The organism is Paenarthrobacter sp. 4246 (assembly GCF_040546855.1).
GTDB lineage: Bacteria > Actinomycetota > Actinomycetes > Actinomycetales > Micrococcaceae > Arthrobacter.
Map to the genome: position 1 here is coordinate 114,890 of NZ_JBEPOP010000009.1, position 57,671 is coordinate 172,560.

Consider the following 57,671-nt stretch of genomic DNA (forward strand, 5'->3'; position numbering starts at 1 on the left):
ACGTGCGCTCCGGCATTCGCCACAGCCAAGGCATGACGCAGTGTGGGAGTAATGAACACGCCGTGGTGCCCGTCCTTCCAGAGGCCAATGACAGGAACCTCGACGGCGGCACGCGTGAACTGCACGTCGGCCGAGCCTTGGACGCGGATCGCCGCAGCGCCTCCGATGACGGCCGAGGCCGCCACCTGGGCGGTGGTCCGGGGATCGCGCATGGGTTCGCCGGGGTAGGCCTGGCACGAGACGATGAGTTGGGAGCGGAGGGCCTCGAGGCCTTCGGGTGTGAGAATCATGATGTCTCCCTTTACTTACGGACTACTTAAGGACGAGTTTCGCGGCGCCAACAATGGCCGCTGTGTTGCCCAGCGTTGCCCGCAGGACAGGGATGGAAACCAAGGGAACCAGGAGTTCTTGTCGGAGCGCAGTTTCCATGGGCTTCCACCACGGTTCACCGGCATCGGCAAGGCCACCGGAGATCACCACGGTTTCTGGATCAAGGATGTTGATAAGCCCGCCCACAGCCTGTCCAGCAGCGGCCGCGCCAATGTCGATAGCACGCAAAGCTGCGGCGCGGCTGTCCGCAGAGCCTGCGGCAGCACCGCCGTCGTGAGCTTCAGTAGCGGCAAGACCGAACACGCCACGGGTGTCCGCTGCGTCCAAGGCAGAACCGCCAAAGCGTAGAAACGCTTCATAGAGTGCGGGCCCGGAAGCCACAGCCTCAACATGCCCGGAACCACCGCATACGCATGGCAGCGGAACGCCGTCAGAGTAGGCGTAGGGAGAAGCGAAATGCCCCACGTGCCCACCCACAAAACGGTGACCCACTGCAGGAACGCCGTTCAGCACAAAACTCCCGCCAACTCCCGTTCCGAAGGCCACCGTGAGTGAACTCGATGACCCGGCGGCTGCGCCAAGCCACGCTTCTCCGAGCGCGTGTGCGTGGACGTCGTTGACGGCACGGACGGCCGAAGCAGGAAGCGAAAGACGCGCGGCAAGCCCGGCCACAAGAGAGGTCCCGGCCCAGCCATGAATCGCGTCCGTCGCAGACACCACGGTCCCGGAAGAAGCGTCAATCACCCCGGCGGAGCCGATGCCGACGCCGGAAACTTTCATTCCTGCGTCAGCAGCGCGCTCCACCAGGCCCGTGATCAGCGCAGCGGTGGCGTCGAGGATGGCTTCGCCGCCGGCCCTGTTCAACGTCGGAATGGTCTCCGACATCAACACTTCGCCAGAAGGGGCAACAACCCCGGCGGCGGTTTTGGTTCCGCCGAGGTCAACGCCGATCACGTGGTTCATGGAAGCGGTCATGGAAAACCTAGACCAGCCCGTTCCGCTCCAAAATTGAACGAATGAGAGCAGTCTCGGAGTCGTTCAAGGAAAGCATGGGCTGGCTCATGGTGTTGGATTCGATAATGCCCATGACCTGCAGCGCGGTCTTGAAAGCGCCAAGACCGGCGGCACCGCCGGAAACACGGCCGTTAGGGGTGTAGACGATCTCGAAGACGTCGGCCAGGCGGTCCTGCTCCCTTGCCGCGAGAGCCCAGTTACCGGCCTGGGCGGCGTCGAACAGGCGGCGGTAGCCTGCTGGATCAACATTGCCGAGGCCCGGAACAACACCCTGAGCGCCGCCGAGGAGAGCGCCGTCCACCACAACTTCGTGCCCTGTGAAGATGTCGAAGTTGGGAATGTCCTTGGCTGCCAGGAGCAATTGGCGGAAGGAGACGTCATCGCCGGAGGAGTCCTTGACGCCGGCAATGACGCCATCGCGGCCGAGACGGACCAGCAGGTCGGTGGGCAGCTTGAAGTGCGTGCGGACCGGAACGTCGTAGGCGAAGATCGGCTTTTCGATGGCCGCGTGGATGCTGCGGAAGTGCGTTTCTGTCTCCGCTGCGTTGCCGATTGCGTAGTACATGGAGGTGACCACGATCGCGTCGGCACCAAGGTCGATCACCTTGCGGGCTTCCTCGATGACGCGGTTGGTGGTTTGCTCGTTGGCGCCCACGATCAGGGGGACAGCGCCGGCGTTGGCATCGGCGATGGTGGAGACCACCAGCTCACGCTCGTCGTTGGTCAGGTAGGGGACTTCGCCGGAGGAGCCCAGGACGAAAAGCCCTGACACTCCACCATCGATCAGGTGCTTGGTGACGTTCTTCAGCGACGCGGTGTCGATGCTGCCGTCGGCGTGGCGGGGGGTGATGACCGGGGGGATGACGCCCTGGAACTGAGTGGACACAGAATTCTCCGTTGTTTGTAGCGTGAAGGGAAAAACTAGATGTGGAGCAGGCTCGGGGCGGCGCCCAGCAGCTTCTTGGTGTAGTCGTTGCTCGGGTTGTCGAAGACCTGGCTGGCTGTGCCTTGTTCGACGATCTTGCCGAAGTACATGACGCAGATGCGGTCCGAGACATAGCGGACGGTCTGGATGTCGTGCGAGATGAAAACCATGCCCAGGTTCAGCTGCTTCTTCAGGTCGGACAGCAGGTTCAGGACCTGCGCCCGGACGGAAACGTCCAGGGCCGACGTCGGCTCGTCCGCCACGATGATGTCCGGGTCCAACGCCAGCGCCCGGGCGATCGCCACGCGCTGGCGTTGACCCCCGGAAACTTGCGACGGCGTCACCTCGGCTGCCGATTCCGGCAAGCCAACCAGCGCCAACAGTTCCTTGACCTTTGCAGCGCGGGAGGCGGCGTTGCCGATGCCGTGGATCTGCAGCGGATCGGTGAGGATGTCCTGGATGGTCATGCGCGGGTTCAGGGCCGTTGCCGGGTCCTGGAAGACCACGGAGACGGACCGGCCAAACTGCTTGCGCATCGAGGCGTTCCGCTTGATGGCCGGTTTTCCGTGGAACAAAACCTGGCCCGACGTCGGCGGTTGAAGTCCCACAAGCACTGACGCGAGCGTGGACTTGCCGCAGCCGGACTCGCCAACGATGCCCACGGTTTCGCCGCGGCTGATGGTGAAGTCCACGCCGTCCACGGCTTTGACGATGTTCGGACGGAACAGTCCGCCGGTCCGTGCATGGTGGTAAACCTTGACGTCCTTGAGTTCGATGACGGGCTTCCCGGTGGATTCACTCATTTCGCGTCCTCCTTCAAGTGGCTCGCCCAGTAGTGGTCGGCATCGCCGCCGTTGGCCGCGTCAACCGAAGAAACAGCGGTGAGGACCAGCGTCTGGTGGGGGTCGGCGTCGGGCCTCAGTGAGCGGGCAGCGAAGCGGTCTCCCGTGGCGAAGTCCCGCGGTGACGGAACCGTGCCGGGAATCTGGTGCAGGCGGACTGCATCGGCCTCTATGGAGAGGACAGCACCCAGCAGGCCCCGGGTGTACTCGTGCTTGGGGTTCTGCAGAAGCTCTGAAGCTTGTGCGGATTCCACCACCTGACCGGCGTACATCACGGTAATGCGGTGGGCGAGGGAGGCCACCAATGCGAGGTCGTGGCTGACGAACACCATAGCGAAGCCGAGCTGTTCCCGTAGTTCGTTGAGGAGGTCCACAACCTGTTTCTGGACAGTGACGTCGAGGGCAGTGGTGGGCTCATCAGCAACAACGATCTTCGGTGAACGGGACAACGCCATGGCAATCAGCACGCGCTGGCGCTGCCCGCCGGAGAGCTCGTGCGGGTAGCTGGCGAGGGTCCGGACGGGATCCAGTTTCACCATCTCCAGCAGCTCGGCAGGAGTCTTGCGGCCGCCGCGTTTGGTCAGCTGCTCCAGCTGGTCCTTGATCTTCATGGACGGGTTCAGCGAGCTCAACGCGTCCTGGTAGACCATGGCGATCTGCTCACCGCGAAGTCCCTCGTAGGCCTTGGGATTGCTGTGTTTGGTGTCGGAGTCCAAAAGTTCCTTGCCGTCGAACATGATGGAACCGGTGACCTGGGCGGTCTTGGGCAGGAGCCCCATCACAGCAAGTGAGGTGATCGACTTACCGCAACCGGATTCACCTACCAAGCCCATGGTTTCGCCTTCCCGGACTGTGAAAGAGACGTTGTCCACGATCGCTATGTCGCCGAAGCGGCCTGGGAAACGGATGGACAGGTTCTTCACTTCCAGGACATTGCGGGCTCCCGGGGAGACCTGCGGGAGTCGGTCGGTGCGCTTCGCCTCGGTGGCGGCAAGCAGTTCCAATTCGCGGTCCAGGAGGAGGTGCGGGTTTGCCGCGGCCAGCTTGACGTCGGTGAGGACAGCTGCCGTACCCGCATCAGAAGTGACGCCCTCACCGGAAGCCGCACGAACGCCGTCGAGCTCGTGCTGCTCAACCACGGAGGGCTGGGCCACGGACGTAGCAACTTCGGTGTCCACGGCGACGACTGCCGCAGAGCCGTCGTCGTCCTTCACCACCGGCGCGCGCCGGAGCTTCGGGTTGACCATGGCGTCGGTGAGGCCCTCGGCCAGGATGTTCAGGGACAACACGGTCAGCAGGATGGTCAAACCCGCGAAGGTGGTCGCCCACCAACCGCCGGAAAGGACCAGGTTGCGGCCGTAGGAAATCACGTTGCCCCATGACGGTGCGGGGTCCTGGACGCCTGCGCCCAGGAAGGAGAGCGAGGCTTCGAGGATGATGGCGTCAGCCACCATGACCGTGGCGAACACCAGCACGGGAGCTGCGGTGTTGCGGACGATGTGCTTGACCAGGATGTAAAAGCGTCCGGCGCCGATCACGCGTTCAGCACGGACGTAGTCTTCGCCGTACTGTGCCAGCACGTTGGCGCGGACTACGCGGGCAAGCTGCGGTGTGTAGATGATGGCGATGGCAATGATGATGGTGGGAACCGAATTGCCGAACGCGGCCAGCAATACAGCCGCGAGGGCGATACCGGGGAACGCCATGAGGATGTCCATGAGCCGCATGATGATCTCATTGACGGACTTGCTGGACGTCGCGGCGAAGGCACCAAGGAGCGCTCCGGCCAGGATGGCCAAAGCGACCGCGCCAAGACCGATCATCAGCGAAGACTGCGCGCCGAACAGGAGGCGGGAGAAAATATCGCGGCCAAGGCGGTCCGTGCCGAAGAAGTGTTCAGCCCCTGGCGGGGTGGCTGGAATGAAAGTCTCCAGCGGATCATGCGGTGCCAGGACCGGTGCGAAGATGGCCGCGAGGACAATCATGATGAGGAAGAGCAGGGCGATGCGGGAGCCCCAGGGCAGGGCCTTGAAGCGGATGCCCGGGGCACTTAGCCGTTCTGCGAGCTTGCTGCGCATGAGCTATACCGTCCTGATTCGGGGATTGATGAGCAGGTAGAGAAGGTCCACCACGATGTTCACCAGAACGAAGGTGACCGAGATGGTGAGCACCACGCCCTGGACCAGGTTGACGTCCAGGTTGGTGATGCCGTTGAGGATCAGTTGGCCCATGCCGGGCAGGGCGAAAATCATTTCAATCACGACGGCGCCGCCCAGCAGGTAGCCAACGCGAAGTCCCAGCACGGTCACCGGGGTGACGAGGGCGTTGCGGAGGACGTTCTTGGAGACCACCTCGCGGTAAGGGACGCCGTTGCCGATGGCAGTGCGTACGTAATCGCGGTCCAGTTCTTCCACCATGGAGGTGCGGACCACACGGATCAGGGACGCAGACACAGGGATGCCGAGTGCCAAGGCCGGGAGGGCCATGGAGTTGAGCCAACCGCCGAAGCCGGACTCCGGCGTCGCTATTCCGCCTGAGGGGAACATGGGGTTGGCGCCCAGCGCGAACCACTGGATGAGCAGGATGCCCAGCCAGAACGACGGCGTAGCGATCGCTGCTATGGAGAAGACGCGGACCAGCTGGTCCTGCCACTTATCGCGATGGAGGGCGCCGAGGATGCCGAACGCGAGTGAAAGCACGATCGCGATAAGGACACCCAGGAAGGTGAGCTGCAGGGTCAGCGGGAACGCCGAGCCGATCATGGATGCCACCGATTTTGCCGGCGGAGTGGTGACCCCGAGGTCGAACTGCAGAAGCTTGCCGAGGAATCGGAAGTACTGCAGGACCAAGGGATCGTTCAGGCCATTCTCCTGGCGGTACTGCTGCTTCGCTTCTTCACTGGCGCCATCGCCGAGGGCCGAGCTGGCCTGGTCGCCGGGAGCGGCCTGCAGGACGAGGAAGACGAGCAACGTGATGCCCAGGATCATCAATGGCAATGCTGCAAGTCTGCGACCAAGCAAACGCAATATCGTGACCAATTTGTTCTCCGGTTGGTTGGGGTGGTGCTGGTTGTGGGGCCCACTCTGCGGGCTATTTGGGGGATTCAGGCCGCAGAGCGGGCCTCACAACTCGAGGGGGTGCTTAGGCAGTTCGTCCGACGTCGATAAATGACAAGCCGGTGGTGGGCAGGGGCTGGAAGCCGTTGAGCTTCTTCTCGTCCCAGGCGCTGGGGAGTTGGCGGTGGAAGACCGGGTACAGCGGAACTTCATCGGAGACCATGTCCACGATTTCGCCCACGATCTTCTTGGCCGCGTCACCGGATGCCTGGGAGCCCTTGTTCATGAGCTCCTGCAGTTTGGTACGTTCCGGGGTGGTCCAGAAGGCGCGCTTGTCCATCCAGGTTGCGCCCGAGTAGAACCAGCTCAGGAGCAGGTCTGCATCATTGCCGAAGACCGAGGGATCGCCCGGGGCAGCGACCACGGAGTAGTCACCCTTGCCAACACGGTCGCTGTACAAAGCGCCGGATTGAAGGCTCTTGACGGTGACCTTGACGCCCGGAATCTTGTTCCAGGATTCGAGGATCAGCGGTGCAACGTCCTTGACCCAGGCGGTGTCCGTGGTGAGGAGCTCGAATTCGAGGGTGGTGACGCCGGCCTGCTTCAACAGTTCCTCAGCCTTGGAGGTATCAAAGCCGTAGACGTTCTTGGCCTTGACGTAATCCGGGTGGCCTTCCTGGAAATAGGACGTGGCGGCCTTGGCGTTGCCGAACAGGGCCTTCTTGATGATGGATTCTTTGTCCATGCCGTAGTGCAGGGCCTGGCGGACCAGCTTGTTGTCGAACGGGGCCTTGGCGCAGTTGAACATGAGGAACAGCAAGCCGAAGGATTGGACGGATTCAACTTTGACCTTGGACTTCAGTCCGTCGACGTCAAGGTAAGGAACATCTTCGATCGCTTGGACACGGCCGGACTGGACCGCCGTGACACGGGCTGCGGCATCGGAGAGCAGCAGCCAGGTCATGCCCTTGGCCAGCGCAGGCTTGGGGCCGTTGTAGTCGGCGAACGCCTCGAAGACGATCTTGTCGTCCTTGACGGCGGAGATCAGCTTGTACGGTCCGGAGCCGACCGGCTTGGCATCGAAGGCCTTCAGGTCGGTGGCCAGTGCTTTGGGGACAATCTTGACCACAGAGATGCGTGGTCCAAAGCCAGGGAAGGCGTACTTAAGGGTGAACTCCACCGTCTTGGCGTCCAGCGGCTTGACGTCCTGGATGAAGGGGATGAACTGGGAGAACAGGGACTTGTTGGCAGGGTCCATGACGCGGGTGAAGGAGAAAGCAACGTCTTCGGCGGTCACAGGGGAACCGTCGTGGAACTTCGCGCCGTCGCGGATGGTCACCTGGTAGGTGGTGTCGTTGACCTTCTTCGGGTCCGCCGCTGCGAGTGCGTTGTAGGGCTCGCGGGTGGCCGGGTGCAGTTCGATCAGACCTTCGAAGATGTGCAGGTTGGCGGCCATCGGGGTGGCTCCGGACGAGCTCAGGGGATCGAAGCCGGTGGACAGGGCGTAGGAGATGCCCGCCTCGATGGTGAGGTCCTTGTTCACGGCCGCCGTGTTGGTGCCGGTACCCGTGGTGGTGCTGGCAGCGCCGCCGCACGCGGAGAGTGTTGCCGTGAAGGCGGCTGCTGCACCAACTGCGCCGCTTAGCTTCAGGAAATTCCGGCGGCTGGCATCGTTGACCAGCGGCAGGCTGTGGATCGTCTTGCTCATAGGGTGCCTCACCATTCGCGTTTCGTGGGTTATCGGATGTAGGACGTCCGATGCTCGTATGGAAACTGTAAGGGCGGTCACAACGGAACGTCAAGTGAGAAAGTGCGCTTGGGTTGCTGCCGCGCGCCTGGCGGCCTGCCGGCTGCGGCCGGTCCTGAGGGGAAATCTCAACGATTTCCCAGTACATAGCTATGACGGAGGTGGGACATCCGATATTGTATGTTGCGAGTCACTCATTCTGGGGTGGGCACTAAGCTCGCCTCAATATTAACACCGCACCTGCTCTCGGAACCGGCCTTTTGTCGGTCTGCGGGGCCGGTGCATCGGCAAGGAGAAAGCCATGACAACTTCCGGTGTAGTTCCGCAGGCGCGGTTCAGTGCACAGGCCCGGCTGCGTGCGTTGCAGTCGGACATTATGGAATTGATTCTTGAGCGCGAGCTCGAGGCAGGCGATCCGTTGCCGACCGAGAGCGAGCTTTCCGGTGCCCTGGGCGTGGGCCGCAACACGCTCCGCGAGTCACTCAAGGTGCTGCAGGCCTTGGGTGTCATCGAAATCCGTCACGGCTTCGGCATGTTCGTGGCGCCGAGTAACTTTGACGCACTGGCTGACGGCCTGACGTTCAGGGGCCGGCTCTCCCTGCGGCATCAGGGGCTGGAGGCCCTGCAGCTGGTGGATGTGCGCCAGGCGTTGGAGTCCGGCCTGATCGGCTCGTCCATGGATGTCATGACCAAGGATCAGCTCGCTTCCATAGAAGAAGCCGTGAAGCAGATGGAAGAGTTGGCTGCTGCCGGTGAGAACTTCGTGGCCGCAGACGCCGAATTCCACCGCCGACTCTTCGAACCCCTGAACAACGAGCTCCTGATCAACCTCATGGGTGTGTTCTGGAAGGTGTACCGGAAGATCCATGTGGAAATCGGTCCAGGAAACGAGGACCTGGCGAAGACTGCTGCGATGCACCGGGGCATTTATGGAGCCGTGGCGGCAGGGGACAAGGTCCTGGCGTCCGAGCTGCTCAACCGGCACTTCGATGGCATCCGCCGCCGCATCAGCGAGGCAGTCGGGGAGTAAGCGCTCCGCACTTAACTCAAGGGCCGCCGTCGTACTTTTGAAAAGTTCGACGACGGCCCTTTCCGTTCGGCGTGCGGGTCACCGCACATGCAAGTCAGTGGGGCTGGCCCGGGCATAACAAAAGACCCGCACCGGCGAACCGGTGCGGGTCTTGATTTGTGCGCCCAAAGGGATTCGAACCCCTGACCTTCTGTTCCGTAGACAGACGCTCTATCCAGCTGAGCTATGGGCGCATTTCGTGTGATTCTCGGCGGTCTGTTTCTCTGACCCCCTCGAACCTCAATAAACTTTACAGAAGTTCATGTGAAGTTCCAAATCGAAAAGCTGTAATCTGCGCAACTAGACCGGTCTACGTGACCTTAGTCACTTAAATCTCTGTTCTGGCTAACACAACCCCTTATTTCTAGCGGTTTTTACTTTCGGGCTGTGTGGATGTCCGATGTCTGACAACGGATTGGTCTGGTCCGCGGCCCCTATCGTTTAGGACACACCACTGAACCCGAGGAAGGGAACCGCAATGGGCGATCTGGCGCGACTGCCGCTGCTTGAGAAGGCACCTACTACGCATGCACGCCTGCTGGCCTGGGTTGAGGAAGTTGCCGAGCTGACTCAGCCGGACCGCATCCACTGGGTTGATGGCAGCGAAGCAGAAAACAAGAAGCTCACCGACGAACTCGTTGAGGCCGGCACGCTGAAGCGGCTGAACCCGGAGACGTTCCCGAACTCTTTCGCAGCATTCTCCGACCCCGCTGACGTTGCCCGTGTAGAAGAGCAGACCTTCATCTGCTCCGAGAACGAGCGCGACGCAGGCTTCACCAACAACTGGATGGCCCCGGCCGAAATGAAGCAGAAGCTGCGCGGACTCTTCGCCGGCTCCATGCGCGGCCGCACCATGTACGTCATTCCGTTCGTCATGGGCCACCTGGATGCCGAGGACCCCAAGTTTGGCGTCGAGATCACCGACTCCGCCTATGTTGTTGCCTCCATGCGGATCATGGCCCGCATCGGCACGGACGTCCTGGATCGCATCACGCAGACTGACGCTTTCTTCGTCCCCGCACTCCATTCGCTGGGCGCACCGCTGGAAGCCGGGCAGGCTGACGTTGCCTGGCCGTGCAACACGGACAAGTGGATTGTGCACTTCCCCGAAGAGCGCTCCATCTGGTCCTTCGGCTCCGGCTACGGCGGAAACGCCCTTCTGGGCAAGAAGTGCTACGCGCTGCGCATCGCTTCGGTGATGGCACGCGACGAAGGCTGGCTTGCCGAGCACATGCTCATCCTCAAGCTGACCTCGCCGGAGCAGAAGACCTACTACGTCTCCGCTGCTTTCCCGTCAGCTTGTGGCAAGACCAACCTTGCGTTGCTCGACCCCACCATCAAGGGCTGGAAGGTTGAGACCCTTGGCGACGACATCACTTGGATGCGCTTCGGCAAGGAAGGCGAACTCCGCGCCGTCAACCCCGAAGCCGGCCTGTTCGGCGTTGCGCCGGGTACCGGCTGGGGCACCAACCCGAACGCCATGCGAGCCATCGCCAAGGGCAACAGCATCTTCACCAACGTGGCACTGACTGACGACGGTGGCGTCTGGTGGGAAGGCATGACGGAAGAAACTCCGGCACACCTGACCGACTGGCGCGGTGAGTCCTGGACACCGGACTCCGATGCCCCGGCAGCGCACCCGAACTCCCGCTTTTGCACGCCGATCGACCAGATCGACATGCTGGCCGAGGAGTACTTCAGCCCGGAAGGCGTGGAGCTGTCCGCGATCCTGTTCGGCGGCCGACGCAAGACCACCATCCCGCTGGTCACCGAGGCCCGCGACTGGTCCAACGGCATCTTCATGGGTTCCACGCTGTCCTCCGAGACCACGGCTGCTGCCGCCGGTGCCGTCGGCGTCGTCCGCCGCGACCCCATGGCCATGTTGCCGTTCATCGGCTACGACGCAGGCGACTACCTGAACCACTGGGTGAACCTGTCTGCCAAGGCCAATCCGGAGCGTCTGCCCAAGATCTTCCTGGTCAACTGGTTCCGTCGCACGGCTGAAGGCGGCTTCGCCTGGCCTGGCTTCGGAGACAACGCCCGTGTGCTCAAATGGGCCATCGAGCGCCTCGAGGGCAAGGCTGACGCTGTGGAAACGCCGATCGGCTTCGTACCGACCGGCGAATCAATCGACCTCGAGGGCCTGGACATGACCCCGGCCGAGGTTGAGCAGGCCGTTCGCGTGGATCCTGAGGAATGGGCAACTGAGTTGGCATCCATTGAAGAATGGTTCGCGAACTTCGGCGAGTCGCTCCCGGCGGCACTGCAGTCGGAACTGGACGGTCTCAAGACCCGTCTGGGCTAGACCTCTTAGGAACAATGGCGTTCTTAAGTGAACGACGACGGCCCGTCACCTTTCGTTTGAAAGGTGACGGGCCGCCGTCGTTCTTGCTGGAGTTGTCCCCGGCGGTGTGCCTGCCCTAGTTGGCGAGCCATACGTCCGGGCCGAAGACTTCGTAGTGGATCCGGGTGGAAGTCGATGTTCGCAGCGTCTGCCGTCATTGCCCACTGAGTGCCAACCCACCCAAGGTGCCGGGAGGTCGCCGCTTATGGCTGGGTGGCCGGTACACTGAACTCCGGCCGCAGCCCGATGGACTGGAACACCGGGTTCATCTGGCGGGCGTGGGGGAGAGAAGCGATAACCACGGTATCCAGTTCGGTGTAGAACGCTTCCCTGGCCCGGTTCATCGCGTGGCGCAGGGCGCATTCATTGATGAGCGGGCAGTTCTTGGTGGGGGATTGGCATTCCGCTGGATCCTGTCGGCTGTCCAGATGCCTCAGGACTTCCCCAACGGTGGCTCGCCGCCCTGATTCATTGAGCCGGGAACCGCCCAGCCGTCCTCGTTCAACGTCGATATATCCCAGGGCACGCAGGCGGACCATGGCCTTGCTGACATGGTTGTACGGTGTGCCCACGGCATCCGCCACTGCCTGGGTGGTCAGGAGCAAACCTTCGGGGGCCGCGGCCAACACCATGATGGCGCGGAGGCTGACATCTGCGAACGCGTTGATTTTCATGGCATCAGCTCACGGGTAGGGTCTAGCTCACGGGCAGGGTCTAGTCCACCCAGATGGATGGCTCGTGTGTGTCGGGTTCCATCGCGCTGAAGGCAAAGCCCTCCGCCGTGGGAGTGTACGGGATGATCGCTGCCAGGACTTCGCCGTTCCGGTGTTCGGCTGCGCCATGGATACCGTCGGACCCATGGTCCGGCAGGCTGACGTCGCTTACCACTGCTACGGCCCGGTAATCGTCCCGGCCCTGGCGCAGCAGGTCATGGACGTCGGTCAGCATTTGGCCGGCGTCGACGTCGCCGTTTTCGTCCGGCTCACCGGGAGCAATCATCACTATCCGCAGTTCGCCGTCGTTGGACAGCGTGATGCCGAAAGGGAAAAATCCGCCGTTCTGCTGGATGTGTTCCTGGGCAGTGCCCAAAGCGGTGCCCAAGGTTTCACGGAGTTCGCGGTCCTGGTCGGTTTCTTCCGGGATGTCTGTGGCAGCGGGCTGATCGTTCATGGCTGGACCTATGCCCGGACCAGTGCGAGGACGCGGTCGCGGATCTTTTCCATGGTGGGCTGGTCCTTCGCTTCGGCGTTCAGGCGGAGGAAGGGCTCGGTGTTGGATGGGCGCAGGTTGAACCACCAGCTGCCATCCTTGGCCGTGAAGGTGCTGCCGTCCATGTGGTCGATGTCGATGTCTTCGGTTTCAAAGTCGACGCGGACGCGTTCAACGGCGCCTGCTTTGTCCTCGATCTCGGAGTTGATCTCACCGGAAGAGGCGTAGGGCTCGTACTGGCGGCCGAGTTCGGACAACGGACCGTCCTGCTCGCCCAGGGCAGCCAGGACGTGCATGGCGGCGAGCATGCCGGTGTCGGCGTTCCAGAAGTCCCGGAAGTAGAAGTGAGCGGAGTGCTCCCCGCCGAACACGGCACCTTCTTCGGCCATGACGGCTTTGATGAAGGAGTGTCCCACACGCGTCCGCACCGCACGGCCGCCATCCTTGGCGACGAGCTCCGGGACGGCTTTTGAGGTGAGGAGGTTGTGGATGATCACAGGGGTTTGTTCCCCTGCAGCCTGGGCGCGGGCGATTTCGCGGCGGGCCACCATGCCGGTGATCGCAGACGGCGAGACAGACTCGCCCTTCTCGTCGATCACGAAGCAGCGGTCAGCGTCGCCGTCGAACGCCAGGCCGATGTCCGCGCCGTGCTTGACGACGGCGGCCTGCAGGTCACGCAGGTTCTCCGGTTCCAAGGGGTTGGCCGGGTGGTTGGGGAACGAGCCGTCCAGTTCAAAGTACAGCGGGACAATCTCGAACGGCAGTGCCGGGAGCAGCTTGTCGCCAAGAACTGCCGGGGTGGTCAGCCCGGCCATGCCATTGCCGGCGTCGACCACGATCTTCAGCGGACGGGAACCGGAAAGGTCTACCAGTTGGCGCAGGTATTCCGAGTAGTCCTTCAGCACATCACGCACGCCGATCTCGCCGCGGGTGCCCGCAGCCGGGATGGTCCCGGAGTTCAGGTACTGCTCGGCGAGGGACTGGATCTCCTTCAGGCCCGACTCCGAAGAGATGGGCTGGGCGCCGGCTTTGGCCATTTTGATGCCGTTGTATTCGGCCGGGTTGTGGCTGGCCGTGAACGTGGCACCGGCTGCGTTCAACGCACCGCAAGCGTAGTAGAGCTCATCGGTCGAGATCAGGTCCAGCAGAAGGACGTTCGCTCCGCGCGTTGCTGCACCGTTGGCGAAGGCCTGGCTGAACTCCGGCGAGGACGGACGCATGTCCCCTCCGACCAGGACGGTCTCGCCTTCGAGGCCCAGGACGTCGATGAAGGCAGCACCTACGGCCTCGACGATTTCAGCCGTGATGGACTCACCAACGATCCCACGGACGTCATACGCCTTGAAGGATGCCGAGAGGTCGAATGTCTTGTTCTGCTCGCTAGTCACGCGCTCAATCCTACTGTGGCAACGCAAACGGGTAGGAACGCGGGAACCTGGCATGTGGATAATCGTTGTCCACATAGCAGGCCCTGCAGGTTATGGCTGTCAGGGTCGGCTGGAATACTGGGGTGATGGCCAACAACTCCCAGAACGCTGCCGTTTCCGTGCAATCACCTACCCAGCACCAGGCATTGGCATGCCTGCGGGAGCTAGTGGGGCACCCGGAAGCCCAGTTCCATGACGGCCAGTACGAGGCCATCGAAGCGTTGGTCGACGCCGGCCGCCGGGCCTTGGTGGTTCAGCGTACCGGTTGGGGAAAATCGGCTGTCTATTTCGTTGCCTCGCTGCTGCTGCGCAGACGGGGTGCCGGCCCCACCCTGATTGTTTCGCCGCTGCTGGCGCTCATGCGGGACCAGGTTGCCGCAGCCGCACGGGCAGGAGTGAGGGCTGTGGCCATCAACTCCGCCAATGCCTTGGAATGGGACACCGTCCTGGCCCAACTGGCCGCTGACGAGGTGGATGTCCTCCTGGTCTCTCCTGAGCGGCTGACCAACCCTTCCTTCCGGGAGAACCAGCTCCCGGAACTCATCCGCCGTACCGGTCTTTTGGTCATTGATGAGGCTCACTGTATTTCGGACTGGGGGCATGACTTCCGTCCGGATTACCGCCGGATTGCGGACCTCATTGCACAGCTGCCGGCGTCCGTTCCGGTCCTTGCCACCACAGCCACCGCCAATTCCAGGGTGGTCCATGACATCGAGGAGCAACTCGGAGATGGAGTGCTGACCATCCGTGGCGCCCTGGGCCGTGAATCGCTGCGCCTGGGCGTCCTGACACTGCCCGATTCCCGGGACCGCTTGGGCTGGTTGCTGACGCATCTGGCAGATATGCCTGGCAGCGGCATCATTTATACGCTCACGGTCTCGGCGGCTGAGGATACCGCCAGGCTCCTCGCCGAGGCCGGACACAATGTCCTCTCCTATACGGGACGCACAGACCCTGCCGACAGGGAGCGCGCGGAGCAACTCCTTAAGGACAACCAGGTAAAGGCCCTCGTGGCCACGTCCGCCTTGGGAATGGGTTTCGACAAGCCGGACCTGGGCTTTGTCATCCACCTCGGCGCGCCGTCGTCGCCTGTGGCTTACTATCAACAGGTTGGCCGTGCAGGACGTGGAGCGGCCAACGCAGATGTCCTGTTGCTTCCCGGCTCCGAGGACCGTGAAATCTGGCAGTACTTTGCCACGGCCTCCATGCCGTCAGCCGAGAAAGCGAACGCTGTCCTCGCTGTCCTCGGTGAGGCCGGTTCAGCGCTGTCCACGGTGGCTCTGGAAGCCAGGGTGGACCTTCGCCGAACACCGCTGGAACTCCTCCTCAAAGTCCTGGCGGTCGATGGAGCCGTGGAACGCGTTGGCGGGGGCTGGCGCTCCACCGGGGTCTCGTGGAACTACGACGCCGAGCGCTACGCACGAATTGCCGAGGCGCGGGTGGACGAGCAGGATTCCATGGTGATCTACCAGGACACCGCCGGGTGCCGCATGGAATACATCACCTCGGTGCTGGACGACGAAACGGCTGCCGCGTGTGGACGCTGCGACAACTGCGCCGGTCGATGGTTCCCCGTGGACGTGGCAGCCTCCGCCGCCGACGCCGCAGGACAGACGCTTCGCCGGGCCGGAATAGCGGTGGAACCACGCCTTCAGTGGCCCAGTGGAATGGACCGGCTCGGAGTGGCGGTCAAGGGAAAAATCAAGCCCGATGAGTCTGTGTCCGAGGGCCGGATACTTGCCAGGCTCACCGACCTTGGCTGGGGTGGGTCGCTCCGCGAACTGTTCGCCGCCGGGGCGCCGGACCGGGCAGTGGACCCAGCCATGCTGCAGGCATGTGTCCAGGTACTGCGCGAATGGTCAGGTGCTGAGGGCGGGACTCCGTGGAGCGGAGTCGGCCGTCCGGCAGCCGTGGTCAGCGTTCCTTCACGGAGCAAGCCGCAGTTGGTCGAGTCCTTGGCTCAAGGAATAGCAGGCATAGGGCGGATGCCCTACCTAGGACAACTGCAACCCCATCACGGCGGGCCCACCGGAGCACGTGGAGGGAACAGCGCGTACCGGCTGGCCGGAGTGTGGGACAGGCTGGTGGTCGGTCCCGATCTCGCCCAGGCTTTGGCAGGTCTCGGTGGCCAACCGGTGCTGTTGGTCGATGACCTCATTGACAGCCGCTGGACCATGACGGTCTCGGCCAGGGCCTTGCGCCAAGCCGGCGTGAGCGCGGTGCTGCCGCTCGCGCTGGCCCAAGCCGGGTAGTCCGGCGAGAGCCGGGTAGTGCCGCCCAAGCTGGGTAGCCCATCGGTCCCTCTCCGCTGGAACTACGTCATGTTGTGATCGCTCCCACGCTGCCTCTATAGGATCGAGCAAACAGCCTGCTCACCGTCGCAGGTATACGCCAGAACCCGGACCGGAGCCATGAGCGCAAACCCGAGCAACACCGACGTCGATGCCGCCGACCAGACGACATGGCGGCCGCGCCTGGCGCTGCTGGTGGCTGCGACGTTCTTCATGGAGTTCCTGGACGGGACCATCCTCACCACGGCCATTCCCAGCATCGCCTCCGATTTCCGGGTGGCGGCGGCCGATATCAATATCACCATGACGGCGTACCTGGTGACGGTCGCCATGGGCATTCCGTTGAGCAGTTGGCTGGCGGAGCGGTTCGGCGCGCGCAGGATTTTCTGTCTCGCAATATCGGTCTTCACTCTTGCCTCTCTGTTCTGCGCGATCAGCACGGACCTGTCCATGCTCACGCTCAGCCGGGTGGCGCAAGGCATGGGCGGAGCCATGATGGTTCCCGTGGGTACCTTGGTGGTGCTGCGGGGCACTCCCAAGTCCGAACTTCTCCGGGCCACCGCCTACCTCGTGTGGCCCGGCCTGCTTGCTCCCGTGCTGGCTCCGATGGTTGGCGGCGCCCTGACCACCTTCCTGTCATGGCACTGGATCTTCATCATCAACGTCCCACTGGGGCTGGCTGCCTTCATTGCGGCCCTCAGGCTGGTGCCGCGGACACAATTCGACGGGAAGCGCCGACTGGACTGGTTCGGCCTGTTGCTGACCACGCTGGGTGTAGGCGCGTTGGTGGTGGGCTTGGAGACCCTGGGTGGGCACGCATCAAATGTCCTGGCCGCCGGAGTTGTCTTTGCCGGAGTACTGTCCTTGGCCGGCGCGGTCTGGTGGATGAGCACAGCGAAAGTTCCCCTGTTCAACCTCAGCGTCTTCGGTACCCGGACCTTCAGGGCAACATCCACCGGGGGTTTCATCTACCGGTTGACCATCAGCTCGGTCCCTTTCCTGCTGCCCCTGATGTTCCAGGACGGTTTTGGCTGGGATCCCCTGAAGGCCGGTGTCATGGTGGCAGCGGTGTTCGTAGGCAACATTGGGATCAAACCGGCCACAACGCCGTTGATCCGGCGTTTCGGATTCAAACCGGTGCTCGTTTTTGCCTCGTTCGCGTCGGCCGTGACGTTTGCCATGTGCGCTTTCCTTGACGCCCAAACACCCGAACCGCTTATTTTCGCCCTGCTGCTGTTCAGCGGCGCCTTCCGTTCCATCGGTTTCTCCGCCTACGCCTCCGTGCAGTACGCAGACATCGTCCCGGGGCAGTTGCCCTCGGCCAACGCCATATCGGCAACGCTGGTTCAGTTGGCGGCAGCGGCCGGGATCGCCGTGGGTGCTTTGTTCCTGCGCCTGTTCGAGACCACTGACGTGTTCGGTCCCGACCAGGTGGCGGCTTATAGAGGGGCCTTCGTGGCCATGGCTGTTCTAATGCTGATCAGTACTGTGGACAGCCTCACCCTCCACCGTCATGCGGGGGCTGAAGTCAGCGGCGGCGCCAAGCGGGGTTAAACGCAAAAGGTCCCGGTTCGAAAACCGGGACCTGTTCGCGGAGACGGGGGGATTTGAACCCCCGGTGGAGTTGTGCCCCACACTTCATTAGCAGTGAAGCCCATTCGGCCGCTCTGGCACGTCTCCCTTTGCTATTGCTAGCCCACCAAGGATACGCAGAACGTGCCGTCGAGCGCAAAACAGACGGAGCTACTAGTTGCTTCCGGCCAGTGAACGCCACAAGAAGTGGTTGCTCCGCGCCTGCAATGCCGCCGCCTGCCTGTTGTCGGAGGCACCGGCATGGCCACCTTCGAGGGCTTCGTGGAACCACACGTTGGGGATGCCCATGGCCTGCATGCGTGCAGCCATCTTGCGGGCTTGGACGGGTCCCACCCGGTCATCCGAAGTGGCAGTCCAGATGAACGTCTCGGGGTATTCAACGCCATCGTGAAGCAGGTGGTACGGCGAGAAGGTGCGGATGAACTCCCACTGCGCGGGGACATCCGGGTCCCCGTATTCTGCAATCCACGAGTAACCGGCCGAGAGCTTGGTGTACCGGCGCATGTCCAGAAGCGGCACGCCGCAGGACACGGCACCGAACAGTTCGGGGTACTGGGTCAGCATGTTTCCCACCAGAAGCCCGCCGTTGGAGCCTCCGACGCAGCCCAGACGCGGACGGCTGGTAACGCCGCGGGAGATCAGGTCCCGGGCCACCGCAGCGAAGTCCTCGTAGGCGCGGTGGCGGTTTTCCTGGAGGGCAGCCCGGTGCCATGAGGGCCCGTATTCGCCACCGCCCCGGATGTTGGCCACAACGTACACGCCGCCGCGCGAGTGCGTGCCGGTGCCGTCCTCGGAGGCAACGCCCACTGTTCGCCGCTCAAGCCATGCCCGGCCGATGGATCCGCTGTAGGCCGGGGTCCGGGGGATCTCGAACCCGCCGTAGCCGGAAAGCTGCGTGGGGTTCTGGCCATCGAGTACCAGATCCTTGGACGCCACCTGGAAGTACGGAACCTTCGTTCCATCGGCAGATTCAGCAAAGTGCTGCTGGACCTCGTACCCGGCTTCGTTGAAGAACGACGGCGACCGCTTCACTTCGGCATGACGGCTCACCACGCCGCCGGACTGCCTGTCGTCGCCGCGCGTGAGCGCTCCCCGGGTGAGAGTGGTGGGAGTGGTGAAGCCGGTAGCCACGAGCCAGAAATCGTTGCCGGCTGCGCCCAGGTCTTCGTCGTCCACGGCATAGGCATTGACGTCGTGCAGCGGCGGGCAGGCATCCAGGAGGGTGGACGCCCATGCACCCGCAGAGTCAACCGTGGAAGGGTCCAGCACGCGGATTTCCGAGGAGACGTCGCGCAGGAGGTTCAGCAGCAGGTAGTCCTTGGTCCAGCTCCAGGACTGCAGCGACGTTTGGGTATCCGGCGTAAACAGGACCAGCAGCGAACGGGACCCCGCAAGGTAGGACTCGAAATCGGCCGCCAGCAGGGCTCCTGCCGGGTACACGGAGCCCTCAACCTCCCAGTCTTTCTGCGGACGGAACAGCAGCCAGTCGCGGTGGGCGCTGATGTTGACGTCGGTGGGAACGTCGATTGCCACCCACGAGTCGTCGCGCAGCAGCCAGGTGCTCCGGTTGTAGAAGTCGATGTAGTCCACAGCGAAGGTGCGCTCGTAGCCCGGGGTCGAATCGTGGGCCACCATGGCCAGCATGTGGTCCTCGGGAATCTCAAAGAGGCGCTCGGCCTGGGCCAGTGTCTGTCCGCGTCGCAGCTTCACGCCGGTCCGCGCATAGGAAGACGTCGTCGCAGGCAGTCCCGCCGCAGTGCTGGACACCAGCAGAGTGTCAGCATCGAGCCAGCTGACGTTTCCCTTGGCAGTGGGGAGGTCAAAGCCGCCCTCCACGAAGGTGCGGGATTCGACGTCGAACTCGCGGTGGCGGTCCGCGTCACCTCCGTCGGGGGAGAGCGAGACCATGGCCAGGCGGTACTCGCCGCCATCGGCTGGCCGGAGGAAACCGGCGCCGTGGAAGACCCACTCCACACCTTCGGCCGCGGCAAGGGCATCTATGTCCAGCAGGACGTCCCACTCGGGCTCGTCGGTGAGGTAGCTTTCCCAGGTGGTGCGGCGCCAGAGACCTTTGGGGTGTTCCTGGTCCTTCCAGAAGTTGTAGTAGTAGTCGCCCCGCTTGGAGACCATGGCGATGCGGTCTGTTGAGTCAAGGACTTCAAGGATGCCGGCTTCAACAGCTGCATATTCGGCGTCCTCGAGCAGTTCCTCGGTGCGGGCGTTTTGTTCGCGGACCCACGCCAGCTGTTCCTCGCCGTGGATGTCCTCGAGCCAGACGTTTTCATCCGTGGGCTCAGCCGCCACGTCCGCATCGTGGCGGGGCCCGGAGGTGGTAGCGGTGTCATTCTCGGGAAGTGGCGTCTGATCAGCTTCTGTGGTGGTCATCGCCCCATCCAAGCAACACTGTTCGACCGTAAGCAAGTCACAGGAAGTTAGGCTTGAGCGTGGCTAAATCGCAAACCATCCGTGTTGCCCTCATTGGGGCCGGCCCTCGGGGCACCAGCGTCCTTGAGCGGTTGCTTGCGAACTGGGCTGCCGGGAGCCGTTCTGGGACCACACTGCACCTTGATGTGGTGGATCCTTTTCCGGCCGGATCGGGCCACGTGTGGCAGCCTGAGCAGTCGCGCTTGTACCTGATGAACACCCAGTCTTTCTATCCGACGCTCATCCCCGAAGACCCGATGCTGGCCCCGCCGCTGGCAGGTGGTTCCTTCGACCAGTGGCGTGAGGCCCGGCGTCGTGATGGCTCGGGACTGAACGACGCTGAGAAGGCCGAGTTGGCCACCCTCGAGTCGAACAACTTCCCCAGCCGCGCGCTGTACGGCAGGTATCTTCGCCAAACCTTGGCGGGCTTGCTGGAACGGCTTCCCGACGGCGTCGAGGTCATCTTCCATGAGACCACGGCCGTGGCGGCACGCCCTTTGGTAAAGGGCACGGTGAACAGGGTGGGGGACGGTGCGGCGAACGGATTGGCGGACGGGTTCGACGTCGAACTCGCCAACGGCGCCACCCTCACCGTCGGCTCCGTGGTCCTCGCCCTGGGGCACGTTGAGTCCCGGCTGAATCCGGAACAGCGCTCATTCAAGCGCGCCGCTGACGAACAGGGCCTGCTGTATTTTCCGCCCGCACCGCCGGCCGACGTGGACTGGCAATCCGTGCCGGATAACGAGCCCGTTCTGGTCCGGGGCATGGGATTGAACTTCTTTGACGTCATGGGCCAGTTGACGGAGGGGCGCGGGGGCAAGTTTGTTGAAGCCGGTGCCCCGGGAGCCGGGGTAATGGAGTACAGGGCATCGGGGCGCGAGCCGAAAATCATCGCCGCCTCCCGCCGTGGCACGCCGTACCGGGCCAAGGCCGGCCTGGATGGCTACTACCCGAGCAGCATCACCATGCGGTACCTGACCGAAGACGCAGTTGACCGGTTCCGTGCAGCGGGAATCCAACCTGGTTTCGACCATGATCTTTGGCCACTGCTGCACCGCGACGCTTTGTGGGCCTACTACTCAACGCTGGCCCGCTCCCAGCCGACGGCCATCAAGGACCCTGCGCAGTTCCTCGCTGATCTTGAGGACGCGCTCCAACCGCACGCGCACACCACTACGCACTGGGAAAGCAGCGTGGGCGACCTCGTGGAAAAGCACGTTGTGTCTTCCCGCCGGTTGAACCTCCGCGGACTTGCCGCTCCACTGGCAGGACGCACCTTTGCCTCCCGACGTGAGCTGGACTCGGCCATCACGGCCTACCTGGATGATGATGCGCGGCGATCGGCCCTCGGCGAGGCGGACCCCGTCAAGATGGCCATTGGTGCGCTCCACACGGGCCGGGCCATCCTCAAATCGGTGGTGGCAGATGGCGGCATCACGGACGAATCGTGGCTCTCAGGTTTGCGCGGCTGGTTCGAGTCCTTCGTTGAAGGGCTGGCCAGCGGAGCCCCTGCCCTGCGTTCGGAGCAGCTGGCCGCTTTGGCGCGTGCCGGCGTCGTGAGTTTCGTGGGCCCCGACCCGAAGTTCAGCGTGGACCGGGCAGCCAAGGTGTTCCGGGCGGTTTCGCCGTGGGTGCACGATGCGCCGGCTGAAGCACCTGCCTTGATCGAGGCGATGTCGCCGGCTAACAGGGTGGGAATGAACGTCTCCCCGCTGCTGGAGCAGCTGATGGCTGATGGCCTGGTGCGCACCAAGATCATGATGGGCGGCGAAGGCGCTCCTGTGCAGACCACGGGATTGGACGTTGAGCCGCATCCGTACAGGCCGCTGGCGGCGAACGGATCCGTCACCAGGAACCTGTACGTGTTGGGTCTTCAGCTCTCCTCGGTGCAGTGGGGCACTGCCATCGCTGCGGAAGCCCGGCCTCGTACCGGACCGGCCTACGCCAGCGGACAGCGGACCCTCCGGGATGCCGATGAGATCGCCCGCAGCATTCTGGCCCGCTGACCCATGCAAGGCTACGGACCGGCTTAGCGTTCCGCACAAAGTCCTAGCGTTCAGCACAAAGGCAGGGCCCTCACGAAAGGTAAGTTCGTGAGGGCCCTGCCTTTTGGCGTTCAGGGGTTGCTAGCCCCGCAGGCACCTCTGGTACTCCAACCAGGCGAACGCATACCGCAGCCACCCCACAATGTCGTACCACTTGGACGGCTTGGTGGGTGCTGTGCATTGCGGCGGGTTCGGGCCGCTCTCAGCAACCGTCACGAGCGCTTTCACCACGGTTCCGCTTTCGACGGCGGTGAGCACCAATGTGCCAGTGCCGGCCGCTGCCGAGGCGGGAACCTTGAGGTCCACCGTGGCTGCACCGGCTGTTACCGGTACGGATCCGAGCGTCACCGCCGTCCCCTTGCTGTCAACAAAGACGGCGTTGAGGGTGGCGTTGGCGGGGCTGCCGATCGATGTCAGGTTCAGCTTGGAGACAGCCAGTGCGATGGGCTCGCCGGCCTTGATCCCGGCTGCGGTGGAGTTCACCACAGCGACGGAACGGCGGGCAAAGTCCGGCGACACCGGCTTGTGCTCCTGCAGGTATTTGATCCAGGCGTCGCGGTCCACCAGACCAGTGTCCTTGGTGTTGCTGCCTTCCTTGAAGACCCGGAAGTTGTCGCCACCGGTGGCAAGGAAGCTGAACGTGCCGATCTTGTACTGCTTCGCGGGATCGATGACAGCGCCGTTCACCCAGATGCCTGTGATGCGGTCGCCTGCGGGACGGGCGGGGTCGTAGGTGTAGTTGACGTTCTTGGACAAGCCAAGCTGCTGGTAGGGGCGGCTGGGCACGGTTCCGTCAGCGTTGGTCTGCCACTGCTGCTCCAGGAGCGTCTTGAACTGGGCGCCTGTCAGGGACGTGGTCCACAGGTTGTTCACGAACGGCAGGACCGCGTTGGCCTCGGCGTAGGTGATGGTGCCATCCGGGGCGTAGTAGAGCTCGTTACGCAGGCCGCCGGGGTTCACGACGCCGATCTCCGCCGCACCCAGTTCGGGTGCCTTGAGCGTATCCACCAGGGAGTCCGCCACCAGGTTGCCCAGCGTGGATTCGTTCGCGCGGTCGTCCCGCTTGGGGGCGCCTCCGGCAGGATCCGGGGTGAAGGCGGTGGTGATATCGGCGGTCACTGTGCCAACAGGCTGGTTGCCGATTTCAGCCGCCTGGGCCAGCGCCTTGTCCACGATGGTCTTCACTGCAGCCACCCTCGGGTACGCAGCAACCAGGCTTTCGGCGGTCTCGGTGCTCCGATCCACGATTGCGGCCTTGTACGAGGTCACCGACTTGCTGGCGGTGTCCACAGTGAGCGTCACGCTGCCCACGTTCTCGCCGTAGTTGCCGGTCTGCACGATGGGACGGGTTTTGCCGGTCGGCTGGCCGTTGGCGTCCAGTACCGGTGCGTCCCAGGCGTATTCCTTGTGGGTATGTCCGGTGAAGATGGCAGCGACGTCGGGAGTGGTTTCGTTGACCAGCTTGGCGAAGGGGCCGCCCGCGGCGACTTCCTGCTCCAGCGTGGCGCCCTCAGGAGTGCCGGACGCGGCGCCGTCGTGGCTTTCCACGATGATGAGGTCGGCCAGATCGTCGGCCTTGATCTTCGCGGCCACCCGGTTGATGGCCTCCACAGGATCCCCGAATTCGAGGTCCGAGATTCCGGCGGGGGTCACCAGTGAAGGAACTTCCTGGGTGACAGTGCCGATGACGGCCACCCGCATGCCGTTCATATCCAGCACCTTGTACTCCGGCAAGACCGGCGTGGTGGTGCCCTTTTGGTAGACGTTCGCACCGAGGTACGCGAACTTTGCGTTGGTACCTCCTGCGACGACGCGGTCGCGCAGGTCCTGCCAGCCGCCGTCGAACTCGTGGTTGCCCACAGCGGAAGCCTGCAGCTCCAGGGCGTTCAGGACGTCGATGGTGGGCTGGTCCTTCGCCACCGAAGAAGCGAAGAGTGAGGCGCCGATGTTGTCGCCGGCCGAGATGAAGGCCGTAGCGCCGGGGGCAGCTGCCGCGCGGAGCTTCTCCACGGTTCCGGCGAAGAGCACGGTGTTGGTGTCGATGCGACCGTGGAAGTCGTTGATCCCCAGGAACTGCAGGTCAACGCTTGCGGGGACTTCCGTGTCCAGGTTCAGGCCCACCACCACAGGATCGTGGTCGCTGGCCCGGAACTCGTCCGCGGCATAGTAGTTGGTCACATTGTTGTTATACCTGCTGTACTCCAGCGCGACGGACTCCACGGAGTTGATGTTCCAGATGTCGGTTCCAGTGACGGCCTTGGCGGCAGCAGGTGAAGCCAGGATGTGGTCCAGGGAACCCACCATCCCGCCGAACAAGTACGAGTGCTTGCCGGTGCCGGCCTCAAGGTCCGTGTAGCCCGCGCCCGTGAGGACATTGATGGGATCCTCCTTGGAGTAGGCGTTGAAGTCACCGATCAGGAAGACCTTGTCCGTGCCCTTGGATGCCTGAAGATCCTTCGAGAAACCGAGCAGCGATTCAGCCTGCTTGGTGCGGGCAATGTTCGAGGCACCCTGGCCCTTGTCGGTATCGTCCGGAGTAGCGGCCGAGCCCTTGGACTTGAAGTGGTTTAAGATCGCGATGAACTTCTTGTCATCGGCTCCGCCAACCGGTTTGAAGACCTGGGCCAGCGGCTTGCGTGCACTGGCGAATGCCACTGTGTCGTTGTGGATGATGGACTCACCCACGGGCTCAGCCACGGCCTTTTTGTAGATGAACGCGGTGCGGATCATGTCTTCATCGCTCAGCGGGGGAGCGTTGGCGGGCGTCCGCACGTAGTCCCACACGCCAGGTGTTTTGACGTTGAGGGCCTCCACCAGCTTGGACAACGCGTAGTCGCGCGCCTTGCCGAACTGTGCGGAGTTCTCGATTTCCTCGAGGGATACGACGTCGGCGCCGGACTTGGTGATGGCCGCTACGATCTTGGCCTGCTGGCGTTCGAAGTTCTCCGCATTGGCAGCACCACGGGCGTTGCAGCCCTCCTTGACCGTGATGGGGTTGCCCTCGCGGTCGGTATAGAAGACGCAGCCGGCCAGCTGGTCACCGGTGGTGGGGAAGTAGTTCAGCACATTGAAGGAAGCGAGCTTGAGGCTGCCTCCCACATCGGCGGGACCTTCGGGCCGGGTGCCGGTGAAGCTGGCCGGTTGGACCGAGCCGGCGTTTGCCGCGTTCAGTGCGGTGAGCGGCTGGAACTTCCAGGAGTTGTTGCCGTAGCCCAGGATGACGTCGGTCCGGAACTGTGCGGGCGAACCCACACGGACAGGATCCGAGGTTGTCAGGTACGGCAGTTGCTGGGCCTTGGTGGTGGCGTCCTTGAGGAAGTTGGTGGACGCACCGTCGTCGAGCTTGATGCCGCGCAGCGCGTTGTCCGCCACCACGGCGGCGTACTCCGGTGAGCCGTAAGCTGCCACCGCGGTGGGCTGGACCAACGGCGAAGTACCGGCCGCGAGGCCGATTTCGCCGTATTGGTTCAGGGAGTAGTTATCCGTGACAGTGAAGTCGCCTTGGGGAGCCACGAGCATGCCCTCCAGGCTTTCCCTCGCCGCCTCATTCGCCGGCAACGCAAACGGCGTGGACTTGACCTCGGGGGCCGCCTCAGCGAGCTTCTTCAACCCTGCAGCTTCAACCGTGAGCTGGGTCTGGTTGGCGAATTCGCTGACGACGCCTGTGAGTTCCAGGTAGTCGCCCTGCTGGACGGTTCCCGTGGTTGTGGGTGAGTAGACGAACAAAGCGTCCGACGCCGTCCTGGCCGCCCCGGCAGTATCGCCGCCGGTTCCGGGGGTCTGGACGTAGTAGCCGTTGAACCCGCCGGTTGCGTAGAGGGCGGTGACCTTGCCGCGCGTGGTCACGGTGCTGCCGACCAGGGGGCTCGCCGTACCCGTTCCCTGGATCTCGGCAATGGCCTTGACGCCGGGCTCCGGCTCCGGATCCGTGGGAGGGGTTCCACCGCCGTTGGAGGCCGTGGGCGTGATCGTGGCGTTCAGGCTGAAGTCCGTGGCGTTGGAGTCGGTGTCTGCCCCGCTGGTGCGGTTCAGGCTCTTGACGTCGGAGTTGCCGGTGGGCGCAGTGGCCGCAGCGGTTTCGAACGTATTGGAGGTGCCATAGCCCAGGAGGTCGGCAATGGCAGCGTTGCCCGTCACTGATCCAGCCGGCAGCGGGGACACAGCGGTGGCCTGCTTGGCCAGGACCAGTGTTCCCGTGGTACCGCTGGGGTTCAGCGTCCCGGTGGCTTGGACATCGGCCGTTGGGAGTGCCGGGGCGGTGGAGGCTCCGCTGTTGGTGGCCCCTTGGACCAGGAAGTAGCCCTTGGCAGGGATGCTCCCGGTCAGGGGAGTGATCCCTGTCGGGGCGGCGGTGGCTGTGCCTGAACGGTACTGCAGGGACCAGCCTGCCAGGCTGACCGGGGAATCCGAGGAGTTATAGAGTTCAACGAACTTGTTCTTGAATGCGGCGCCGGCACTGCCACCGCTGAGGTACGCCTCGTTGATGACTACTGGCGATGATCCGGCAGGGTCGGACGGATCATCCGCTGCCATGGCCGGACCGGCCGTCAGCGGGGAGGCAAGCAACCCCGCTGACAAGACCGTTCCTGCCAGTACTTTCCACTTTTGTTGGTGCATCCGCTCTAACTTTCATTAGGGGACCCTGTGGGGCCCTTTGGACGACGCCCACAATCTTGTGAAGTGGGCGCTGTTCCGGAAGTTACTCCGGGGTAAACCTATTGCTCGGGCATAGCAGAACACGATGGAATGAATGGGAGGTGGACCGAGGGTGGCCGCAGGGTTCCCGGGGCACTCCTGCGTTACTTGGCAGCGCCCTTCAGGGTCCCTGTGGTGGCGGCTCCTGCTGCGCCACCGATCAGGCAGACGATCTCGCGGTCGCCGTTTTTCCAGGAATCACTGGTGGGGTGCAGGAAGGTGACGTCCAGCTCGGAGTCCTCGAACGGCAAGCCAACGAACGGCGCGAACTGGGCGCCGCAGTACTCTTCAGCCTTGGTGCCCACCTCAGTGTCACCGGGGAACGTTGACGCGTCCATGTTGGTCAGTGCGTAGGCTTCGAGGTCGTGGCTCTGATCGCACGGAATGATGGTGACATCCATAACTTCCTGGCTGTCCGGATTGGCGATGCAGTCGCCCAACTTCACCTTGAACGCATCGGCCTTGGACGATTCCGTAGGCTTTCCTGATTCATCCCGCTTGGCATCGCCGCTGCTGATCAACGAACAGCCAGCCAGTGCGATCGAAGCCATGCCCAGCACGGCAGCGGTCCTCAATCGTCGTGAAAAGTGGTGCATGTGGGTCCTCATTCCCCGCGGGATCGCAGGCAACAGGCCTGCGATCGACAATGAGGGACCAGACAAGGACCCACGCCGGCTGATCCCCCAACGCCGGCAATGAGCGGATCTGGCCGGCCCCCTTGGGTAGAGGGCGGCCGGGCAGACCCGATGTGATGAAACCCTAGGCCGTTTGGCCCAGGTCCTGGATAACCTTGAAGACAGCTCCCGTGGGGTCCTGCACGGTTGCCAAACGACCAAACGGGGTGTCTTCTGCAGGTTGTGTGATGGTGGCGCCCAGGGCTGTGGCCTGCTCCACGGTGGCGTCCGTGTCCTCCACAGCGAAGTAGACGCTCCACATGGAGGGGACCTGGTCCGGAAGGAAACCGGAGGCATCCATGATGCCCGCCTTGGCATCGTCTCCGGCGCCAAGGGTGGTGTACCGGAACTCCGGAGTGTCGCTCATGACGTCCGTGTCCCAGCCAAAGACCTTTTGGTAGAAGGTGACCGCGGCCTCGTAATCCTTGGAAAGGAGTTCATGCCACGCGGGAGCACCGGCCTCAGCCGCCAGCTCATAGCCGGTCATTCCACCGAACTCCCAAGCTCCGATGGACGCGCCTGAGGCGTCCCCGTACATGGCCATGCTGCCCTGCTCGGGGACTTCCATGGGTTCCAAATACACCTGGCCCCCATGGGCGGCTGCTGCCTCTGTGGTTGCCTTGATGTCATCGGTACGCAGGTAAGTGGACCAGACATCCGGCATGGCACCCATGTCAGCCTGCTTCGCCATGATGCCCGCCACCATCCGACCGTCCTTCAACGCCGTGATGTAGCCGCCGTACTTTTCCTCATCCCCGGTCTCATACGTCCAGCCGAAAAGCGCATTGTAGAACGTCTTCGCTTTCTCAGTATCGGACGTCATCAGATCAATCCAGCAGGGTGCGCCGGGAGTGATGTCAGGCTTAGGCATGGGTCAGGCTCCTGTTGTTATTCCGCGGCGAAAGCTACGGCATATGTCAGTGGTGTGGAGACAGACAGAACACTATGCGGGGGGTCTGACACTTTCAATGATCTACCGGGTGTCAGTTCTCAGTTGCGCGCGTCTGGCGGCCCTGCGGAACAGCAATCAAACAAACAAAAATGCCCCGGGTCCTGGAACCCGGGGCATCTCATTGGCGGAAGGTAAGGGATTTGAACCCTTGGTACGGGGTTACCGCACACTGGTTTTCAAGACCAGCTCCTTAGGCCGCTCGGACAACCTTCCTCGCCTAGTAGTGTTTCATAGGGAGTTGGCTGTTCCAAAACATCACGTCCTCCAACCCCTGCCCCCGGGGGTTTGAGGACCAGCAAGAAACCGGGAGTTCGTCATGAAAGCCGTCTACATCTCAGAGCCAGGCGGGCCCGAAGTCCTCGAAATCCGCGAGGTCCCCGCACCGGTGCCAGGCGCCGGTGAGGTCCTGATCGACGTCGTGGCTGCCGGCCTGAACCGTGCGGACGTCCAGCAGCGGCGCGGCTTCTACCCGCCACCGCCAGGCGCGTCCGACATTCCCGGGCTTGAAGTCTCCGGCCGCATCGCAGCCTTCGGTCCCGGCGTCACCAAGGCGTTCTCCGTGGGGGACAAAGTCGTTGCGCTGCTCTCTGGTGGCGGCTACGCCCAGCAGGTGGCCGTACCCGCGGAGCAGGTCCTGCGCGTACCCGAAGGCGTGGATCTCATTACCGCCGCGGCCCTGCCTGAAGTTGCTGCCACTGTCTATTCAAACCTCATCATGACCGCACAGCTGCAGCCCGGGGAGACAGTACTCATCCATGGCGCCACCGGCGGCATTGGCACCATGGCCATCCAGTTGGCCAAGGCCTACGGCGCAAAGGTAGCCACCACTGCCGGAACCGACGAGAAGGTGGGAACCGCCAAGGCCTTCCTGGGCGCCGACATCGCCATCAACTACACCGAAGAGGACTTCGCTGAAAGCCTCAAGGCGCAAAACGGGGGCAAAGGCGCGGACGTGATCCTCGACGTCGTGGGCGCCAAGTACCTCCAGCAGAACGTCGACGCGCTCGCCGAGTACGGCCGCCTGATCATCATTGGCCTGCAGGGCGGGACCACCGCCGAGATCAACCTGGGCCAACTCCTCAGCAAACGGGCTGCCGTGATTGGTACCGCGCTTCGGCCGCGGTCCGTGGCGGAAAAAGGCATCATCATGTCCGCGGTCCGCGAGTCCGTGTGGCCGATGCTCACCGACGGCAGGATCAGGCCGCTTGTGGCCAAATCCTTCCCACTGGACCACGTCCGGGAAGCCCATCAGTATTTCGACTCGGGCGAGCACGTGGGCAAGGTCCTGCTGCTCCTCTGAACCGTCCGCCCAACCGCTGCGAGGAGCCATATGTCCATTCGGCACAGCCTGCTGGCCCTGCTCCAGGACCAGCCCCGGTACGGCTATGAGCTGCGCGTCGAATTCGAGGACCGGACCGGTGCGGCCTGGCCTCTGAACATCGGACAGGTTTACACCACCCTTGACCGCCTTGAGCGCGATGGCCTGGTCAGTAAGGACGGCGACGACGGCGGTGGCCACGTCATCTACAGCATCACTGACGCCGGTGCTGAGGAAGTCGAGGCTTGGTTTGGCGGCGCCGTGGACCGTGGCGTCCCGCCGCGGAACGAGATCGCCATCAAGCTGGCCCTTGCCGTAACGCTGCCGGGCGTGGATACCTCCGCGGTCATCCAATCCCAGCGTGAGGTGTCCGTTAGGGCGTTGCAGGAGCACACGCTGGCGAGGAAGACAGTGTCCGCCAACCAACGTTCCGTGGATACGGCCGGGCTGTTGGTGCTCGATTCCCTGATTTTCCAGGCCGAAGCCGAAGTGCGCTGGTTGGATCTGTGTGAAGCACGCATGGTGCAGGCGCAGGCCAATGGAGGAGCCAACTAGTCTCCTACGGCGCTGGGAGCATGGTCATCCGCCGCAAGGCTGTGACCGTTCACCGCCGCGTTGTTCCATGTTGGCGTGTGCCCCCTTTATTTGTCTGTGACGGTTGTTACTGTGCTGGAAGGCACCCGGCGATGCGGTCCCCACCGCGAAGATCGCCACCAACGGCAGCACCCATCACTGCAGCAGTTCTCAAGGAGGAGATATGGGCAAGGTATCTGACAAGACCGGACTTGAGGAAGGACTGGATCCCACGCTGCCTTCCCCGGCCGTGGATGACTCCGTCCGGGAGGCAGAAGAACGGACGTGGACCCCAGCCAAGATCGGGCTGTGGGTGGCGATCTCGCTGCTGGGAGCGGTGGCGTGGTTCATGCTGGCGCTGGTACGCGGCGAAACCGTGAACGCCATCTGGTTCGTTTTCGCTGCGGTATGCACCTATCTGATTGGCTACCGGTTCTATTCCAAGGTCATTGAGCGCTACTTGCTCAAGCCGGATGATCGCCGCGCCACCCCTGCCGAGTACAAGGCTGATGGCAAGGACTATGTCCGCACTGACCGCAATGTGCTGTTCGGCCACCACTTCGCCGCCATTGCCGGCGCGGGGCCACTGGTGGGACCTGTCATCGCAGCCCAGATGGGGTATTTGCCAGGCACCATCTGGATCATCATCGGCGTTGTTCTTGCCGGTGCCGTGCAGGACTACCTGGTCATGTTCTTCTCCATGCGCCGCGGCGGCCGTTCCCTGGGCCAGATGGCACGTGAAGAACTTGGCGTCATTGGCGGCACGGCGGCCCTCGTGGCCACCCTGCTCATCATGATCATCATTGTGGCCATCCTTGCGCTCGTCGTGGTCAACGCCCTGGGCGAGAGTCCGTGGGGTGTCTTCTCTGTGGGGATGACCATCCCCATCGCACTGTTCATGGGCGTTTACCTGCGCTTCATCCGGCCAGGAAAGGTGATGGAAGTGTCCATCATCGGCTTCGTCCTTCTGATGGCGGCCATCATCGGCGGCGGCGCAGTGGCCGGAACCGAATGGGGTGCAGCCTTCTTCCACCTGGACAAGGTCACTATCGCCTGGGGCATCATCATCTACGGCTTCATTGCCGCCATCCTGCCGGTGTGGCTGCTTCTGGCCCCTCGCGACTACCTCTCCACCTTCATGAAGATCGGTGTGATCGTGATGCTGGCTTTGGCCATCATCGTGGTTCGTCCGGAAATCACTGTCCCCGCGTTCAGCGAGTTCGCCAGCCGTGAGAACGGACCCGTTTTCTCGGGGGCGCTGTTCCCCTTCCTCTTCGTCACCATCGCCTGTGGTGCCTTGTCAGGATTCCACGCCCTTATTTCCTCCGGCACCACGCCCAAGCTGATCGAGAAGGAACGGCAGACGCGCTTCATCGGCTATGGCGGCATGCTCATGGAGTCCTTTGTGGCCATCATGGCCCTGGTAGCTGCGATCTCGATCGACCGCGGCATCTACTTCGCCATGAACGCACCCCTTGCCCTCACCGGAGGAACGGTGGAATCCGCAGCGCAATGGGTGAACAGCCTCGGCCTGGCCAACGTGAACATCACCCCGGACGTGCTGGCCCAGACGGCCAAGGACGTGGGCGAGGAGAGCATCATCTCCCGATCCGGTGGTGCACCTACACTGGCTGTTGGCTTGGCGCACATCATGCAGCAGTTCATCGGCGGACCTGGCATGATGGCCTTCTGGTACCACTTCGCCATCATGTTTGAGGCACTCTTCATCCTCACCGCAGTTGACGCCGGCACGCGTGTTGCCCGGTTCATGCTGCAGGATTCCATTGGCAACTTTGTTCCCAAGTTCAAGGAAGCCTCCTGGCGTCCCGGCGCCTGGCTTTGCACCGCCATCATGGTGGGTGCGTGGGGTGCGGTGCTCCTGATGGGTGTTACCGATCCCCTGGGCGGCATCAATACGCTCTTCCCGTTGTTCGGCATCGCCAACCAACTCCTGGCGGCCATCGCGCTGGCGGTGTGCCTGGCCATCACTGCCAAGCGGGGAGTCTTCAAGTGGCTGTGGATCGTGGCGGTACCTCTGGCGTTTGCCGCCGTAGTGACCATTACTGCCAGCTTCCACAAGATCTTCTCGCCGGTTCCCGCAGTGGGCTACTTCGCCAACAACCAGGCCTTCTCCAAGGCCTTGGCGGACGGCAAGACGGAGTTCGGCACCGCCAAGACCGTTGCAGCCATGGAGGCGGTGGTCCGGAACACCATGATCCAGGGCGTCCTTTCGGTCATCTTCGTGACGTTGAGCATCATCGTGATTGTCGCCGCCCTGCTGGCAACCATCAAGGCCATCCGTGCAGGTGGCGGACAAGACCATGAGGACCCGGCCCTGCCGTCCAAGGTGTATGCCCCGGCCGGACTGATCCCCACATCAGCGGAGAAGGCCTTGCTGGCAGAGTGGAATGCCCTGCCTGCAGAAAAACGCACGCAGAAAGCTGGGCATCACTGATGAATGCGGTGGCCAAAGGGCTTCGTGGGTTCGCCACCTACATGGGTTCACTCATGGGTGCAGACGCCTACCGCAAGTATCTTGAACACTTCAACGCCGGGGGCCATACCGGTCCCGCCATGACGGAGCGTGAGTTTTGGCGGGACCGGATGGACCGACAGGACAGCAATCCCCAGGGCCGCTGCTGCTGACGAAGAACCAAGTTTCGCTACGAACGAAGTCCAAAATGAGGGACTGGACGGGGGTTCGCATGAACCCCATGAGAGTATGAACGAATGAGCGATCTGAACGACATTCAGCCCACGGATGAGGCTTCGGACGACACCCCCGTGGAGGGAACCATGCTGGAAGAGGGCCCTAATAAGCCCGATGAACAGCAGCCCGGCGGGGGAGAGCCCGGAAAGGGTGCCAAGCCCAAGGGCGGCAATCTTCACGAACTTGTTGACGAACCGGCCAAGGTGATGCGGATCGGCACCATGATCCGCCAACTTCTGGAGGAAGTTAAAGCCGCGCCCCTGGATGACGCTGCACGTGGGCGCCTCGCGGAAATCCATGAGCGCTCCATCAAGGAACTCGAGGATGGGCTCGCACCTGAACTCATCGAGGAGCTGGAACGCATCAGCTTGCCGTTCCCCGATGAACAGGCGCCCTCCGATGCGGAACTTCGCATCGCCCAGGCACAGCTGGTGGGTTGGCTGGAAGGCTTGTTCCACGGTATCCAGGCCGCCATCGCCGCACAGCAGGCTGCCAAGGAACACGCGGCCGCGCAGATGCAGCTTCGCCAGCTCCCGCCGGGAACTGTCATCGCGCCGGGTATCGTCATTGGCGAAAATGGCCAGCCGCAGCGTGCCGCAGCGCCGGGGGCTCCCGGAGCTGCTTCGCACGGCCGGCCGGAAGACCCCGACCACGGTCCGGGTCAGTACCTCTGAGTTCGCTCGTGGGTTTCTTTGGGGCCGTCCGCCAAGGACGGAAAGACGATCTGGAGCTTGGTAAGGGGTTGTGGCGACGCGCCCACGACCGTTTCCACCGTGGCCTGGACCGCTACCACCAAGTTCTTGAGGGCGTTGACGACGACCAGCTGTACAACGAGCTTGTGCAGATCGCCAATGAGCTTGCCGAGTTGTCCCCGCGGGTGAGAACCATTTGCGTCGAGGCGCAAAGACGCTCCCCAAGCGACGGCCTGGATGTTCCGGGGGCGCTGGCAGGGGTGCACCGGGCATTGTCCAAGGCCGGAAATTCCCTTGCCACCACGGCTGAGGCGGCCGCAATGCTGAGGTTGGCCGTTGGTCCGGTTCCTGTGGGCGCACTCTCTGTCAGGCGGCGCTCGGAATCTGTCTTTGAGCAGGTTGCCGATGCGGAGCGGCAGCTCGGAGTCTGAGGGGCCCAGAATATGCAAGGCGTGCGCAACTACAAGCGTGCGCCTTCATTCCTCTTGCGCAAGAAGTTAAGCGCATAGCTGATCTCCGTAACATTCCGGGCTTTTCACAGGTTTGTGCTGGCAGTATGGCAAACATGACTTCGTCACCAACACTTACTTTCAACGACGGCAACACCATCCCCCAGCTCGGCTACGGGGTGTGGCAAGTTGAAGACGATGTAGCCGAAAAGGTGGTGCGCCAGGCTTTTGAAGCCGGCTTCCGCCACATCGATACCGCCAAAATCTACGGCAATGAGGCAGGCGTCGGCCGAGCCATCGCCTCCTCCGGCCTTTCCGCAGACGAAATCTTCATCACCACCAAGCTGTGGAACGCAGACCAGGGCTACGAGTCCACGCTCGCAGCCTTCGAGGAGTCCATGGACCGCCTCGGCCTCGAGACCCTGGATCTCTACCTGATTCACTGGCAGCAGCCCAAGCAGGAAAAGTACGTTGACACCTGGAAGGCGCTCATCGAGCTCAAGAAGCGTGGCCGCGTCAAGTCCATTGGTGTCTCCAACTTCACCAAGGAAGGCCTGCAGCACATCATCGATGAAACCGGCGTTGTTCCGGCCATCAACCAGGTGGAACTGCACCCCTTCTTCAACCAGGCTGACCTTCGCGAGTTCAACGCCTCCAAGGGCATCCTGACCCAGGCCTGGTCCCCACTGGGCCAGGGTGGCGAGCTCCTTGAAAGCGCCACAGTTGCTGAAATCGCCGCCAAGCACGATGCCACGCCCGCCCAGGTGGTCATCGCCTGGCACCTGGCCATCGGCAATGTGGTCATTCCCAAGTCCGTCACCGAGTCCCGCATCCAGGAAAACTTCGCGGCGCTCAACGTCACACTGGATGCCACCGACATCGAGGCCATCAACGGCCTGGACCGCGGTGCCGAAGGCCGCATCGGACCGGACCCGGCAGTCTCCGACTTCGCTTAAGTCCCAAGCCTGACCCTGGTGCCCCGTCCCCTCCTTGGGGGCGGGGCACCTGCCGTTAAGGCACGACGCCGGCATTCGCCGTCGTGACGTAACGCACCTCAGTCCGTGGTGGAATTGAGCAACCCCAGCGGACGGAGGACGGAGCTTGCATGGAGGTTTTTGACGCATTGGAGCGGCAGATCGTTGCCGCGCTCCAACTGGATCCGCGGTGCCCCTGGCGGAAGATGGCGGCGGTCCTTGGGGAAGCAGAACGAACTGTCGCGCGCCGGGGTTCACAGCTTGTGGAGTCCGGAGCTGTCGCTGTAGTGGGCATCCGGCCCCGGCCGTCCGTGGTGTTGGTGGAGATGAGATGTATGCCCGGCACTGTGCGGGCCGCGGCCCACGCGCTGGGGCAGAGGCCGGATACCACCTTTGTCTACACCACCACGGGTACGGGAGACTGCGTGGCAGAGATCCTCACCGAGCCCGCACGCATGGCCGATGTCCTCTCTGACGAGTTGCCCGCCACTATCGGTCTGCGCGATTCCACCAGCTACCCCGTTCTGCGTTACTTCCGCACCATCCGGGGGTGGCGGCCGGAAATTCTCACCAGTGACAAGGCGGAGGCGCTCCGTTCCAGCCTCACCCCGGACTCCGGCATCCTGGTGCCGCGGCAGGATTTGAGCAGGCAGGACCACGAGCTCGTGGATGCCCTCTGTGCCGATGGCCGGATGAGTTTTGAAGCGTTGGGTCGCCGGGTCGGCGTTTCTGAAGCAACAGCACGCCGCCGCGCTGAGTGGCTGCTTGCCAACAACCAGGTTCACTTGCGCGCCATCGTTGAGCCGGCATCCTTTGGCTTGAACGTCGAGGCACTGCTCTGGATCCGGGCCTCCCCGCAGCACGTTGAACAGGTTGGCAAGAGCCTGGCGGAGCTGCCCACCGTCCGTTATGCGGCGGCGATCGCCGGTAATTACCAGATCATGGCAGATGTCACGGTGGAGGACATGGCGGCGCTGTATCGCTTCATTACGGACTCGGAGTGGGCTCAGCACGCTGTCACTGTGGATGTGTCCATTCTGCTGGACGCCCGAAAACGTGGCGGCCGGGTTATGCGCGCACGGTAGTAAGGGCCTCGCCGGCCGCTGACAAGACAGGAGCGATGGCGGCGTATCCGGTCTGCTGTTCGAAGGCGCGGCCGTAACGGAGCAACTGCATGTCCGTGTAATGGTTGCCGGCGAGCTGCAGGCCGATGGGGAGCCCTGCGGAACTGAAGCCTGCCGGGACGCTGAGCACGGGCAGCCCTGTGGCGGACAACAGGCAGGCTGAGCGCATCCAGTCGAGGTAGGTCTCGGAGACTACACCGGCGATGTCACCGGGATAGCGCAGTGAGGCGTCGAAGGGAAGGACCTGGGCGCAGGGGCTGGCGAAGAGGTCGTAGCGCCCAAAGAATGACTGGACACTGCGTTCCAGCCGGGTGCGGGCGGCAGCGGTCTGGATCAGGTCGCGGGCGGTGAGATCGAAACCCTTTTGGACGTTCCAGTGCACTTCCGGTTTGATGACGTCTCCAGCGCGCTCCAGGATGGGTCCCAGTCCAGCGGCGAAGTCCATGGCCCGGGTGTTGCCGAACACCAGGTCGGCCTCGCTGAAATCAGGGGTGGCTTCCTCCACGATCGCGCCGAGGCCTTCGAAGACCGCGAGCTGCCGTTCCAGGTGCTCCAGGATCTCAGGGTCCACCGGCACTCCAATGCCAAAGTCCCGTGACCAGCCGATCCGGACCCCGCGCATGTCGGCCTCGAGTCCGGCTCGGAAGACCTCCGGATCAAGCCCTTCCGGATGAGGCACTCGGGGGTCCTTGCCGGCCGTCACGGACATGAACAGGGCAATGTCCGCCACGCTACGTGCCATGGGTCCGGTTCGGCCCAGCCACGCATAGGCGTTGACGTCGGACGGCATGGGGATCACCGCCGTCGACGGCCTGAAACCCACCACGTTGCAGAAGGAGGCCGGGATGCGGAGCGAGCCGCCCATGTCGCTGCCGTCGCCGATGCTCTGGACGCGGGAAGCGACGACGGCGGCCACCCCACCGCTGCTGCCGCCGGCGCTGAGGGTGGGTGCGTACGGGTTGGTGGTGGTCCCGAAGAGGTCGTTGAACGTGTGGGAGCCAGCGCCAAACTCGGGAACGTTCGACTTTCCGGTGCTGACCACCCCGGCCGCCTTCAACCGGGCGATGATGAGGTCATCGGCGTCGGGTACAAAGTCACGCAAGGCGAGCGAGCCCTGGGTGGTGCGCATCCCGGCGGTGTTGTTGGTGTCTTTGTGGGTCATGGGCACGCCGTGCAGGGGCGGAAGGTCTGCCCCTGACATCGTCAGCTGGTCCGCGCGGTGCGCCAGGGCCTGAGCGCCTTCGGCGTCGAGGGTCACCACGGCGTTGATCACGGGGTTGACCTCGGCGATGCGCTCAAGATGATCGGCAAGGGCTTCGCACGCAGAGAACTTCTTCTCCCGGATTGCTGCGGCAAGTTCGACGGCGGACAGCTCGCCGATGGTGTCAGGCATGGTGCTCCTTTGCTGGATGTCTACTGCTTGAAGTGTGCCCCGTCACACTGGAGCGCGGAAGCCCGGGACCACCGATGGCAAGGTTTGACGGATTCGGCCAAAGTAATGGCTGATTCCGTCAGCTATTGTGTGTGATCCGGCTCATAGTAAATGGTGTTGGTAACCCCATGGCCGATCTGGTTACTGGGTATGGATTTGCCCCACAGACCACGCGCCGCACAGCGTCGTCCGGCCGCGGACTGAGGGGCTCACACCCGGAGGTTTCCATGCACCAACCCCTGGCACTGCAACCGTTCGCCCCCACCGATTCGACCGACATCATGGCCATCGCCAACAATCCTGTCCTTTGGATCTGCGTGGCCGGTGTCTTCGGCGTGATCATTATCCAGTCCGTGATCTTCATGAAGGCTGCCCGACGGGCGGCACCCTCCGTTGAGATGAGTCCGCAGGACATCAAGACCTCGTTCCGTTCCGGTGCTGTCTCCGCGATCGGACCATCCTTGGCCGTATCACTCGTTGCCATCGCCCTGCTGGGCCTCTTCGGCGCCCCGGCGGTCTTGTCCAGGATTGGTTTGATCGGTTCCGCTGCGTACGACGTCTCCGCGGCCGGCATCGCTGCAGGCTCCATGGGCGCGAAGCTCGGCGACGCCAGCTACACGCAGAGTGTCTTCGCCGTCGCGTTCTTCGCCATGAGTATCGGCGGTGCCATGTGGATGCTCGCCACACTGATACTGACTCCGGTGCTCCGCAAGGGTGATGCCAAGATCCGCTCCGTGAACCCCGCGGCCATGGCCATCGTCCCAGCGGCTGCCCTGATCGGAGCCTTCTCTTGCCTGGGCTTCACCGAACTCCCCAAGTCCGGCGTTCACGTGGTGTCCTTCCTCATCTCCGCCGCAGTCATGGGGTTGTGCCTGCTGCTGGCCAAGAAGCTCGGCAAGAGCTGGCTTCGCGAGTGGGGGCTCGGCTTCTCCATCGTCATAGGTCTAGGCGCTGCCTACCTCGCCGTGGGCGCCTGATCCACACGTCCAGCCCCTATCTTTGAGCACGAAAGGAACACCCCGCATGTCTTCCACTACTTCCGCTCCCATCACCACTACCAGCAACTCCGCCATGGCTGAGTTCGGCCGCACCACCTCCCGCTGGGGGCAGATCACCATGATCTTCGGTCTGCTGATCTCTGTAGCCGGTCCACTGTTTCTTGTCTTCTCCAGTGGACTGGACATAGGTCCCGCACAGCTCTGGATCGCCTTCGCTGCTGTGGCCGCAACCTTCGGCATCATCTGGATCGTGGAGCCACTCACGTATTACCCGATCCTCGGCCCTGCCGCGATGTACCAGGCTTTCATGATCGGCAATATCTCCAACAAGCTCCTGCCGGCCGCTTTGATCGCGCAAACCAATATCGGTGCCAAGCCGGGCAGCAAGCGCGCCGAGCTGGCCGCCGTCGTCGCCATCTGCGGTGCCGCGGCCGTCCACCTGATCTCGCTTGCGATCTTCGTGGGACTCCTGGGGAGCTGGCTGATCAGCGTCATCCCGCCGTCGGTGTTGCTGGTGACCCGCCTGTACGTGCTGCCAGCCGTTCTTGGCGCAGTGCTGGTGCAGGCCATCGTGTCCATGAAGCAGCCCCGCACGACGGTCTTCGCGCTGCTGGTCTCGGCCGTCGTCGTGTTTGTTGTGCTGCCCCTGGTGCCGTCGCTGGCCATGGTGTCCACCGCTATTGCCGTGTTGGGCACCATCCTTCTGGCATGGTTCTTACGGGCCAGGACCACCATTAACGAAGCGAAACCGATCCACGTCGAATAGCACTCTCCAGCACCCCGTCCCCACAATCACCAGGAAGACAGGCCCATGACCCACACCGCCACAGCCCTCCAGCTCGACGGCCAACAAACCGCCAAGCTTCACTCCCTGTACCGGCACCTCCACGCACATCCGGAACTGTCCATGCAGGAGTTCGCCACTGCTGAATTGATTGAGGAACAGTTGGACGGGCTCGGTTTCGAGCACTTCCGATGCGGCGGGACGGGCGTGGTGGGGATCCTGCGGAACGGTGACGGTCCCGTGGTGGCGTTTCGTGCCGACTCGGATGGCCTTCCGATCGAGGAAGCCACCGGGCTGGACTACGCCAGCACGGATACCGGAACCCTCCCGGACGGCACAGTGGTCCCCGTTATGCACGGCTGCGGTCACGACACGCATGTAGCCAGCCTGCTTGGCGCCGCGGAGGTGCTGGCAGGGACTCCGGAGGCTTGGTCGGGAACGCTGGTGCTGATTTTCCAACCTGGCCAGGAGACTGCCGCCGGTGCGCTGGCCATGCTCGACGACGGACTGTGGGACAAGGCGCCGCGGCCTGAGGTGGTCTTCGGACAGCACGTCATGCCCCGGCCTGTGGGCACTGTCGCGATTTCCAGCGGCCCGGTGGCGGCCATGGCAGATTCGCTGCGGGTTACAGTGCACGGCCAGCAGTCGCATGGCTCACAGCCACAGGATTCCATTGATCCCATCGTCATGGCCGCGCACATGGTCACGAGGCTCCAGGGGATAGTGTCCCGTGAGCTGGATCCGCGGAAGTCCGCCGTCGTCACAGTAGGAACCTTCCACGCGGGACTCAAGGAGAACATCATCCCGGCCTCGGCCGAGTTCACGCTCAACATCCGAACCTTCGACGACGACGTCCGCGACCAGGTCCTCGCCGCTGTCCGCCGCATCATTGACGCTGAGGCCGCAGCGTCCGGGGCGCCCGCGCCGGTCATCGAGGAAATGTACCGCTTCCCGCCATGCTTCAACGATCCCGACGCCGTCCCTCCCGTCATCGAGGCACTGCGGCTGGCGTTGGGGGCTGAGGCAGTGGAAATCACCCCGCCGATGATGGGCAGCGAAGACTTCGGGCACCTGGGCACCGCGATCGGAGTGCCGTCCGTGTTCTGGATGTTTGGTGGCACTCCTGCCTCGGGGATTGAAGGCGCAATCCCCGTCAACCACTCGCCGTTCTTCGCACCCGAGCTGGAAGGTTCTCTGGCCGGGGGAGTCTCGGCCGCCGTCGCCGTGCTGCTGTCCCGGCTGGGCTAGCATCAGGCTCGTGAAGGCCCTTGACCTCGTCACCGTCCCGCCGGGGGAAATCGAACTGCGTGATGCCCGGTCCCGGGGCACGCGCTTGGTTGTCCTTGAGTCGTTCTTGCTGGGCCGCATCTCTGTGACGGCGTCGCAATGGGCGGCGGTGGCGGGTAGTGCCAGGAGCCAGGATGTGTCCGGGAAGAGCACCGGCAATGCCCCGATGCACCCCGTGACGTGGTTCGACGCAGTCAGTTGGTGCAACCGTGCCTCGGAGGCAGAGGGACTTAAGCCTGCCTACGCCATTCACGACCGAAACGTCCTTTGGCACCCCGGAGCCGACGGTTACCGGCTGCCCACCGAGGCCGAATGGGAGTGGGCGTGCCGCGCAGGTACAACCACTCCCCGGTATGGAGAGTTGGCGGACATCGCATGGACAGCCGCGGACGAGGTAGAAGGTCCTCAGGACGTTGCCGGCAAAGCTCCCAATGGCTTCGGCTTGTTCGACATGCTCGGTAATGTCTGGGAGTGGTGCTGGGACTTTGCCGACACTGCGCGGTATGGCGATTACCGCAGCCTGCGGGGCGGCGGTTGGGCAGATTCTGCTTGGAGTTGCCGGGCATCTGTCCGCCGGGGGAGTGCCCCGGACGCCGTTCTGGAGGACGGGGGCTTCCGGGTGGCCCGTGGAGCGGTAGGGACATCAAGCGAGCAGTCGGCGCAAGGCTGGTCCGCCGTCGACGATTGGCAACGCGCGCAAATCAGTGGTCCCTTGCCCCTGGGCTGGACGCCGAACCGTGAGTTGAGAAGACCAGAAGCCCTCTAGGATGGCCACGTTCATGGAGAGTGCTCCGTCGGCTTCAAGGCATACGATGGTTCCACTGATGACGCACGGTTCCACGGCAAGGACCTGCTGCGTGACTACGACTCAGTAAGCGAAATGTCCTATATTTCGAACATGTCGAGAATTTGTGGAAATGTTCGATATTTCCACCATTGAGCTGGGCGGCTCAGGCCCGGAGCTAACAAGCAAAAAACCCCGCCGGTTCAACGAACCAGCGGGGTTTTTCTCTGAGCTTCCTATCAGAATCGAACTGATGACCTTTTCATTACGAGTGAAAGTGATCGCCTATGCAAAGATAGGGGATATCGGTGCTTTGGTGACGAAAAAGTGACGAACTATCTCCAATCCAACTTGGCCAGGGCGCCGTTGATGCGCCCTGCGCTGTCGTGCAGATCATGGTCAAAAAGCCCGGCATAGGTGTCGAGCGTCATTGTTGCGCTGGCGTGCCCTGCGATGCGCTGGACGACTTTGACGTTAGCCCCATGACTGATCGCTAGACTGACCGCGGTATGCCTCAAATCATGAAATGTGGGTCGGGGAAAGGAAGGATCCTTCTCCGTCATCCTTCCTATGGCAGGTGCGTAATGGCGCTTAGTCCACATGCTATTGCGCAAGACGGAACCGCGTCCGCCGCTGAAGATGCGTTCGCTCCCGAGTGGGGAACTGACCTGGGTGAAGCGTTGGGCGATAAGTCGGGGAAGCGGGACGACACGGCTCTCGCCGCCCTTCGTGGGTCCGAGCACGAGCCTCCCGCTGATTTCTGAGAAAGCACGACGCACTGAAAGGGATGGCGTGTGGCCAAGGTCCAGATCGTCGAACGTTAGTGCAGTGATCTCCCCCCAGCGAAGACCGCATGTCCCCGCCAGCATTATGAACAGCTCAAAATTCTCGCATTCTCGAGCAAGAGCCGTAAGCTGCGGCATCGTCAAGTAGACGTGTTGGCGCTGTTTCTCCTTCGCCGGTACATAGTCTGTTTGACCCAGAGCATCCTTCGTTGGATTGGCGGCAAGCAGGCGCTTCTTCACCGCGAAGCCCATGAGCCGGCCGAAGTAAAGTGCTACCTCCCTGCGTGTGGTCACACCTGCCGAAAGGCCGTCCTGGCCTTTGAGCGTGGTTATCCACTCTGCGACATCGTCATAGCGGATGTTGCTGACTGGCGTGTGCGCCCACCGAGGGGCCACATAGTTCTCGTAGCAGCGCCGGTAATTGTCCACGGTTTTTGGGCTTGCGGGTTTTCTGCCACTGGCACCAACCGTCGCTATCCGTCCTATCCATTCGGCATATAGGTGACCAACCGTGACCTTACTGCTCGCACGCGGGTCAACGAATGTGCCGCCCCTGATTGACCGGACGGTGGTGTGGTGAAATTCCTCTGCCTCTCTCTTCGTGGCGAACCGCTTCCTCTGACGTACCCCGTCGGCCGTCGTCCAGTCGGCTTGCCACCGCTTGACACCGTCGGCAAGTTTCTTAACCGCCACTGGTTTCCTCCGACCTCGCCCGCATTTTGGCCCAAAGTTGATTCGATTGTTCCTGGAAGGAGGCGGCCATGCGGGCCGTGTTGCCCGTGCCGACGAGAATCCCTTTGACCCTGGCCCTCTTTAGACGCGCAAGCCACGTGTCGGGGCTCTCGCCCGTCCACTCGTGTAGGCGCCTGATGGGCTCTACCGACGCAGCGGCCAGGGCGACGTATGCAGAAGCGATGTGAACATAGTCTTCATCGCGCTCAACCCGCGATGGGAGGGGGCTTAGGTCCTTTTTCACGTCCTCAACCTCCAAGTGCTCGTACTGGTCGCGCATCAGCGCTTGGGCGTGTGCCACGGGCAGCTTCCTCAAGATCCTTGTGGTTAGGCCGCTCAACGCCAGGGATTCACGCTCGTCACTACCCGCCTGATCGCTGTGACGGTGGGCATACCATTCAGGGTCGAACTGAATTTCCATCTCATTCGGTTCACGGAAAGCACCCAGCGGATGTCCGACTGTCCACCCTATCTTCACGATGAATGCTTCGACTTGGTACCGGACCGAGAGGGTGGTGATGGGCTGCCCCCACACCTCCCCTCGTTGCTCGGTTATTGGATCAGAAGCCCGAAGAAGCTCCACATCGGCCGACAGGGGCGGCAGTTTTCTGGTCATGCAACTCACCCTAACACAGTCAGCTTGCCAAGTGAACTGTGCTGATATATGTTGGACACAGCCGACTTGCCAAGTCGGCTGTACCTTCGTTCGATTGGAGAATCTTGACCATCCTTAGTGCCTCATCCGCTGCAATTGCAGCTGCGAAGGCTGACCTCCCGCCCAGCCCTTACTGGACCCGGAAGCAAGTTGCTTCCTACCTTCGCGTCTCCGAGAAGTGGCTGGCCCAAAACGGGCGCTTTCACGGTCCAAAATTCCATAAATTCGGCGGTCACTGCCGCTACCTCATAGAAGACGTACGCTCCTGGGCTCAGCAGCAGAGGGTAGCCGCATGATGGCCGCAGGGAGTAAGGTTCCCAAGCGCGTCGCTTACGCCGATGCCGTCGCGGCATCTGGTCTGCCTGCCACAACCAAGGCGATTTGCTTGCTGATCTCGGAATCTGCAAACCCGGAATCAGGGCGGGCGTGGCCGTCACGGGCCATGCTTGCGCGGCGTATCGGCCTAACGCCCGGCGCCATCTCTGGCCACACGTCCAAAGCTGAAGCTGAAGGCTACTTGTTCAAGCAACGGCGAAGGAACGGTACCGTCCGGTACACGCTCACCATTCCTACGCCTTCCGGCCCCCTTTGGGGCCTTCCGAGTCCAACGCAGAGAGCTGTGCCACAAGCGGACAAGTGGGCGGGTTACCAGCCGTCATACGAGGGCTGGTAGGTGTGACCTTGCAAAGCGAGAGTCAGGAACCACCGGAGGCGGCGCTCTGAGTGCCATGGCCGTATCGAGGGGTGCTGACGCGGTAGGGTCCTTCTCGACGTGGTACCTTCAGCGCGCCCGGGTGGCGTCGGCTCAGGACAGCGCAGGGAGCACGTTCGATCTTGAGGAGTACCGACTACGTCTAGCCGCCTCTGGTCTCAAGCCGAGGGTCATCCAGACTCTCGAGGCAACCGCCGGGACGGCTTCCACTTGGGGTATTACGTCGGTGGACCGCGCGACGATTGCCGAACTAGTCAGCCGGGACGAATCCACCATCACAGAACATTGGAAGTTGGCTCGCAGCGCGGGGCTAATGAAAAGTACGCGACGTTGGAACGCGTCCAGTCTCCACGATTTCACAGCTGACGGGGCATCCGACGTTGTTCGCGATGTTAGGCGACTTGCGTTCCACCCGTGGACCGCCGACGAGCAAAGGTGGTGGAATGCCCCGAATGACGGCTCCGCTCCGACTCCCTGGGGAGACGGCCGAAGCCCGTTTTGAAAATCCCATTATAAAGAAGAGAGCCATGCGATTCTTCTACGGGTAATTCGGTGGCTTCTACCAAGTCAGACTCTTGAGGGCCTTCAGGATGGTGCTGAGAAGCAGCACCATGATCAAACCACGGCATCCGCCCCAACAGTCACTTGCGATTCTCCATCGCGCAGTGCCACCGCAGGGGGCACTGCCTGGGGCAACTCTTCTTACAGTTCGTGACTCCCCAGTTCATTGACTGGTGGACCAAATCCTGCTGGCGGCCGACATGGCCGGCCGTCATTCCATTTTCACATCTTACGAAAGGACCATGCATGATCACTCCCACCACATCACGTACGCGCGACGCTAACGAGACACCACGGCAGGCGCGCACTTTTTCCACTGTCAAAGGTCACTACTTGAACCTTGGTCTATGCAGTCCCTGTGCTGCACAGGCGGCCTTTGGGCATCAGCTCGGATTCTCCAGGTCAAAACCACCATGCGACTCCTGCAGCGCGATCATTACCGTGTTTCCAGTTGTAGAACCGTGGCCGTGGCGGTCACATTCTCCTCGTAGAGGAGCATCGGCACCTTGGGCGGTCCGAGAGGTGCCCTTCCCCGGGCATCGGTCGAAGGATTGCTGACAACGGTATTGTATGAAGCTCCTCCCGACTGAAGGTGTGTGAAGTGTCACGGCAAGGCCTGGCGGACGGTCCCGTCGGTCTATCCGATTGAGTTCCTGCTCTGGGCTTGCTTCCACTCGCATACGAACATTGCACCCTTCGCACCATTGCAGTCAGTGCAGGCAGGAGTGACGTTGCCGGGAGCATGGCGACCTCCCCTGGACAGGGGAACTACGTGGTCCATGACCAATCTATCTGGACGTTTTCCACAGTAAGTACACCGGTAGCCATTACGACGAACCATTCGACGCCATTCCCAGTCCGTGACTGCCACAAAGCCCGGGTTGTTGAACTTGCGCCCTCGTCGGTTGATGTGTTGGGCATATCGCTTGTCCGGGTTGGCTATTCGCCAGGCCCTGGACGTCTCCAGTTGTCTGGGTCGCGTTGCCCAGTACAACTCCCGGGCGAGCTTTTTGCGCTGGCGGCGCTCCCTGGGATATCGCTTTTGATTCCGCTCCTGTTCCCTGCCGTCCAGCAGGCGTCGCTTATCGGAAACCTTGGTCTTGCAGTCGCGACTGCAAAAGACCGCGTTGGATCTCTTGTGGGAAATGTCCGAACCGCAATGCTCGCAGTAGCGGGGCTGATTGAGGTCAACATCACGAAGTTTGGTGACTGAGGGATCGCCGTGCGTCTGAAAGCGCTGGTAGTGACGGGCACAGTAACCCTTGGCCTTCACCGGCTTACCACAGTCTTTCCATTTACAGTGCTCCGCCGAGTGGTCGCGAAACTGCACGCCAGAAGGATTAGTCGAGCCGTGCTTCCTCAAACGCTGGTAGTGCTTTCCGCAAAGACCGAGGATAAGGCGGCCGCTGCTGAAGCATCCGGGTTCACTGCAGCGATTACCTGTTGTGGATGGGTCTGTGGGTTCGTCGCACGGCAACGCTTCCGGTTCTGGTGAGTCCAGCATTGCACCCGGAAGCCATTCGTTGTCCATCCCCGGCACTCCTCTACTCTCTCCATTCTTGCATGTATCACTAGTGGAGCAGACAAGGCTGACATTATTGCGTGGCATGGATAAATGCCTTCACGACCAAGCCAGACTTCTGACGCTCAGCTCCAGAAGTGGCGCAAGAGGAGGCAGGCTACGGGCGCTCGGATCCGTGAGGTGCGACTTGCTCAGAGCCTGTCTCAAGAAGCCTTGGCATTGGAGTGCGGGTTGAGCCGCAATATGATCATTGGCATCGAGTGGGGGCGCAAAAGTGTTGCGTATGAGCGCCTATGGGATGTCGCCGATGTACTTGGCGTACCCCTCTCGGAACTGCTGGAGGGCTCGGCGGCTCGCCCTGAGCAGAGTCCCTATCGCGGTGGTCGGCGTCCTATGGGGGCTGACCTCAACGAGGCCTGACTCAGGCATTGACTCTCGATTTGGCAACTAATTTGGCCGTAAAGCGCCATAGAATCGCTGGCATTTGGCGGCTTCTTCTTAGTGTTGCCGTGGGTTGGGACCGTTTCTTGCCGACTTTCCAATCCGTACGCGTGGGGAGCCGCTATCACGACCGGGGTGCGGCTCATGCCCTTTTGGGGGGGTACCCCCCCAGGGGTATGACCAGCTCATGACTTGCTGCTGCGGCGACTTGAGCGACTACGTTGGAGGTGGCTTGTGTCGAGGAACGCCCGACTACAAAGGGAGAAATGCCCGTGGCGATCGACGGGCGTCGCCATACCCGGGGTGTCGCCAGTACGATGAGGCGAAGAACGTCAGGAGGCGGGTTGTCGCGAAAGCAACGAATACCAGCAAAGACCCCTACGGAGAAGCGGCAGGAGCCATTTCCGTCTGAATCCCAGAAGGAACCGTCTCCTGCACTAGCCGTACCGGCTGTGCCCACCAAGCGGAATTGGCCGCGGTACACATGGGCGGTAGCCACTGCCGTCCTGCTGCCGATCGGCCTAGTCTTTTTTCAGATTGTTAGCCAAGCACCTCCAACGCCAACGGAAGTCGTGATTTTTGAGCCGTCTGCTGCGGCGGAACCTAACGACTCCCAATCAGATGGGGCAGGCCTCGTGTGCGCGCAACGAGCCTTAAATAGCCCTCGTGCAGCTTCCCACTTCTGCATCCGGACTTTTGGGGGACTCGGCCTAGCTCAAGATCCTTGTTTCGTGTTGAAGCAGGGGGACACTGTTGTTTGTCCCATGCCGAATAAGGATGGAAACATAACCCAAGAGTCGTTCAAAAATGTGCAATATCCGGCATTCGCCGTTGATCGTGAGCAACCGAACCCCCCGCTGCCGAATGATATGCTCACGACTAAGTCGCAGCCTTGGGGGCTCTATATTGATAGTAAAAGTGAATCAGGAAAGATAGGCTGCATTCTCTTGCACAAGGGGCAGACGGCGCCATTTGATGCAGCAAAGGGCAACTACGCTTGCCCAGCTTCCCCGCCGTTCGTAAACGTCCCCGGGGCTATCGACGGCTCAAACATGTTGCACTTCAATTATCAAGGTCCAGAGGTGAGTCAAGCGATTGACATAGATAAGACTCAACCACAATGGACTATAAAGTTCTTCGACAAGGCGAAAAACCAGTACAGCACGGTCCCGGTCCTTAAGGCGTGGTTCTGACCAAGGTCACCCGCTTGCACTGATGACGCTCGTTAGCGGGCCACTACCAGAGGGGCACGCTGGAGGCATCGAAGAACCTGTACTCCAGAGGATTTCTTGGATTTATATGCTGCCGTCTGACCACCAAGTCCGCCGTACGTCGCTGTATGGCCCTGTTGCCTTCCGAGTCAGGGTCACCATGAAGTGACACAGCGATTCTGCCAACCTTCGAGCGAATAACGGCTTCGAAGATGTGGTCATCATTTGCATCCAGCGAATGGCCAAATACCACCAAGCCATTTCCTCGACCCGTCAGACTCCGAAGTGAGCGAGAGAGATATGCGCTTCCATTGATTCGTTGGATTTTTTCTGCGGATTGACCTTCCGCAACGTATAATGGGTATCGTCCTGATTCCAGTTGATTGCGAACCTGGTCTATGAGCGCAGCTTGTGTCCTGATATAAGTGATCTTACGCAGGCCGTCTCTGCCACGATAAAGATGAAGAGCGCCATGCAGGTAATGGACATTTTGGGCATATGGGTTATAAATGTTCCAAAGCACGGTTTCATCGCCATCGATGCGGCTGTCCCGAAAACCGTCATCTGATCGGCGGTCATTTACGCTGTCATCAAATGTCTGCATCAACGCCCAATACAACAGCAGATCGTAGCTGACTGTGTAAATGGTCTTGAATCGATCAAGGAATTGGCGAACACGCCTGTAGGCAGCTTCTTCTATCTCGAAGGGGCGCTCTGGATGCAGGCCTGCAATGGAACGAGCCAAAGCTTCGCGCACCGCGACGACATTGGCGTTCAACTCATTGATAGTAGCAGCGTGGACGACATCATCGAGAGCAGCTAGTGTGTCCACGGTGCTCTTCAGTTTCCTCATCAGCGACTCGAAGTCGGTGTTGCCGGACGCTTTCATAACCTTGAGTGCGAGGGGTGGAAGCAGGTCCCTGTCCTCAGCTAGCGTCGCAAGGGCGCCGTAGCTGAAGCGTGAAGAGTCATAAGCCATACTGAAGCCATTGCCAAGGAGCAAGGCGCACTTGGCTTCGACCCCGTCGCTGGCCCATGAGATTGCCTCATCAAAATTGATCACGCTTCCCCCAAATCCTTTGACTTCAAGATTAGACGATAACGAAGAAGGTGAACGTTCCTTTCGGCGTCGGTTGTGTTGCGAGTATTAATCTGTTGCACAGTTCCGGCCCCGCAGGCTAGGCACTCCTGGACTCGGGGTTGAAGCAACTCCTCCGGGCGCTGGAACCATGCCAGACCTCTGACAATCCCTCTTTGTTCACACCTCTGTGTCTCTTCTCAAAAACGATCGTTTGTTGATTGGCGGAAATGGCCGCGAGCTCCAGGCCACCGTGCCTGGAATCTAGGCAGGTTTACTTTCTCAAAAGTGATATCATAATCTAATTCTCAGAATGTTGATGGTTATTGAGTAACTGAGAGGTCATTGCGAATGGCACTAGTTGGCTACATGCGCGTAAGCACGGCAGACCAGAACATGGACGGCCAGCATGACGCGCTGACCGCGGCCGGAGTAAAGGACGATGCTCGACATCTGTTCCAGGATCACGGCGTGAGTGGGACAAAGGCCTGCCGTCCCGGCTTCGATAAATGCTTGGCATCGCTGCGGGAAGGGGACACATTGGTAGTCGCCAAGCTGGACCGCTTGGGGAGGTCCCTTGGGAATCTTGTAAGACTGTTTCAAGAACTCGGGGACCAAGGAATCGGTGTGCGGGTACTGGACAATCCCATGCTCAGTACGGACGGCAACAAGGCCCAGGCAAAGCTGATGCTCGGCATCTACGGGGCGTTCGCTGAGTATGAGCGTGACCTGCTCCGAGAGCGCACTTATATTGGGCTCGCGGCTGCACGAGCCCGCGGTCGCACCGGAGGCCGTCCACAATTACTGGACAGCGCCAAGATCCAACGGGCAAAAGAGCTCCACGCAGCGGGAAACCTCAAACCGAAGGAGATCGCCGACGCCGTCGGAGTTTCAGTGGCTACCTTGTATCGCTACCTAGCCAAGTAGCGATCCCTGTCAAACGTTTCTAGCGACCCTCGTCCTGAGATCTGGCTGAAGCTACGGCCGAAAGATGTGCCGTTCGGGCGACTTTGGCGAATTCTCTTCTCCAACGCACTGAGTCGCCTCTGGTTTTGGAAGCGTGACAGTTAGGACAGATCGCCACCATATTCGACGGATGATCGCTCCCGCCGAGGGCTAGATCTTGCACGTGATCTACGTCGAGGATCGGCTGTCCTTTACGATTGCGATCAGCCGGCATACCGGTGCACCTAGTGTTTTCGCACGAGCCTTCGCTCCTTAATAGGACTGCCCTGCGAGCCGCTTGACTGCGCGCCAGGTTAACACGAACCACTTCACGGCCACTGGCGGAAGGTGTCAGCGCCTCAACCCGCGCTAGTAGTTGCTCATAAGTCGAGTGGGCCGTCGCTTCTGGCCCGGAAGGGACATCTCCAGATGCTTCGGTTGCGGAATCGACGGCTTCGAAAAGATCTTCTGGCCATGACTCGGGAGAGCGTGAGTGCACCGTCCGCAACTCCCATTCGATCTCCGGTCTGTCCACCCCTTTAATGTCTGGACCGTTTGTCCAAGAACGTCCAATTACGACAACCCACGAAACGAACGAAAGAGGCTCGCCCTTTGGGCGGTACCAGTATCGAACAGCCGCCCCTTCGAGTCGCGCTCGTTCCAAGCGTGCATTGCCAACTGACTCGACACGTTGGGGGCCCACGAGCCCCGCGCCGCGGTATCCGAAGGACTTCACCAAACTTGGAGGCTCATCCGCGTATGGGCCAGTTGCGTCTGAGAAGACATTGACTATGTCGTCCCCAGGAAATCGAATGATCCCGGCGTTGATGTCACCGCCATAGGCTAGTTTGACCTGTGACCGGTTGTTGTAAGTCTCACCAACTCGTGGCAAGTCTGGACCAGCCAGACGGCGACTGATTGACAGAGGGGGAACGCTAGATTCCGAGAGGGCGATGACTTTGAAACCGAGCTTTTCAAGTTTGGGCTTGGCCTGGCCTGCGCCGCCGACGAAGCCGCGAACGGGTTCCGTTCCGAGCTTCTTCCCCAAGGCAACTGAAATAATCGGCTTCGAATCGACGAGTGTCCCGTCCGGCAGTTCGATGAAGTACTTCTTCGATCTGCTCAGACCATAGTCGTCAAGAAACTTTTGACGGCCCATCGAAACAAATTCCCTTATGGACGCTTCTACGCTCTCGGCATCTAACGCTGCTAACGAGACCAAATCCCTACTCCTTGGTATTGCTCGAGCACACACACCACGATACGCATAGACTCACTGCTGATACGCCGGGAACCAATCCTCTGCACTCTGGACAAAGTCCAGTAATCTTGTCCAAGCTCCTACATACCAGGAGCACGACGTACCAGGAGCGCGACATTCGGCCAATTGGGGGCAAGCAAGTGAGCAGTCGGGGCGGTTCGGAGTGGCAGAGTCTCGAAATGTTGGTGACTGTAAAAGCCTATCCCGCGATTAGCAACAAGTATGGCGAGTCAGTTTGTGTTGCCGGCGTGCGAACTGATGTTGAGAGTCCCGAATTCGTCCGGCTTTTTCCTGTCGGTTTTCGTGATCTCCCTGCTGAGTCTCAGTTCAAGAAGTACCAGTTGATAAAGCTCCGAGTTCGTCGCGGAACAACCGATAGGCGTCCCGAGAGCTGGCAGCCGGATCTGGGGTCAATTCGACTTGGCCGTACTGTAGATACAGCGCGCGGCTGGAAAGAACGCTGGGAGATCCTGGGACCTCTCGTCGGTGAAGGAACGACTTGTGAACTGCATCGAGAGGCTGCGCGGGTTGGCCAAGCCGCGCGTTCTCTGGCCCTGGTGAAGCCATCTGACGTGACGGGAGTGACTGTCACCCAAAACCCCGATTTTGATCCTGCGCTGGCCGCGGCCGCGCAAGCTGCCGCAGCGCCAGATCTATTCCGGACAGAAAAGGAAGTGCTGCGAGCCGCCCCGTACCGTGTGCAATACAACTATCGATGTGAGGCCAGGGGATGCTCCGGTCATAAGCAGGGCCTTATCGATTGGGAAGTTGGCGCAGCAGGGCTTCGCTGGCGGGATACACCTGTCGCCACTGTGGACAAGCAGCTAAGCCAAAAGTTCTTTGACGAACTTTGCGGTCCAGCTAAGGCGACTCACTTTTACATCGGCAATCAGCATGCCAATCCGGGATCCTTCATGGTTCTAGGCGTCTTCTATCCGCCAAAAAATTCCCGACCGCAACCTTCCTTGTTCTAGATGGCGACCAACTCATGCATGAGTTTCTTTGCAGCCTCTATCACAAGGCTTCGATGGCAGCACCGCTCGGATTCCTCAAAACAGATGACAGCGACGCGCTGAGTCACTGATAGCTCAGCGAGCTGCCGAAGTGCCTCACCAGCTGCGTCCGTCATCAATAATTCCCGATATCTACCGTGAGCCTGCTCGGCTTCCGGTGAGCCTGGAACTGCGAAGCCTTCGCGATTATCGCGCGGGTTCCCCAGGGTAGGCAGATGCAGGTACCGGATATCCGACTGCTCGAGGGAGGCGGCTAGCCCACGCTTTGATAGCCCCTTCTTTCGGGAAATAGGGTTCAGACGCACATCAACTACAGTGCCAATACGCCAAGAAACCAAACCGTCAACGAACGTTGAAGCATCTTTGCCCTCATAGCCGGCGCCGATGATCCCAAACCGTTCATTCCACATACTCCTAATCCTCTCATGCCCAGTGGAGCCCCAGGAGCATGAGAGTATGCGGTATCACGACTCGAGGTGCTTCAGCTACTCCGGGGCCTGCCTCACGCCACGGGGCGGTGGTATAGGCCCGCACATCAGAGGCACGAAGTTTTTTGCCGGTGAGAATCGACTTCACATCCGCCGGCGTATGGCGAGAAGACCAGCATGGATCACGAGGTGAGCGGCGCTAAGGCATCCTTTGATAGTTGTCATTCACTCTTGCGTCTGGAACAAGGCAAGTGGAAGCGGTTCCCCCACAAACCCAGCACTAATCGCCGATGCCCGGGATTACCATTTCTTTTGTGCGGCCCAACTCGAAACCGTCGTCCCACGAAAGTACGAATCGCATCTTGATGATTCCTCTCTCGCGGTCATTCGTGAGCTTGAATGGCTGAATCCGGTTCGACGGGATGGAGTGCCAAAACCCGCCACCTTGGACGCCTTGATCATCGTCATAGGGCTGTAAGTAGATCTTGCTTGCATCGCCGGGCCCCTCATTCTTAAGCCCTAGCATCTTCTTTTCACTGTTGTGGTAGAAAACAAAGTTTGCAGGTAGCCCTGGCGTACGGTTGGGAATGCTCTTGTTCGCGATGTCCATGGACGGGGGTATCCCGGTAATCGCTCCGGGCGCTGGCTGAGGTGTTTCCCCCGCGAGATCGAACGAAGGCTCGGCCCTCAGCCGACGTGGTTCGGCTCTCTCCGTTCCTGTTCCTGTTTCTGCGCCTGCAATACGCCCTTGCACATGTGGGGTTTGCTCGGTAGAGGCCATGTGGAATTCGGAATCCAGCCCATCCGAGGGTGAGTTCCCCTCTGCATTCTCCCCTGCGCTCGTTTTCGTGATCGTTTCTTGATGGGGCAACTTCGGGCGAGCGGCCCCAGGATTACTCGCGGCTGGAGCATCCTGTATACCTGTGTTTCCGGCTTCCACACCGTTCGAATCAACGGCCAACTTAGTCACTATCGGAACGGGTAATTTATCTCCTAAGGGAACGAGAAATTGAACGGTTCTTGCCAAGCCGTTTGCGTCATCCCAATAAATGTCGAGGCGAATTCCGTCGGCATTGTGGTCTGGAACCCTACCAATCTTGAGCCGGCGAGTCTTTCCAGCCTTGATCTTCCGCCATTGCTTTACCTTGCCCTTTTTCCAAGAGTCTGCGGTCACGCGGACAGTCGAGGCATTGGTCTGTGCGCGGTTATTGAGAAGAACGGTCTTGGAATCCCCACTTTTCCTCATGACGAACCATCGAAGCACGAGATCAATGTCGTGCGGGGAAGGTTTAGTCCCCGTCAGTTTCCCGGACACATAACTGGCACGCCATTCTGTGTGCTCCCGCTGCTGCGTCTGCTCAGCAATTCTCGATGCGTCAAAAAGCCTGTCCCAACGGGTTGCCAATATTGTGAGAGGGACGAGAAGTAGCCCCGGCCAGAAGTTTGGTGCCACCCAGTTCCAGAAGTCTAGTGCATTCTTGCCTACATCAGCCAGAAAAGCGTCCATTTGTAAGTCCGTTCCTGTTTCTAGCCGTTGGACAACAGCTCGCGCACAACACGCGCGTTCAGCATGCCCAATTCCTTGGGCTCAATCTTTCTGAGGCCTCCGCCGTAGGATCTGCCACCGTCTCGTAGGTCTTGAGCGGTCAGCCGCAGAAGTGCGTGATGTACGCGTTCAAGACCGTCCGGCCTGGACGCGATATAATTAGCGACCTCCTGTTTTGGATACAGAAGGAGGTACGTGTTTGTGGCAGTGGCCTGGGACTCGTTGCGAATAAATTTGAAGGGATGCACGTCATCTCCGCCTCGCCCCATATAAGTGCACAAGAGGGGTGGTGCAGGCCTCTGCTCCTGCTTGTACCACGGAGTGCGTTTCTTTACGAGGTACCCGCCTCGTACTGTCTCGTCTGCCCCGTTCAGAACTGCCATGAGGGCAGGATCAGCGGCGGATAGCTTTTCTGGGGGGAGTACGCAGTTGATCAAACCAAGTTGTTCGCTCAGGGCGGCCCAGCCATCTTCATCCGCTTCAACCACATTGGACTTTAGCCTTCGTGCACTCGGCAGAACCGGCGTGATGTGTTCTTCCCTGATGCCGAGGGCCAGCAACTCGGACCGGGGACGGACAAAGAACTCGTTTGATCCAGTGGCGATACCGCGTCGCACCGTAAACAGGTCCTTCAGCGCCTCGCGGCCTTCCAATTCATCAACAACAGGCGTATCAAAATGCCTGATCCATTTTTGCTTGGCCTTTAGTGATGCAATTTCTACCTTATGTACTCGCTCGGGAGCATGCACGGATCCACCATAGGTAAATTCGGCGGTTGCACCTGCGGAAGGACGGCGGTTACGAAAGACGACAACAGCGGAACTCACGAGGGCGTCGGCAAACTGCACATCGCTTGGGTCGAATCGGTGAATTTTTATGAGTTCCACGGTCGTGGCCAGATACTCACGAAGGGCGACGCCGTAGTTGACATCCATAAACTCGGTCGGAATGAGCCATGCGGAGACGGCGTCTTCACTCAAGACCTTATGAGTAAGCAGCATGAAGTACACGTACAGGCCAGCCAGACCTGACACCTTGATCCCGGTTGCTTCTTGAGTAGCCTGCCCCAAGGCCAGTTTCTGCGCGGCAGGTATGTGATGGTGGCGGACATATGGAGGGTTCGCCACCAAGAGATTGGGGCGGAAAGCGGTCTGCCGCACCCAACCAAGGTAATCGCCATTAATGATGTTCGCTTGGCTGCCCCAAAGGCTGCTTGCAAGTTCAGCAAAACGCTCGTCTATCTCAACGCCGGTAACTTGGCGCGCCCGAGGACCTTCCGAACTCCGGTAGAGAGCACTCAAGAAGGAGCCTGACCCACAGGACGGCTCCAAGAAGTCGATATGCGGGGCATGGAGCTCTGACAATGCGAACTCCATCACATCGTCAGCGAGCATAGGGGGCGTCGCAAACTGCCCCATCTCATTACGCTCACGAGGTGTCTTCTCGTTGTCGAGAACTTTCTGGCCTATAAGCCGCTCTGCTTCCAGCGCGTGTGGCGAGTCAGACACCAAGCTTCTCCAAATCATCTATACGGTGTTCCCAGACCCAGTCCAGGCCCTCGGCAGCGGAGTAGCCGAGGTATCCGCCATCGAAATACCCGCACAGGAAGAGGGTCAGCGATATGTCACCATACGTTTCCCTCAGCTGGTTTAGTTTCTGTGCTTCTTCCTTGCGCCGCTTGTTAGTATTGGTGAAGTCACCGGCGCTCTTTGCCTCGATCAATAGTGGCAAACCACTCCTGGTCGGCTTGAAGGGCTGGATCACGACGTCTATAGGAATGTTCACGCTGCGGTCTCCGCCGACGACCACATTCTGATGGAAGAAAAACGTACCAGGTTGCATCTGACGCAATGCTGCGAGATTGCGCAGCGCGGTCGATGGCGAATAGGCCTGCTTCATGTACCCGCGTTCGTTCAGCCATCGCTGTATCAATTCGAGCTGGCGTTGCTCTTGGGCGTTGCGGACGATGGGGTTCGCAATAGCTCCGCAAAGCCGGTCAGCCACTACGGTTGCAGCCATCTCCGTGTCCCGTTCAGGCGGTGGAGCAGGGCTATCCAGCCACGAGAATAGATCGCGATCCAGCAGCTCACTTACGACTTCGCAAATCCGGTGCAACGATGACTCTACGGTTTGGGCCGACGAAAATCGGCTGATGGTGCCTTTCTCCAGATTGGAGACAAAGGACTTGGTAACTCCTGATAGGCCGACCAGCCTGTCTACTGCGAGAGGGGGAGCCGTGCTCATCCTAAGCGCAGACACGACGTCAGGATTCTTCCGAATGAGATCGGGAGATATCGCCGTCATATTTTGGGACCATTCGAAGGCTCGTTTGATCGACTCGATAGCGCCGGCGCGTGTGTCGCGATAAGCCTGAGGCGCGGCCTCCATGAACCAACTGTTGTACATCGCCACGGACGCTGCGGTGTCCTCTTTCCAAAGGTCAGGCCGGTTTCGATTAATCATAGGCTCGAGTCTATTGGGAAGGTGCGAGGACCATCGTTGTTTCGAATTGATGAGCGAGGCTGGTTCCGAACCCATGCTGAGAATTTGCAAGGGCAGTCTTGGTTGCACGCGGTGGCACTCATAAAGCCAGCCATCTTCGCTTCCGCTCCTGTCTTCCGAGTGGAGATCACGTTCGTGTTCAGCCCTCAGAATTGCGGACTCTTTGCAGAAGCGATGTTCTGTGTGTGCTGCGCAGATTAGCCCAAGATCGGGGACGAACTCCGCCGGAGCCCAGGCTCTCTGACACAGCTCGCAATGCGCGTTGCCCACAGGGCTTCCCCCACTCCTCAACACTCCCGCTTTTGGCGGACTCGGCGGCGCCCGAATTGACCACTCAGCGCTGTCGCGACGCGAACGACATGCGAAGGATGGCGTTGGATGGTCGAGCTGGTCCAAGGTTGCCACGAAAGTGCCGGTACCTCTGGTGACGAAAAAGTGACGACCTAGTTGGGAATCAAAGGAAAAAGCGGGGAATGCATAAGATTCCCCGCTTGTCCAGTAATTCGTCAACCAACCT

At 61.4% G+C, this 57,671-nt stretch carries 46 protein-coding genes and 3 tRNA genes (1 of these 49 cut by a window edge); 22 read left to right on the forward strand and 27 right to left on the reverse strand.

All coding sequences use genetic code 11. The annotated features are described in order from the left end of the window. The 7 genes from ABIE35_RS17015 to ABIE35_RS17045 form a co-directional block, all read right to left on the reverse strand. A protein-coding gene (locus tag ABIE35_RS17015; protein WP_354516750.1) for an N-acetylmannosamine-6-phosphate 2-epimerase crosses the window boundary here: on the reverse strand, positions 1 to 290 show its 5' portion. Its footprint begins 397 nt before the window's first position; 290 of the gene's 687 nt are visible here — the first part of the coding sequence; it begins with the start codon at positions 288 to 290; its stop codon lies off the left edge, out of view. 22 nt (positions 291 to 312) lie between these two features. Continuing rightward, positions 313 to 1,293, reverse strand: a complete 981-nt coding sequence (locus ABIE35_RS17020) for an ROK family protein (RefSeq protein WP_354516874.1) — start codon at positions 1,291 to 1,293, stop codon at positions 313 to 315. A gap of 19 nt (positions 1,294 to 1,312) precedes the next feature. Further along, positions 1,313 to 2,230 (reverse strand): dihydrodipicolinate synthase family protein, encoded by a 918-nt coding sequence (locus tag ABIE35_RS17025; protein WP_354516752.1) that lies wholly within the window; start codon positions 2,228 to 2,230, stop codon positions 1,313 to 1,315. 35 nt (positions 2,231 to 2,265) lie between these two features. Further along, complete coding sequence (locus ABIE35_RS17030) at positions 2,266 to 3,072, reverse strand: ABC transporter ATP-binding protein (RefSeq protein WP_354516754.1); 807 nt, start codon at positions 3,070 to 3,072, stop codon at positions 2,266 to 2,268. After that, the gene (locus ABIE35_RS17035) at positions 3,069 to 5,189 is read right to left on the reverse strand and encodes a dipeptide/oligopeptide/nickel ABC transporter permease/ATP-binding protein (protein ID WP_354516756.1); all 2,121 of its coding nucleotides are present in this window, start codon (positions 5,187 to 5,189) and stop codon (positions 3,069 to 3,071) included. The genes ABIE35_RS17030 and ABIE35_RS17035 overlap by 4 nt, the downstream gene beginning before the upstream one ends. A 3-nt stretch (positions 5,190 to 5,192) precedes the next feature. Next, a complete protein-coding gene (locus tag ABIE35_RS17040) occupies positions 5,193 to 6,149 on the reverse strand; it encodes an ABC transporter permease (protein WP_354516758.1) in 957 nt (318 codons plus the stop codon). A 103-nt stretch (positions 6,150 to 6,252) separates the two neighbouring features. Beyond that, positions 6,253 to 7,875, reverse strand: coding sequence for an ABC transporter substrate-binding protein (locus ABIE35_RS17045; protein ID WP_502921391.1), 1,623 nt, complete (start codon positions 7,873 to 7,875; stop codon positions 6,253 to 6,255). Between the two features lie 340 nt (positions 7,876 to 8,215). Between ABIE35_RS17045 and ABIE35_RS17050 the strand changes: the two genes are divergently transcribed. After that, the gene (locus ABIE35_RS17050; RefSeq protein WP_354516761.1) at positions 8,216 to 8,944 is read left to right on the forward strand and encodes a FadR/GntR family transcriptional regulator; all 729 of its coding nucleotides are present in this window, start codon (positions 8,216 to 8,218) and stop codon (positions 8,942 to 8,944) included. Positions 8,945 to 9,103: 159 nt separating this feature from the next. Here the strand turns inward: ABIE35_RS17050 and ABIE35_RS17055 are convergent. Continuing rightward, a tRNA-Arg gene (locus ABIE35_RS17055) sits at positions 9,104 to 9,177 on the reverse strand. Positions 9,178 to 9,461: 284 nt separating this feature from the next. On the opposite strand from ABIE35_RS17055, the gene ABIE35_RS17060 reads away from it, so the two are divergent. Next, positions 9,462 to 11,288: a phosphoenolpyruvate carboxykinase (GTP) gene (locus tag ABIE35_RS17060; protein ID WP_354516763.1), complete on the forward strand. Its 1,827-nt coding sequence runs from the start codon at positions 9,462 to 9,464 to the stop codon at positions 11,286 to 11,288. Positions 11,289 to 11,530: 242 nt separating this feature from the next. On the opposite strand, the gene ABIE35_RS17065 is transcribed toward ABIE35_RS17060, so the two are convergent. Genes ABIE35_RS17065 through ABIE35_RS17075 form a run of 3 tightly spaced genes read right to left on the reverse strand, consistent with a single transcriptional unit; the run spans position 11,531 to position 13,924 of the window. Next, the gene (locus ABIE35_RS17065) at positions 11,531 to 12,001 is read right to left on the reverse strand and encodes an RrF2 family transcriptional regulator (RefSeq protein ID WP_354516765.1); all 471 of its coding nucleotides are present in this window, start codon (positions 11,999 to 12,001) and stop codon (positions 11,531 to 11,533) included. 40 nt (positions 12,002 to 12,041) lie between these two features. After that, positions 12,042 to 12,497 carry a hypothetical protein gene (locus ABIE35_RS17070; RefSeq protein ID WP_089593761.1) on the reverse strand — a complete coding sequence of 152 codons (456 nt, stop codon included), beginning with the start codon at positions 12,495 to 12,497 and terminating at the stop codon, positions 12,042 to 12,044. Between the two features lie 8 nt (positions 12,498 to 12,505). Continuing rightward, a complete protein-coding gene (locus tag ABIE35_RS17075; protein WP_354516768.1) occupies positions 12,506 to 13,924 on the reverse strand; it encodes a phosphomannomutase/phosphoglucomutase in 1,419 nt (472 codons plus the stop codon). Between the two features lie 125 nt (positions 13,925 to 14,049). Here ABIE35_RS17075 and ABIE35_RS17080 point away from each other — a divergent pair, with 125 nt between their 5' ends. Together ABIE35_RS17080 and ABIE35_RS17085 are read left to right on the forward strand one after the other, a co-directional pair. Beyond that, positions 14,050 to 16,215 (forward strand): RecQ family ATP-dependent DNA helicase, encoded by a 2,166-nt coding sequence (locus tag ABIE35_RS17080; RefSeq protein WP_354516769.1) that lies wholly within the window; start codon positions 14,050 to 14,052, stop codon positions 16,213 to 16,215. A 159-nt stretch (positions 16,216 to 16,374) separates the two neighbouring features. Further along, a complete protein-coding gene (locus ABIE35_RS17085) occupies positions 16,375 to 17,808 on the forward strand; it encodes an MFS transporter (RefSeq protein ID WP_354516771.1) in 1,434 nt (477 codons plus the stop codon). Positions 17,809 to 17,846: 38 nt separating this feature from the next. On the opposite strand, the gene ABIE35_RS17090 is transcribed toward ABIE35_RS17085, so the two are convergent. Beyond that, positions 17,847 to 17,934 (reverse strand) — tRNA-Ser (locus ABIE35_RS17090). 66 nt (positions 17,935 to 18,000) lie between these two features. Further along, a complete protein-coding gene (locus tag ABIE35_RS17095) occupies positions 18,001 to 20,232 on the reverse strand; it encodes a prolyl oligopeptidase family serine peptidase (protein WP_354516773.1) in 2,232 nt (743 codons plus the stop codon). A 59-nt stretch (positions 20,233 to 20,291) separates the two neighbouring features. Here ABIE35_RS17095 and ABIE35_RS17100 point away from each other — a divergent pair, with 59 nt between their 5' ends. Continuing rightward, positions 20,292 to 22,277 (forward strand): FAD/NAD(P)-binding protein, encoded by a 1,986-nt coding sequence (locus tag ABIE35_RS17100; protein WP_354516775.1) that lies wholly within the window; start codon positions 20,292 to 20,294, stop codon positions 22,275 to 22,277. Positions 22,278 to 22,397: 120 nt separating this feature from the next. On the opposite strand, the gene ABIE35_RS17105 is transcribed toward ABIE35_RS17100, so the two are convergent. From ABIE35_RS17105 to ABIE35_RS17120, 4 genes are all read right to left on the reverse strand, one after another. Then, a complete protein-coding gene (locus ABIE35_RS17105) occupies positions 22,398 to 26,933 on the reverse strand; it encodes an ExeM/NucH family extracellular endonuclease (RefSeq protein ID WP_354516777.1) in 4,536 nt (1,511 codons plus the stop codon). 182 nt (positions 26,934 to 27,115) lie between these two features. After that, on the reverse strand, positions 27,116 to 27,607 hold the full coding sequence (locus ABIE35_RS17110; RefSeq protein WP_354516779.1) for a septum formation family protein: 492 nt from the start codon (positions 27,605 to 27,607) through the stop codon (positions 27,116 to 27,118). 163 nt (positions 27,608 to 27,770) lie between these two features. Then, positions 27,771 to 28,556 (reverse strand): VOC family protein, encoded by a 786-nt coding sequence (locus tag ABIE35_RS17115; RefSeq protein WP_354516781.1) that lies wholly within the window; start codon positions 28,554 to 28,556, stop codon positions 27,771 to 27,773. A 203-nt stretch (positions 28,557 to 28,759) separates the two neighbouring features. Continuing rightward, a tRNA-Ser gene (locus ABIE35_RS17120) sits at positions 28,760 to 28,850 on the reverse strand. A 103-nt stretch (positions 28,851 to 28,953) separates the two neighbouring features. On the opposite strand from ABIE35_RS17120, the gene ABIE35_RS17125 reads away from it, so the two are divergent. The 8 genes from ABIE35_RS17125 (at position 28,954) to ABIE35_RS17160 (ending at position 36,438) form a co-directional block, all read left to right on the forward strand. Further along, the gene (locus ABIE35_RS17125) at positions 28,954 to 29,937 is read left to right on the forward strand and encodes an NAD(P)H-quinone oxidoreductase (protein WP_354516783.1); all 984 of its coding nucleotides are present in this window, start codon (positions 28,954 to 28,956) and stop codon (positions 29,935 to 29,937) included. A gap of 30 nt (positions 29,938 to 29,967) precedes the next feature. Continuing rightward, positions 29,968 to 30,510, forward strand: coding sequence for a PadR family transcriptional regulator (locus ABIE35_RS17130; RefSeq protein WP_354516785.1), 543 nt, complete (start codon positions 29,968 to 29,970; stop codon positions 30,508 to 30,510). A gap of 202 nt (positions 30,511 to 30,712) precedes the next feature. Continuing rightward, positions 30,713 to 32,983 carry a carbon starvation CstA family protein gene (locus ABIE35_RS17135; protein WP_354516787.1) on the forward strand — a complete coding sequence of 757 codons (2,271 nt, stop codon included), beginning with the start codon at positions 30,713 to 30,715 and terminating at the stop codon, positions 32,981 to 32,983. Further along, positions 32,983 to 33,174 carry a YbdD/YjiX family protein gene (locus ABIE35_RS17140; RefSeq protein WP_354516788.1) on the forward strand — a complete coding sequence of 64 codons (192 nt, stop codon included), beginning with the start codon at positions 32,983 to 32,985 and terminating at the stop codon, positions 33,172 to 33,174. The genes ABIE35_RS17135 and ABIE35_RS17140 overlap by 1 nt, the downstream gene beginning before the upstream one ends. 84 nt (positions 33,175 to 33,258) lie before the next feature. Next, complete coding sequence (locus ABIE35_RS17145) at positions 33,259 to 33,912, forward strand: bacterial proteasome activator family protein (protein WP_354516790.1); 654 nt, start codon at positions 33,259 to 33,261, stop codon at positions 33,910 to 33,912. 8 nt (positions 33,913 to 33,920) lie between these two features. Continuing rightward, a complete protein-coding gene (locus ABIE35_RS17150) occupies positions 33,921 to 34,361 on the forward strand; it encodes a hypothetical protein (protein WP_354516792.1) in 441 nt (146 codons plus the stop codon). 134 nt (positions 34,362 to 34,495) lie between these two features. Next, positions 34,496 to 35,335, forward strand: a complete 840-nt coding sequence (locus tag ABIE35_RS17155; protein ID WP_354516794.1) for an aldo/keto reductase — start codon at positions 34,496 to 34,498, stop codon at positions 35,333 to 35,335. A gap of 149 nt (positions 35,336 to 35,484) precedes the next feature. After that, positions 35,485 to 36,438, forward strand: a complete 954-nt coding sequence (locus tag ABIE35_RS17160) for an Lrp/AsnC family transcriptional regulator (protein WP_354516796.1) — start codon at positions 35,485 to 35,487, stop codon at positions 36,436 to 36,438. Here the strand turns inward: ABIE35_RS17160 and ABIE35_RS17165 are convergent. Next, positions 36,422 to 37,870 carry an amidase gene (locus ABIE35_RS17165; RefSeq protein WP_354516798.1) on the reverse strand — a complete coding sequence of 483 codons (1,449 nt, stop codon included), beginning with the start codon at positions 37,868 to 37,870 and terminating at the stop codon, positions 36,422 to 36,424. The genes ABIE35_RS17160 and ABIE35_RS17165 overlap by 17 nt on opposite strands. A 266-nt stretch (positions 37,871 to 38,136) precedes the next feature. Between ABIE35_RS17165 and ABIE35_RS17170 the strand changes: the two genes are divergently transcribed. The 5 genes from ABIE35_RS17170 to ABIE35_RS17190 all read left to right on the forward strand — a co-directional run bounded on the left by ABIE35_RS17170 (position 38,137) and on the right by ABIE35_RS17190 (position 42,093). Next, positions 38,137 to 38,886 carry a DUF5058 family protein gene (locus ABIE35_RS17170; protein ID WP_354516876.1) on the forward strand — a complete coding sequence of 250 codons (750 nt, stop codon included), beginning with the start codon at positions 38,137 to 38,139 and terminating at the stop codon, positions 38,884 to 38,886. 46 nt (positions 38,887 to 38,932) lie between these two features. Then, a complete protein-coding gene (locus tag ABIE35_RS17175) occupies positions 38,933 to 39,673 on the forward strand; it encodes a hypothetical protein (RefSeq protein WP_354516800.1) in 741 nt (246 codons plus the stop codon). Between the two features lie 45 nt (positions 39,674 to 39,718). After that, on the forward strand, positions 39,719 to 40,939 hold the full coding sequence (locus ABIE35_RS17180) for an amidohydrolase (RefSeq protein ID WP_354516802.1): 1,221 nt from the start codon (positions 39,719 to 39,721) through the stop codon (positions 40,937 to 40,939). Between the two features lie 10 nt (positions 40,940 to 40,949). Beyond that, on the forward strand, positions 40,950 to 41,744 hold the full coding sequence (locus ABIE35_RS17185) for a formylglycine-generating enzyme family protein (protein ID WP_354516804.1): 795 nt from the start codon (positions 40,950 to 40,952) through the stop codon (positions 41,742 to 41,744). A gap of 151 nt (positions 41,745 to 41,895) precedes the next feature. After that, positions 41,896 to 42,093, forward strand: a complete 198-nt coding sequence (locus ABIE35_RS17190) for a hypothetical protein (RefSeq protein ID WP_354516806.1) — start codon at positions 41,896 to 41,898, stop codon at positions 42,091 to 42,093. A 4-nt stretch (positions 42,094 to 42,097) separates the two neighbouring features. Here ABIE35_RS17190 and ABIE35_RS17195 read toward each other — a convergent pair whose 3' ends face one another. From ABIE35_RS17195 to ABIE35_RS17210, 3 genes are all read right to left on the reverse strand, one after another. After that, on the reverse strand, positions 42,098 to 43,240 hold the full coding sequence (locus ABIE35_RS17195) for a tyrosine-type recombinase/integrase (protein ID WP_354516808.1): 1,143 nt from the start codon (positions 43,238 to 43,240) through the stop codon (positions 42,098 to 42,100). Next, positions 43,230 to 43,895 (reverse strand): hypothetical protein, encoded by a 666-nt coding sequence (locus ABIE35_RS17200; RefSeq protein WP_354516810.1) that lies wholly within the window; start codon positions 43,893 to 43,895, stop codon positions 43,230 to 43,232. Before ABIE35_RS17200 ends, ABIE35_RS17195 begins: the two co-directional genes overlap by 11 nt. A 1,949-nt stretch (positions 43,896 to 45,844) precedes the next feature. After that, entirely contained in the window at positions 45,845 to 46,816 is a 972-nt protein-coding gene (locus tag ABIE35_RS17210) for an HNH endonuclease (RefSeq protein ID WP_354516812.1), read from the reverse strand. 6 nt (positions 46,817 to 46,822) lie between these two features. Here ABIE35_RS17210 and ABIE35_RS17215 point away from each other — a divergent pair, with 6 nt between their 5' ends. Next, a complete protein-coding gene (locus ABIE35_RS17215) occupies positions 46,823 to 47,149 on the forward strand; it encodes a helix-turn-helix domain-containing protein (protein WP_354516814.1) in 327 nt (108 codons plus the stop codon). Between the two features lie 785 nt (positions 47,150 to 47,934). Next, complete coding sequence (locus ABIE35_RS17220) at positions 47,935 to 48,363, forward strand: hypothetical protein (protein WP_354516816.1); 429 nt, start codon at positions 47,935 to 47,937, stop codon at positions 48,361 to 48,363. A 43-nt stretch (positions 48,364 to 48,406) separates the two neighbouring features. On the opposite strand, the gene ABIE35_RS17225 is transcribed toward ABIE35_RS17220, so the two are convergent. Beyond that, entirely contained in the window at positions 48,407 to 49,444 is a 1,038-nt protein-coding gene (locus ABIE35_RS17225) for a DUF4917 family protein (RefSeq protein ID WP_354516818.1), read from the reverse strand. A gap of 366 nt (positions 49,445 to 49,810) precedes the next feature. Here ABIE35_RS17225 and ABIE35_RS17230 point away from each other — a divergent pair, with 366 nt between their 5' ends. Next, positions 49,811 to 50,386, forward strand: coding sequence for a recombinase family protein (locus ABIE35_RS17230; protein WP_354516820.1), 576 nt, complete (start codon positions 49,811 to 49,813; stop codon positions 50,384 to 50,386). A 19-nt stretch (positions 50,387 to 50,405) separates the two neighbouring features. On the opposite strand, the gene ABIE35_RS17235 is transcribed toward ABIE35_RS17230, so the two are convergent. Then, positions 50,406 to 51,659 carry an HNH endonuclease gene (locus tag ABIE35_RS17235; RefSeq protein ID WP_502921392.1) on the reverse strand — a complete coding sequence of 418 codons (1,254 nt, stop codon included), beginning with the start codon at positions 51,657 to 51,659 and terminating at the stop codon, positions 50,406 to 50,408. Positions 51,660 to 51,844: 185 nt separating this feature from the next. On the opposite strand from ABIE35_RS17235, the gene ABIE35_RS17240 reads away from it, so the two are divergent. Then, positions 51,845 to 52,639 carry a DUF8757 domain-containing protein gene (locus ABIE35_RS17240; RefSeq protein WP_354516822.1) on the forward strand — a complete coding sequence of 265 codons (795 nt, stop codon included), beginning with the start codon at positions 51,845 to 51,847 and terminating at the stop codon, positions 52,637 to 52,639. Here ABIE35_RS17240 and ABIE35_RS17245 read toward each other — a convergent pair. From ABIE35_RS17245 to ABIE35_RS17260, 4 genes are all read right to left on the reverse strand, one after another. Then, positions 52,636 to 53,088, reverse strand: a complete 453-nt coding sequence (locus tag ABIE35_RS17245) for a DUF488 domain-containing protein (RefSeq protein ID WP_354516823.1) — start codon at positions 53,086 to 53,088, stop codon at positions 52,636 to 52,638. The genes ABIE35_RS17240 and ABIE35_RS17245 overlap by 4 nt on opposite strands. A 298-nt stretch (positions 53,089 to 53,386) precedes the next feature. Beyond that, positions 53,387 to 54,613, reverse strand: a complete 1,227-nt coding sequence (locus ABIE35_RS17250; RefSeq protein WP_354516825.1) for a hypothetical protein — start codon at positions 54,611 to 54,613, stop codon at positions 53,387 to 53,389. A gap of 20 nt (positions 54,614 to 54,633) precedes the next feature. Next, positions 54,634 to 56,160, reverse strand: a complete 1,527-nt coding sequence (locus ABIE35_RS17255; protein ID WP_354516827.1) for an Eco57I restriction-modification methylase domain-containing protein — start codon at positions 56,158 to 56,160, stop codon at positions 54,634 to 54,636. After that, positions 56,153 to 57,115, reverse strand: coding sequence for a XamI family restriction endonuclease (locus ABIE35_RS17260; protein WP_354516829.1), 963 nt, complete (start codon positions 57,113 to 57,115; stop codon positions 56,153 to 56,155). Before ABIE35_RS17260 ends, ABIE35_RS17255 begins: the two co-directional genes overlap by 8 nt. Between the last annotated feature and the right edge of the window lie 556 nt (positions 57,116 to 57,671).

Excerpts from the sequence above, each read along its gene's own strand:
- ABIE35_RS17020 (WP_354516874.1), bottom strand. The coding sequence starts at position 1,293 with ATGAACCACGTGATCGGCGTTGACCTCGGCGGAACCAAAACCGCCGCC.
- ABIE35_RS17030 (WP_354516754.1), bottom strand. The coding sequence starts at position 3,072 with ATGAGTGAATCCACCGGGAAGCCCGTCATCGAACTCAAGGACGTCAAG.
- ABIE35_RS17035 (WP_354516756.1), bottom strand. The coding sequence starts at position 5,189 with ATGCGCAGCAAGCTCGCAGAACGGCTAAGTGCCCCGGGCATCCGCTTC.
- ABIE35_RS17045 (WP_502921391.1), bottom strand. The coding sequence starts at position 7,875 with ATGAGCAAGACGATCCACAGCCTGCCGCTGGTCAACGATGCCAGCCGC.
- ABIE35_RS17050 (WP_354516761.1), top strand. The coding sequence starts at position 8,216 with ATGACAACTTCCGGTGTAGTTCCGCAGGCGCGGTTCAGTGCACAGGCC.
- ABIE35_RS17060 (WP_354516763.1), top strand. The coding sequence starts at position 9,462 with ATGGGCGATCTGGCGCGACTGCCGCTGCTTGAGAAGGCACCTACTACG.
- ABIE35_RS17065 (WP_354516765.1), bottom strand. The coding sequence starts at position 12,001 with ATGAAAATCAACGCGTTCGCAGATGTCAGCCTCCGCGCCATCATGGTG.
- ABIE35_RS17070 (WP_089593761.1), bottom strand. The coding sequence starts at position 12,497 with ATGAACGATCAGCCCGCTGCCACAGACATCCCGGAAGAAACCGACCAG.
- ABIE35_RS17080 (WP_354516769.1), top strand. The coding sequence starts at position 14,050 with ATGGCCAACAACTCCCAGAACGCTGCCGTTTCCGTGCAATCACCTACC.
- ABIE35_RS17085 (WP_354516771.1), top strand. The coding sequence starts at position 16,375 with ATGAGCGCAAACCCGAGCAACACCGACGTCGATGCCGCCGACCAGACG.
- ABIE35_RS17095 (WP_354516773.1), bottom strand. The coding sequence starts at position 20,232 with ATGACCACCACAGAAGCTGATCAGACGCCACTTCCCGAGAATGACACC.
- ABIE35_RS17105 (WP_354516777.1), bottom strand. The coding sequence starts at position 26,933 with ATGCACCAACAAAAGTGGAAAGTACTGGCAGGAACGGTCTTGTCAGCG.
- ABIE35_RS17110 (WP_354516779.1), bottom strand. The coding sequence starts at position 27,607 with ATGCACCACTTTTCACGACGATTGAGGACCGCTGCCGTGCTGGGCATG.
- ABIE35_RS17115 (WP_354516781.1), bottom strand. The coding sequence starts at position 28,556 with ATGCCTAAGCCTGACATCACTCCCGGCGCACCCTGCTGGATTGATCTG.
- ABIE35_RS17125 (WP_354516783.1), top strand. The coding sequence starts at position 28,954 with ATGAAAGCCGTCTACATCTCAGAGCCAGGCGGGCCCGAAGTCCTCGAA.
- ABIE35_RS17130 (WP_354516785.1), top strand. The coding sequence starts at position 29,968 with ATGTCCATTCGGCACAGCCTGCTGGCCCTGCTCCAGGACCAGCCCCGG.
- ABIE35_RS17135 (WP_354516787.1), top strand. The coding sequence starts at position 30,713 with ATGGGCAAGGTATCTGACAAGACCGGACTTGAGGAAGGACTGGATCCC.
- ABIE35_RS17140 (WP_354516788.1), top strand. The coding sequence starts at position 32,983 with ATGAATGCGGTGGCCAAAGGGCTTCGTGGGTTCGCCACCTACATGGGT.
- ABIE35_RS17145 (WP_354516790.1), top strand. The coding sequence starts at position 33,259 with ATGAGCGATCTGAACGACATTCAGCCCACGGATGAGGCTTCGGACGAC.
- ABIE35_RS17155 (WP_354516794.1), top strand. The coding sequence starts at position 34,496 with ATGACTTCGTCACCAACACTTACTTTCAACGACGGCAACACCATCCCC.
- ABIE35_RS17160 (WP_354516796.1), top strand. The coding sequence starts at position 35,485 with ATGGAGGTTTTTGACGCATTGGAGCGGCAGATCGTTGCCGCGCTCCAA.
- ABIE35_RS17165 (WP_354516798.1), bottom strand. The coding sequence starts at position 37,870 with ATGCCTGACACCATCGGCGAGCTGTCCGCCGTCGAACTTGCCGCAGCA.
- ABIE35_RS17170 (WP_354516876.1), top strand. The coding sequence starts at position 38,137 with ATGCACCAACCCCTGGCACTGCAACCGTTCGCCCCCACCGATTCGACC.
- ABIE35_RS17175 (WP_354516800.1), top strand. The coding sequence starts at position 38,933 with ATGTCTTCCACTACTTCCGCTCCCATCACCACTACCAGCAACTCCGCC.
- ABIE35_RS17180 (WP_354516802.1), top strand. The coding sequence starts at position 39,719 with ATGACCCACACCGCCACAGCCCTCCAGCTCGACGGCCAACAAACCGCC.
- ABIE35_RS17190 (WP_354516806.1), top strand. The coding sequence starts at position 41,896 with ATGTTCGATATTTCCACCATTGAGCTGGGCGGCTCAGGCCCGGAGCTA.
- ABIE35_RS17200 (WP_354516810.1), bottom strand. The coding sequence starts at position 43,895 with ATGACCAGAAAACTGCCGCCCCTGTCGGCCGATGTGGAGCTTCTTCGG.
- ABIE35_RS17210 (WP_354516812.1), bottom strand. The coding sequence starts at position 46,816 with ATGCCACGCAATAATGTCAGCCTTGTCTGCTCCACTAGTGATACATGC.
- ABIE35_RS17215 (WP_354516814.1), top strand. The coding sequence starts at position 46,823 with ATGCCTTCACGACCAAGCCAGACTTCTGACGCTCAGCTCCAGAAGTGG.
- ABIE35_RS17220 (WP_354516816.1), top strand. The coding sequence starts at position 47,935 with ATGCCGAATAAGGATGGAAACATAACCCAAGAGTCGTTCAAAAATGTG.
- ABIE35_RS17230 (WP_354516820.1), top strand. The coding sequence starts at position 49,811 with ATGGCACTAGTTGGCTACATGCGCGTAAGCACGGCAGACCAGAACATG.
- ABIE35_RS17240 (WP_354516822.1), top strand. The coding sequence starts at position 51,845 with ATGTTGGTGACTGTAAAAGCCTATCCCGCGATTAGCAACAAGTATGGC.
- ABIE35_RS17245 (WP_354516823.1), bottom strand. The coding sequence starts at position 53,088 with ATGTGGAATGAACGGTTTGGGATCATCGGCGCCGGCTATGAGGGCAAA.
- ABIE35_RS17250 (WP_354516825.1), bottom strand. The coding sequence starts at position 54,613 with ATGGACGCTTTTCTGGCTGATGTAGGCAAGAATGCACTAGACTTCTGG.
- ABIE35_RS17260 (WP_354516829.1), bottom strand. The coding sequence starts at position 57,115 with ATGATTAATCGAAACCGGCCTGACCTTTGGAAAGAGGACACCGCAGCG.